This is a genomic window from Litorimonas sp. (genome assembly GCA_029936425.1).
In the GTDB taxonomy this organism is placed as follows: Bacteria; Pseudomonadota; Alphaproteobacteria; order Caulobacterales; family Maricaulaceae; genus Litorimonas.
The window spans coordinates 201425-257472 of the sequence record JAPYSU010000001.1 but is presented as its reverse complement, the minus strand read 5'-3'; the positions used below and the strand labels follow the sequence as shown (position 1 = coordinate 257472).

Below are 56048 nucleotides of genomic sequence, written 5' to 3'. Positions count from 1 at the left end.
GCCGTTCTCATCCAGATGGTGGATCATGTGCTGGATAAAGGCGAAATCTGCTTTGGATTTAGGCGCTAGGCGGCCATATTGAGAAAAACGATCATCGCTCTCGAAAATCTGGTTGGCACTCCATTTGGCGCTAAAGGGTGGGTTGGCGACAATGGCTTCGAACTTCAGATCTGTATGTTCTTTGGCTGGGTGGGTTAGCGTATTTTCCTGTCGAATATCAAAACGTCTGTAATGCACATCATGTAACAGCATATTCATCCGCGCCAGGTTGAAAGTCGTACGGTTCAGCTCTTGCCCGTAGAACATTGGCTTTGCGTCTTTAGCCAACTCCCGCTCTACACGGAGCAAGAGCGAACCGGAGCCGCAGGTTGGGTCATAGACGTTTTTGATCCGGTCTTTGCCCATTGTCACAAATTTGGCCAGAATAGTCGAGACTTGCGACGGCGTATAAAATTCCCCGGCCTTCTTCCCCGCGCCACTGGCAAATTGCCCGATCAAATACTCATAGGCATCACCTAAAACGTCGCCTTCAATATTCTCCAACTCAAAATCGATCATATCAAGATGCACAATTACTTTGGCGATCAATTCGTTTTTCTGGTTTTCAGAGCGGCCTAGCTTGGTCGATGTCAAATCTAGGTCTTCGAACAGTTTGTCGAAATCTTGCTCACTTTCTGTGCCCAATGTGCTTTGCTCAATGTTGTTCATTATCTTGGTCAGATCATCGAGAATAAATTCCCCAGCCTGCCCGCTCTCAGCAAGCCGTGAGAACAATTCAGAGGGCTTAAGCATATACCCTAGCTCCGCCACCGCTTCAGTACGCACGGCCTGCAGATAGGCTTCTCCGTCCGCGCTGGTCTCATCTATCGAGAGATATTCAATGCCGTCCTGTTCTAGGATTTTATTGGCATAGAGGTGCATTTTCTCGGATAGATATTTGTAAAAAATAAAACCGAGAATATAATCGCGAAACTCATCCGCGCTCATCTTCCCGCGAAGCTCATTTGCGATGTCCCAAAGCTTACGTTCTAGTTTTTTCTTTTGTTCAGCAGTCATACGATTCAGTCGACTGATTTGGGTTAAGGCCGAGTTAAAGTTTGCCTATCTGTAAAAGATTGTAGTGATCAATAATACTTATGCACTCTAAGCATTGCCAAATAAGCCTCTGAGTGAGTGCCTAAGTGATTTCCCATTCCCGGCTTAGTTAGGCAGCCCCTTGGCGTGACATGGCTATCTATGCGTCTCTGAGGCCTTTCATGCCATCCAATATTGAAAGCCCCGAGCTTTGGATAGAAACACATGTGTGAATATGGAATATTATCATGAATGTACCAGGCTAGAGCCCTCCAGTCTCCTGTTTGTTCGTAATATGGAATAAAACCCTGAACAACGACCGTAGCCATTGCGCCTATGCAGCCATTTTTATCTTTCTGATCCCAAATATGCCTAGAAGCATTTCGTTTGTTGCTTGAGCAGCCTAGCGCCTTCTGATTTCCGAATTGGTTAACTTCAGGACTACGATAAGCTGATCTTATTGAAATTCGTCCCAAGCGTTCTTGCAAAGGCTCAAGTACTAATTGACAGAGATTCTTTCCCGCCTGAATTGCTAACTCAGGATTTTCAGGGATGTTCGGTATTCCGTAGTAATTGGAAATCTCTGAATAGAGCATATCGCGCATAAAAAACGACTCTGACAATCGAACACGACCAAGGGCTTCCAGAGCCCTAAAAGCATTTGGTTTTTGCATAAAGGTATTCGTATTCTACTAGATATTTTTACGCCCACATTTCTATTGTACCAAAAGATTATGTCTAAATTTTGTTTTTCTAAAATTAGGCACCTGTTAGTACGCTATTGTATCAACACGATTGTGTGCTTGCATGTTTCGTTGTTGACTATTCCCTTAGCCGTCGCATTATTCATTCCGCCAAATCCATTTTGAGCCCTGTAATCCATAAAGATTACGTGCTGACCATTTTCGTCACGCGGTGTTATACGTGTTTTTACGTGCTCAAAACTTTTCGGATCACGCATTCGCGATTTAACTTCAGACTTAAACTCAGGGTGAGCCTCGCTCCAAACATCTAAGCAATGTTTTCCAAGCCTTCTATCCTCAGAAGTAAAAGGGTCTCCGTCATAACTAATACAAGCTTTTAATATTAGACCGAGAACTACTAGAAGAATTATTGTTCCGCACCATAATTGAAACTTGGAGTGCGCAGGACTAAAGACCCCACATTCTGAACACCTGTTTACTTCTTTATTCACCAAATTTCCGCAGTTCCTACACGGCTTTTGTTTTTGGGTTACTTTTTCGACGCTCATACCACACTCATTATCCAAGCCAATTATCTGAATTTAAGATAATCTATAATTCAGATTATCTCCAGCGCTTTCTTATTTTTAATGAGTTGCCTTCTTGGAAAAAACGCTCGGTTCAGATCGCCATAAATCTCTAATTCGTTTTCTCATTGCGAAAAGAGAAGCGGCTGGCTTTACTCAAAGTGAGTTTGCGATGAGGATAGGCGAATACCAATCTTTCGTGGCACGTCTAGAAAGCGGTCAAAGAAGGATTGATTTAGTCGAATTTGAAACTTTCGCTGAAATACTGGATTTTGATCCCCGAGAATATTTCGTCAAGTTTGATTAAGCGGTTCTTTCACCCGTAGTCTTTTCTTTGGGCCTTTCAATCATCAAATACCCACACATAGAAATATTTTCTTCGGAAAATGTTGCCCCTCAACCTTTATTTTTAAAGGTACCGTTCATTAAAACCTCGCTCCTATTTGTCTTCGCAGTACCTTGTCTCAAGCCCCCTTATTACTCAATTAGTGTACCTGGGTACACTAATTGAGTAATTAAAAATTGTCTCTCGAAGTTTTAAAAATAGTCTAAAAGGTAGTACCTAAAAAACCAGGCTTATGAATTTATATTACTGGCACTCCTCTTCAAAACTAATACACGGCAAGGAAGGTATTGGTTTGATCCGGGGCATTTGATATTATTGTTCTTCATAGTTAACTCCCGCGCAGCGAGGTAGCGTCTCACGCTGTAGCTCTTTCGGTAACGAGCCTCGCGCTTCGCTAGTTTCTCGGCGCTCAGTTCCTGAGCCTTTGCAATCGCCGCGTCTAACTTAGCTCTCTCGCGAGAACGGATAGGGACTTCCTGAGAAGATTGTTGGAGCGAGGCGTCAGCCGAAGCTCTCTCTTTCCTTTATAAGAAAGTTTTTTATAAGAAAGGTTCTTTATAAAGGGGTGCAGATATTGCACTAACTAATGCAAAGCTTGCACCCGGGTAGTGTCAGGCTGAAACATCACAAATTTCCGTCCTTTTCACCTTGCTTTAGTCACCTTTCGGCATCCAGTATATGTTCAATTTATACTTTTTTTGGGATTTATTATTGCCATTTCTGTATATAACTCCCTGACGCTCAAGTTTATTAAGAACTGTTATAATGCACCGCCTGGAAAGACCCGTTCCGCAAAAAGTATTCCTTCGTCCAGTCCCAAATTCATTGAGACTGATCCTTTCAAATGATAGCCCCCACCCAATCGTTCGGTCATATATAAAGCTTACGATCTTGTATTCCGATGAAGACAAACAAGACATCCACACTCTATCTATATTTTGTCGGATTATTAGTCTTGCAGTTGCTGATAACGCATCTTTTTTCTTCGAAAACTCGGGATCTACATTTCGATGATCTCTTTCCTCCATTCTTACAACTTTCGTAAAGTTACTTTTAGCAAGCTCTGCTTTTAACGCTAAAGTTTAATCTTCAAAGAGAGCGCGGATATCTTCAACACGCCACACAGTGGTTCTTGGCCCAAGTTTCCTTGGCTCGGGAAACCGACCGTCTTTTACACCCTGCCACCATGTCGATTTTGAAACTGGAATAGGCCCTATTGGACCTAATATTTGGGATAGCCTAACGAGGCCGGTTCGTGGAAATTTGGGATCGTCCATTATTATTCTCCTTCAGACTTCTATGTCCGAAGAGAACTTATTAATTATGGATTTAGTCTTCCAGTAATTGCTATCTCAAAATCATCGTAATCAATCTCACAATAAATCAGATAACGACTTAATTTCTCAAATTTTAACTTAAAGCTCTTTGAATTTTTCTACATCAAGGATTTTATTTTCTTTATACTCTTTGAGTTTCTTTTTAATCGCGGACAAACTAATATCGCTACCAAAGCTTTCTACATACCAGTCTCGCAATTGTTGAGCTAAGGCATCCTGTTTAATGTGAGAAGCACCACCATTCGTTATTTCAAGCGCTCGGCTAAGAACTCTATCCCAGTACTTTTTAGGCCTCCCAAGGCCTCGGTCTTTTTCGCTTTCTAAAATTTTTTCTGAAGCCTCAATTGGCATCGCTTGAAGTGCATTCTGCTTGGAAAATCGTGCTAATACGTACACTCGGCTTCCAATTTTTAAGGAAGATGCATTCCATGAAACATTCTCGTGATTCCAAGCTTCGGCCGGAATAGGTGTGAAAGGGTAACTATCAAAGTTCCGCAACCTCAAATAGTCATTGTAAGCCTCTTGAACTTCCAACTTATAATCGGAGCTTTGTTCTCTTGAAGGATTCAGTAAGATACCCTCTGCAACTATGGATTTTGAGCGAAGTAAATACAAAACTCTATTCCTATGAGCTTGAAGTTTATGCTCTAATTCCTGCATCCATTTCACTTTGTATATTTCAAATTCGGTAGCGCGTTTGATTAACTTGAGCTTATGCTTTGCTAAATTGTGCCTGTCAGTTGTAGAATAAGTGTTATTTTTTACTATAAGAGTTTGAATTCGACTTGGTTTCGGCACGTTTTGTGAGCTTTCGGTATCATCAAATATTATTTGGACAGACCTTTCATAATGCTCAGGAGATCGCAGATATTCACCCCCTAATCTTTGTTCGTTGCTTTGTATCCATCTTGGGTCTTTAGCCAAACCCAAATAATTTGTTTGTTCTGGGCTGAAACACGCTGGTGAAACCAACTCTTCAATGTCAAATAAATTTATGCCTAATTGCTCAAATGAGCTCCTAATATTAACTTTGTTTTGGCTAAAGACCTGGAAAGGCAAAATATTGAAAGCAAGCCAATTGACAGCATCTGGCAAAAACCATTTTTCCGGAACTTCATAAAGATCATTAACCATTGGTCATTACCGCCAGTTTTTGCGACCACCATTCCGCAATCCTCACTCGCTCTTCCCAATACTGACTCCTATTGTATGCACGGCGCACTGAATTGGTATCCTGCCTGGAAGAGTAGGCTTCAATGGCGTCGGGATTCCATAACCCGCTTTCATTGGCAAAAGTCGAAAAGGTCGAGCGAAAACCGTGTGACGTGGCCTCATCCGGCCCGAATCCCATCCGGCGCAAGGCTTGGTTTAACGTGTTTTCACTCATTGGCTTATGCGCGGACGTTTGCGCCGGAAAGAGCAAATCGCCCCAGCCAGTTAGGTCTTTAAGCTCTTTCAAGAGTTCCAGCGCCGTAGCGGTCAGGGGCACGGCATGGGGTCGCCGCATTTTCATGCGTTCCGCTGGCACATTGAAAACATGCTCTTTAAAATCAAACTCTTCCCATCGTGCTTTGCGTAATTCGCTGGGACGTAGGGCGAAGAGCATTAACAGCCTAAGCGCAATCACCGTCATGCGCCGCCCGCCATATCCTTCCAGCGCTTTTAAGAATTGGGTCAACGTCTCTTCATCCGTTATCGCCGCCCGGTGGGTGACGGTCGGACGAATCAAGGCATCTTTCAAAGCAAAAGTTGGGTCATTATCCGCTTGCCCGCTGGCCACCGCATACCGAAAAACGCCGCCGATACGGGATCGCATCCGTTTGGCAGTTTCGTATTGCTCCAGCTTTTCGCGCTTTCGAAGGGTCTTCAAGACGATTCGCGGCGTAATTTCCGAAATCGGCATTTCGCCAAAATCGGCGCGGGCATCGTCTAAAAGCCATCGCATCTTATTGATCGTAACATCGGCGCGACCTTCTTTGCGGGCTTTCTCTACGAACAGGTCAGCAAATTTATTGAAACTGTTTTCAGCTTTCCCAGCGGCAATAGCCTTTTCCTCGGCCTTTTTTGTCGATGGATTGACACCTTTCGCCAATAAGGAACGCGCCTCATCCCGCATTTTACGGGCATCTTGCAAGCTTATGGCCGGATAACGCCCAAACGATAAAAGCCCCTCTTTGCCTTCATATCGGAATTTAAACCGCCACAGCCGTGATCCGCCGAGCGTGACATTCACATAAAGCCCATCAAAATCCGAAACCTTATAAGGCTTGTCTTTGGGCTTTAGTGCCTTAATTTTCCTATCTGTCAGCGGTAATCCATAATCCCAATCATCGGGGGTATGAAAAGGATACCTCCAGAAAGTACCCCCAGTTCGGTCGAATATACCCTCACCGCTAGACATCTCCGGACAACGTACAGCCAATCACCACCACTACCAAGAAAATCGGGCGTTATAGGATGTTAAAAAATTGCGATTTGGTGCCCTGGAGAAGACTCGAACTTCCACTTCCATACAGAAACTAGCACCTGAAGCTAGCGCGTCTACCAATTCCGCCACCAGGGCAAGCCAGTGTGGTGCGGGCGTTTAGCGCCGCAGGCTTTTGTCGTCAATGATTTTTGGCGGCCCGACCAGACCTCTTACCCCAGGAGGGGGTAGCTTGCCTCCATCCGATACACATTTGGCCCCCTCACTTTTTTCCAGCTTGAAAAAAGCAAAAACTCATCAACGAGAAACGGCCCGGCTTCGAAGTCAGCCAGACGTTGCTCAAACTTGATGATACGGTCGATAGACGCGTCTTTTTTCAAATAAGCAAGGGTTACATGGGGTGTAAATTTGCGTTTTTCCATTGTTATGCCCACACGCCGCGCCGCCACCCGGCAATGGTCATGGATGCGGGTTAGCGACGGGTGCGGATTGACCCCGGCCCAGAGAGAATGGGGCTCGGTTTTGCCGAAATGATTGACGCCCTTAAGAGATAATTCAAAAGAGGTTAGCCGCAGCCGGGCCAGCTCGCGGTCAAGCTCTTCTGCGTGATCGTCATCGACCTCGCCAAAATATCCGACTGTAATATGGAATTTCTCCGGGTCTGACCACCTTGCGCCCGACACACCCCTTTGAATCCGGGTCAGCGCCGCAACTGTACGCGGCTGCATCTTTATGGCGGCAAAAAGGATCAAGATACTGCCCCAGGCTTAAGTCACAGGAGATCGATAAGTTTGATGGATCCGGTCTGCCTCGGCCTCCATCTCTTCGGTCCACTCAATATCATGTGCGTCAATATTTTCCTCCAATTGCGCAAGAGATGTTGCGCCGATGATATTTGACGTAACAAATTGACGACTTTCAACGAACTTCAAGGCAAATTGCGTCGGCGTTAAGTCAAGCTTTTGTGCCGTTTTATTGCAATCCAAAACAGCCTCATCCGCTAAGTCATAACGCCCCAGAAAGGATGGAAACAGATCTTTGCGCGAGCCTTTTGGCGCCGTGCCGTCATCATACTTCCCGGTCAGAAGCCCCATGGAGAGGGGAGAATATGCGAGCAATCCGACCTTTTCGCGCATAGCGATTTCTGCTCGTTCATAATCAAAGCGGCGCGCCACAAGACTATAGACACATTGATTTGACACAATACGCGGCCAGCCATTTGCTTCGGCCAGTTGCAGAAGTTTCATTGTGGCCCAGCTATATTCATTGGAAAGACCGATATGACGTATATTGCCTTTTTCCACATGACGATTGAGCGCGCCGAGAATATCTTCAAATGCAACCATATCGTCTTCGGCATAGTCCTTGTAACTATGGAAGCCAAAGCCGTTAATAGGGCGGTCCGGCCAGTGCAGTTGATACAGATCAATATAATCCGTTTTGAGGCGTTTAAGAGACTTTTCAACAGCTTCGTCAATTTGCGCCGGTGTTTGGCGTGTCAGTTTTTCAGAATCGCGTGTCCAGGTCATTTCAGACCTCCCCACAACTTTCGTTGCCAGAATATATTGATCGCGGTTTTTTCGCGCCTCTATCCAGCTGCCTATATATTTCTCCGTTCGGCCCTGTGTTTCGGCCCGACCCGGCACAGGGTACATTTCGGCAGCGTCAATAAAGTTAACTCCGCGATCAAGAGCATAGTCAAGCTGGTCATGGGCTTCCTTTTCTGTATTTTGCTCTCCCCAGGTCATAGTGCCTAAACAAACGGATGTGACGTGAATATCTGTTTTCCCCAAACGGCGTTTTTCCATATCAATAAGTCCTGTAAATTTTTAGGCGCAATTCGGCGCTATCTCTTGGTATTATGAAGAAAATAGACTATATATAGCTCACAGTTCAACGCAATGACCGTATGAATCCATATGGAAAGTTGATTAAAGGAGCGTTTTATGAACGACTATAATAACCCCGTCAGCCATGGCGCGGAAACCGATGTTGGTTTGCGTAGTTTTATGCTTGGCACTTACCGCTATATGGCGATGGCGATGGCCGTTACCGCCGGCGTAGCCTTTTTTGTCGGACAGGCAATTATTGCAAATCCGAACCTGCTGGGTTTGGTTTATAACCCTGTTGTGGCGATTGCCTCTTTCTTCATTATCGTTTTCGGGTTTGGCGCCGTCGGGCGTAAACTCCCGTCCATGAGCCTGGGCGGCGTACTCGCCTTCCTGTTTGGCTTTGCCGCCTTTATGGGTGTGTTGATGTCGGCCTATGCCGCTCTCTACAATCCAATGATTGTTGCGAAGATTTTCTTCATGACGGTTGCCATGTTTGGCGCACTGAGCCTGTTCGGATATACAACCGGCTTTAACCTCAATGCGATTATCAAATATGCCGCCGCGGCCTTCCTTGGCTTTATCATTATCGGCTTTGTCGGCATGTTTGTCCCAGCCCTGTCCATCGTCGGCGGAGGCACTTTTGCGATTGTCATGAATGTGATCGCTCTGGCCGCTATTGCTGCGATTACGGCGTGGGAAACACAAACGCTGAAACGTATCTATTACGGATCTGTTGGAAATCCTGAGATGATGAAAAAGCTAAGCGCATTTGGCGCCGCTTCCCTCCTTCTCGCCTTTATCAACATGTTCTCAATCCTGATGAACCTGTTTGGGCGCGAATAATATTTCCAAAATCTTTGAGTTTGAAACCCGCTCTTTGAGCGGGTTTTTTTGTGGTTACCCTAGTCTCAAACCGTTCGAAAACGTTGTTTGTCAAAAACCCTTAAAACAGTCGCTAGATCGTGCCCCCGCTTTAAAACGAGTCCACCCGGCGCAATAACCGCAAATTGACCCTGTTTCTGTCTTAATTCCGGAACTTTCTCAATCCGGTAGAGCGCGTGTTCCGTCGCTTTTCGGTAAATAGAGAAGACGGCTTTGTCGCGCAGAAAATCCATAGCATAGTCTTTCCAATCCCCCTTTGAGACCATTTGCCCATAAACATTCAGAATAAGTCCCAGCTCCCGACGGTCAAACGCGACCTGGCTTGGGCGTTTCGTTTGGTTGGCGGAAGGCTGCTGAGATGTCTTGGGAGGCAAGGGAATAATATTCGACATAGCCTATATCTATGGGCGCAAACCCGTTTCGGCAAGTCCATAGCAACTTGCAAAGTCTTAACGGATATTAAGCACCTTATCCGAAGCGTAATAAGATGCCGCAATTTTGCCTTATTTCCGTCTCTATCCGAACAAACAATAACGTCATTGGAAAGGTGTTGATTGGCGATATTTGGAAGAACGCGGTTTTCTTACAGCCCCCCAGCCCCCGGGTTCTGCCACCTAACGTCAATCAACATTTAAGACTCCCACTCCAAGGCCTGTTACCGATCTTTCGGGCACAGACCGGAAAACGGATTTTTCGCTCTTCAGCCCGGCGGATAATCCGTTTTCTTGTTTGTGCAGGATATTTGTCTGAAACCTAGCGTTTAAGTATAGCGGCCGTTACGACTTCGACGGAATCAGGTTCATGAAAAATCGCGGCATAGGTTTGATCCGGCTCCAAGGCAGACTCCACCAATAAAGGGTGTCCGGCCCATTCGGGGCTCTGAACTTCATCGACCACATTTTCTATTTTCAGAGTTCGTCCGCCGTTCTCGCCTCTTTTGACAGCCACTTCCTGCAGACCAGGAGTATAGCGGATAAGCGATAATTTATAATTGGCCGGGACATCGGCCTGAACGCTAAGCTTCCCATCAGAGGTCAGGGACAAGCTCGCCTCAGGTCGCGATTTGGGCAAAGGCATAGACGTGACATCTGAATTGGAATAGCGCGGACTATGCGCTGAGCCATTGAGCACCATTTGCGGCGTATAGACATTTCGGGCGCCGAGGGATTTACCGTAATCACGCTGACGCTGGGTAAAAGCCGGGTCTCCAAACGTATCTTTCCAGCCCAGATAATCCCAATAGGTCACGCCGTAGGACAGGACGAGCACATCTTCCCGACTTTGAGCCAGCTCAGACGCAAATTTATTGGCGGGCGGACAGGATGAACAGCCTTGGGAGGTAAAAAGCTCCAGGACATAATCCGGCTGCGCCGATTGCGACGCGGCAGATTTTATCAGGCTTTGTGAATTTGGCTCTGCCTTGTCCTGGGCAAAGCTAAGTCCGGCAAAGGCCAAGAGAGCTAAAGAAGAGGTTGCAGTTATGAGAGAGAATGTTTTCATAAATCCTGTATAGCGTAATTCTCAAATGATGCGATTGACAGACCCATCACAGCTGCGTGAAATTATGTAACGGCCTGTCTGGGACCTCCCAGTCAAAGAGAGGGTTTTGCATTTTTATGGGCCTTTTCCTCCGGATCCAAATCCGGCTGACCATCCGCCGAAAGGAGGACGGCAATCCAGTGTGTTGTCGGAAACTGAGCCAAAACAATCATAATAATGACTGTCAAAGGCGCAGACAAAAACGCGCCCACACCGCCCCAGAGCGCGCCCCAAAGGGTTAGGGACAGCAGGACAACCAGGGCAGACAAGTTCATACTGTCTCCCATCATCTTCGGCTGAATGGTATTTCCGATAATAAATTGTGCGCCAAAGAGTATGCCTGCCAGAAGACCGATGCGTCCGACGCTGTCAAACTGAACGGCGGCAAAAATGACAGGTAAGGCGACCGCTGCCAGTCCGCCGACGATGGGAATGTAGTTCAAGATGAAAATGACCAGGGCCCAAAATAGAGCGTTGTCCAGTCCAAGGGCGGTCATTCCAATATAGGACACCACCGTCTGCATCAGGCTGATGATCGTCTGCACACCGAGATATTTTTCAATAGAATGGCGAATACGTTCGCCAACTTTTGCCGCGCGGGACCGATCAGACTTGTCTGGGAACAAATCATCCATCTTTTTCGGAAAACTTGACTGAGCCGCAAAAAGAAAAGCTACATAAATGGCAATAAAACTGATGTCGCCGAGAACTCCCTGGATGGAAGAGGCGAACCCTGCCAGACCGGCCTGTAATTTCGCACTAAGCTCAAATCGCTCGTTCAGAGAGGAAAAACTAATATTCTCCTGCCCGGTCACTTGCCCTAACCAGTCAAAAATTTCCTGTATTCGGCTCTCATATAATGGAGCCTGCTTTGCGACATCAGACGCCGTATTGGCTATAATAAACCCAATGCCAATGAAAGCGGCTACAACGGTCAAGACGGCCACCGCCAAGGCCAGCCAATACGGAATTTTGTCAGAAAGACGGTGCATCCACCGAGCGAAAGCATCTATGATCAGCCATATAAAAACGGCCAAGGCAAAGGGCGTAATGATGTCTCGAATAACGTAGAGTAGCGCAATACCGAGAATAAAAGCGATGAACAGCAGACTCGCCCGAATGGTGTGGTCGCCATTATATCCCTGATTTTCAGCCATATACGTCTCTCCCATTGGGCATCTTTTCGGGGCATCTCTTCCCGCTTGGAAAGACTCATATTGCATTCGCGCCGCTTGTTACATAACAAATTCAAGAAAAAAGAAAGAAGGCTTTCATGACAGACCATATCTTTGTCGGCACGGATACCGAGGACGTCAAACAAAACCTTTTATTGAAAATGGCCAATCGGCACGGGTTGATTGCGGGGGCAACCGGCACAGGTAAAACGGTTACACTTCAAATTTTAACTGAAGGATTCTCCAAAGCCGGGGTTCCGGTTTTCGCCGCAGATGTGAAAGGCGATCTTTCAGGGATTTCACAAGCGGGCTCTGAAAAACACAAGCTTCATGAAAAATTGCTCTCCCGCGCCCGGAAAATCGGCCTCATAGAGAATGATTACGAAGGTATGCTGCAAAAGGGATATGGCTACGCGGCCATGCCGACGCTTTTCTGGGACCTCTACGGCAAACAGGGCCACCCCGTCCGCACGACGATTTCTGAAATGGGGCCAACACTCCTTGCGCGTCTGATGGAATTAAATGAAACCCAAGAAGGCATATTAACAATCGCTTTTGAACTGGCCGATGACGAAGGCATGTTCCTGCTCGATTTAAAAGACCTTCGCGCCTTATTGAATTTCCTGTCCGATAATAAAGCCGAGATCAGCCGCGAATACGGCAATGTCACAAGTCAGTCCGTAGCTGCCATACAGCGTAGCCTCTTAAGATTAGAACGGGCCGGAGCGGAACAGTTTTTCGGAGAGCCAGCTCTCAAACTTGACGATTTAATGCGTGTGGATGAAAACGGAAAAGGCGTTGTCTCCATATTGGCTGCGGATCAATTAATTAATTCCCCGGCGCTTTATTCAACCTTCCTGCTCTGGTTGCTCTCCGAATTGTTTGAGGAGCTCCCAGAGGTCGGTAATCCGGACAAGCCTAAAATGGTGTTTTTCTTCGATGAGGCACATCTTCTTTTTGATGACGCGCCGAAAGCGCTCATCGATAAAATCGAACAGGTGGCCCGGCTTATCCGGTCCAAAGGGGTCAGCGTATTTTTCGTCACGCAAAACCCAATGGATATTCCTGACAGCGTTCTGGGACAGCTCGGCAACCGGATTCAACATGCCCTTCGGGCCTACACGCCTAAAGAGCAGCGCGCCGTTCGCGCAGCAGCCAGCTCCTTCCGCGAAAACCCTGCTTTTGAGACCGAAGAGGTCATCACCGATTTAGGCGTCGGGGAAGCGCTCGTAAGTCTGCTAGACGAAGACGGCGTCCCCGGCATTGTCGGACGCACCCTTATCCGGCCCCCTGCTTCCCGGCTTGGCCCCGCCACGCGGGCCGAACGCAAAGCCATTATTGCAGACAGCCCTGTAGGCGAAGTTTACGACAAGTCGATTGACCGTGAGAGCGCCTATGAGGTGCTGGCAGAAAAAGCTGAAGCGATGGAAAAAGCCGCCGCCAAAACGGAAGCAGACGCGCAAAAAGCCAGGGATAAAGCAGCCCGAAAGCAAACAAAGTCTCGCAGATCCTCCCGCCGGAAAACAAAAACGGTTTCAGATCATATCCTTTATGAAATCAAATTGGTCGGACGCCAGCTCATGCGGAGGGAGAGCCGACGTCTCATTCGGGGGATACTGGGCGGATTCATGCGGAAATAAATCGGCATGCGAACCCGGTTTGCCCCCTCCCCGACAGGATTTCTCCACATCGGCCACGCCCTGGCGGCGAAAGAAGCGTTTGATTTTGCGCAAGCGAAGGGCGCCCAATGTCTTTTGAGAATAGAAGATACAGACCATACGCGCTGCAAAGAAGAGTTCACCCAAAGCATCTACGCAGATTTAGATTGGCTTGGCTTTGATTGGCCGCTTCCGGTCAGAGTGCAAAGCCAATATTATCCGGATTACGCAAAACCTGTCTCGAAATTGATTGACCGGGGACTGGCCTATCCCTGCGAATTGACGCGAAAAGATATCAAAGAAGGGAAACGCCCTCACCCTGATAATATGAAAGATAATAACGGCTCAGTCATTAGGGCAGAGCTTCTGAAATCCGCTCAACAGGACCGTCCCTCACTCCCTTTTGCCTTGCGCCTTAATTTGCCAAAGGCCTTGGAGACTATCGGTCCCTTGAGCTTTGAAGATATCGGGCCTATCCACAAAGGCATTCACGATGCCCGTGAGTTTTTCGATCAAAACGACCTTGATCCTGTTATCGCACGCAAGGACATAGGCTGCAGTTATATGATCGCAGGACCGCGTGATGACTGGAAGCAGGAAATTTCCCATGTCGTCCGCGGGGCAGACCTCTTTAATGAAACGCCCTTGCAGGTTTTAATACAGGCGCTTATGGGCTGGCCCACACCGATTTATTATCATCATGGATTGGTAATGAATGAGGCAGGCGAGAAATTGTCCAAACGCAATCTCGATACCGCGCTTCAGAGCTTGCGAGACGCCGGGCAAACACCAGAGGACATTTGGGATATGACGAGAGCTTTTTCAAAATGAGTCCGGAACTCTTTATTGATATTTATGACTGGATCGGCGTATTTGTTTTCGCTGTGTCCGGCGGCCTTATGGCGGTGCGTCAACGCATGGATATTTTCGGGGTTGTTGTTATCTCGCTTCTGCCGGCTATTGGCGGCGGGACGTTGCGGGACGTCCTACTGGGTGAACCCGTCTTCTGGCTCTCAGATCAGGTTAGCTTATTAATTGCCTCAAGCGCCGGGGTCGCCGCGTTCCTGGCGCCGCGTTTCTGGACAAAGTTCAAAAGCCTGCGATGGCTCGACTCTGCCGGGCTGGCGCTTTTCGCTGTCGTCGGCGCCTCCAAGGCCGCCTCGCTTGGATATGGTTTTGTTATCTGCACCATCATGGGAACAATTACGGCGACAGCAGGCGGACTTTTGCGCGATGTTGTATGTAACGAAACGCCTATGCTTCTGAAAGCCGACATTTACGCCACGGCCGCGTTTTTGGGGGCTGCTGTTTATTTCGTAACGCGACAATATGGTTATTCAGAACCTGTCTGCCTCACGGCCGGGGCGTCTCTCGTGTTTCTTTTGCGGGCCGTGACGATTATTTATAAACTCAATCTCCCCGCTAGTAAGGGCGATGAAGGGGCGATATAGACGACCCATGGCCGCCTCCACGACCAGTTTTGTTTTTGATATCTGGTATTTTGCCGGACTGTCTTCGGATGTGAAGCGCGGAAAAATGGTGCGCCGCGAAATTGCCGGAGAGCCAATCACTTTGGGACGCGATGAAAACGGCAAGGTCTTTGCCCTGCGCGATATTTGCCCGCACCGCGCTGCGCCGCTTTCCTCTGGCTGTGTGAAATCCGGAACAGTCGAATGCCCATACCATGGCTGGCGGTTCGGCATTGAAGACGGCGCCTGCAAGGAGATACCTGCCCTGTGCGATGGGCAGAAAATGGAAACAGAAAAGATAAAAGTCCGCACTTTCCCGGCGCGGGAAGACGGGGCGCTCCTCTGGATATTCATTTCGGCAGATAAACGTTTTGCGGGCATTCCAGATATTAATCCCCCGCGTTTTGCCTTCGCCGACCGCAAGGCGACCCTTGACGATTCCCTGACGCTGAACTGCCACGTCGATCATGCGGTCATCGGCCTGATGGATCCGGCCCACGGGCCCTATGTTCATCGGCAATGGTGGTGGCGATCGGAACATTCCATGCACGAAAAAGCCAAAGACTTTGCCCCTATCGAACGCGGCTTTTCAATGGTCGCGCATAGTCCCTCTTCCAATAGTTTTGCCTATAAGCTACTCGGCGGAAAACCCGTGACAGAAATTAATTTCCTCCTGCCTGGTATCAGGACAGAGGAAATTAAAGTTGGAAAAAAAACAGTTTTGTCCTTCACCGCTGTCACGCCTCTGGATGAAAGCCGCACGCAAATCCGGCAGATATTTTTTACCGATCACGGCCTGTTCAAAGCGCTCTCACCCCTTATTCGAATTGGCGCGAGGGCTTTCCTCCGGCAGGACGCTCATATGGTGGATCTCCAGCAAATGGGGCTTGCTCACAATCCGACGCTCATGCTGGTCGAGGATTCCGACACGCAAGCAAAGTGGTATTTCGCGCTTAAAAAAGCTTGGGCAAAATCTCGTAAAACAGAGGCGGCTTTCGTCAATCCGGTGAAGGCCAAAACCCTGCGATGGAGAAGTTGATGAAAGCGATGAAAATTGTTCTGGCTCTTATCCTCCTATTATTACTGGCAGGCGCCATTTATATTTTTGCTTTTATTGTTCCGGGCGTTGATGCGGATATGAATGAAGTCATCCCGCATGATCCCTACCCGGTGTCAACAGAGGCGGAGGCGCTTCACCCGACACTCGAGATTGCCGATCTTCACGCCGACACACTGCTTTGGCGCCGTAATCCTGAAAAACGCCACGAGCGCGGTCATGTGGATTTACCCCGTCTTGAAGAGGGCGGTGTGGATTTTCAGGTTTTTTCTGCGGTCACAAAGTCTCCGCGCGGATTGAACTTTGACGAAAACTCCGCCGATTCACCGGATGATATTGCCATGCTGGCCAAAGCGCAGCTCTGGCCCCTTCGGACTTGGGACTCGATTTATGAACGCGCCGCCTTCCAAGCCGAGCGTCTGCACAAGCTCGCGGCGAATGACAAAAACAATCTGGTCATTGCCAAGTCAAGATCCGACCTCGATCAGCCGGAGGATGTTCTCGTCGGACTTTTACTGACGGAAGGGGCGCACCCCCTGGAAGGCAAGATAGAAAATATTACCCGGCTTTACGCGGAAGGCTACCGCGCGATGGGACTTCAGCATTTCTTTGACAATGAACTTGGCGGCTCCATGCACGGCCAAAGTCAGGCGGGGCTAACAGAATTTGGGAAAGAGGCTGTCCGCGAAATGGAAAGCCAAGGCATTATTATTGATGTGGCCCATTCCTCCGTCGCCTCGGTTCGAGACACTCTTGCCATCACGGAACGCCCTGTGTTCATCTCTCATGGCGGAACCATCAGCCATTGCCCGCGCACAGCCAACCGCAATCTGCCCGATGAGGTTTTACAGGAAATTGCGGCGCGTGGCGGGATTATTGGCATTGGTTATTTTGAAGGCGTTATTTGCGACATTACCCCAAAGGGCGTTGCCGCCGCGATTATTCACGCCGTTGACCTGCTCGGCGAAGACGCCGTCGCGCTGGGTTCTGACTTTGACGGCACAGTCGAAACGACGTTTGATACCTCCGAGCTGGCCGCTTTGACGCATGAATTACTCTCGCAAGGCATGACGGAGCCAACTGTGCGTAAAGTGATGGGAGAAAACGCCCGTCAATTTTTCAAAACCAACCTCCCGCAATAAGATTCCCCTCATGATAAAACAGACTTTATTTGCAAGCTTTATCGCAGTCTCATCGCTATTGATCGGATGCGCGCCGCCCGCTCCGGAAGCCAAAATGGAGACGCCTCTCCGGGTGTTTGAAACGCTTGCGTCTGACGCTATGCAAGGTCGGGCCACTGGAACAGCGGGCGGCGACAAAGCACGGGAATATCTGAAACAGGAAATGAAAGCGCTCGGCGTTTTTGATGAAACCCGAGCCCAGGTTTTCGCCTTCTCTCCGCCTAGTCGAGATGACGGACCGACAATTGAACTGGAAGGCACAAACCTCATCGGCGTCATTGACGCCGAGGATGACGACACAGCTCCAATTTTGATTATCACGGCCCATTATGACCATCTGGGCATTCGCGATGGCGGCGTCATTTATAACGGCGCGGATGACAATGCGTCCGGCAGCGCCGCGCTTTTTGCTATCGCTGAAAGTTTCGCCGAACGCCCGCCCAAGCATGACGTTGCGTTGGTCTGGCTTGATGCCGAGGAACGCGGTCTGTCGGGGGCCAGAGCCTTTGTCGCCGCCGATCCATTGGTAAAGGGCCGCGCGGTTTTTAACCTCAATCTCGATATGGTCAGCCAGAATGAGAGAGAACTCTATTTTTCCGGCGCTCATCATTATCCGATATTAAAAACGTTGATGGAAAAGGCGGCCAAGGGGACAGGGCTAACGCTTTCTTTTGGCCATGATCGCCCCGAAGACGGTCCGGATGACTGGACCCATCAATCCGATCACGCCGCCTTTCATGCGGTTGGTATTCCATTTGGCTATTTCGGGGTAGAAGACCATCCGAATTATCACCGGGCAAGTGACACTTACGAGACAATTCCGCAAAAATTTTATAAATCTTCGGTTCAGACAATTGTGAACGCGGCGCATATTCTGGACACCTATCTCGACACGATCGCCAAAGCTGCAGTGCCGGGCGGAGCAGATCCGACTGTCCAAACCGACACCGAGTAGATGGACTGGCACGTCTATATACTGCGCTGCGGGGACGGCACGCTCTATACGGGGATTGCCAAGGACTTGGAAAAACGTGTCGCAGTCCATAATTCCGGCAAAGGCGCAAAATATACGGCGCGGCGATTACCCGTCAAACTGACTTACAGCGAAGAAGCGGAAAACCGAAGCGCCGCAAGTCAAAGAGAATATGCGATTAAGCAATTGAGCCGGGCCGAAAAGCTTGCCCTGATAACCTCTTAAAGAACGTCCCCTTCAAGGGAGCTTTGCAAGGCCTCCACCCTGTCCTTAACCGCTTTGAGTTTCGGATGCAGCTTGTTTGCCTCTCGATAGGCTTCCAGAGCTTCTTCATTACGCCCGAGTTGCTCGAATACATTGCCCATTGTCCAGAGCGCATAGAAATGACGCGGCTCCAGCGTGAGGGCATGCGCGGCTTCGGTCAGAGCTCGGGATAGGTTCTTTTCTTCCAGAGCGAGACGAGACGATCTGGCCCAGCCTTCGGCATAATCCGGCATTAGGTCGAGCGTATGATCATACATGGCGCGGGCCAGTTTCATATCCCCATTCGTTTGCGCCGCCGCGCCGCGCCGCAAGACGAAATTGACGGAAGGAGAGCCGCTATCGAGCCAAAGCGCCCAAATTTCCTCGGCGATCAATTCGCCTTGGTCTTCATTCGCCGCATTGGCCAAGCGTATAAAGAGTTTATCCAGCCGCGCCCGTCGTTCGGCGGCAGACGACATTTTTGAATAATCCGGCTGTTTGAGAATTTCCGGCGCGATGAAGTCCGTAACCCCATCTTCATCGGCTGGGGCCTCCGGTAGATCTTCAGGAAGACTGTCAGGCTCAGGTGTTTCGGGACGGTCCTCATCTGGCAGAATCGGTTCAGGAGGTGGAAGCTGTGTACCGTCTTTTGGCGGCGCGATTTGCGCCCAGACAGGAGACACTAAGACCGGCGACACTATGATAGCAGCGGAGATCAGCGCACAAAGCGCGAGAAAGAGACTATGGCGGGAAAGTTTCAACACCCATATACACTGACGCCTCCCGCCATGACTGGCAAGAGGCGTTGAACATGTACATGCGCCCGACAGGCGCAAAATAAATGAAGTTTAACCTTGGCGCGCTTTGAAACGCGGATTGGTTTTATTAATAACGTAGAGACGGCCTTTGCGACGGACGATTTGGCAGTCGCGGTGACGGTTTCTCAGGGATTTCAGCGAACTACGGACTTTCATCTGTCTGACTTTCCAATAAGTGTGATCAACCGCATAGGCGGCTGGGTTTATCTCGAACGGGGCATATAGTCAGGACAGCGGGTCAAGTCAACGCGCAAAACTGTATTATTCACGCCCTTTTGGGCGAATTTGAGCGTTAACAACCCTGTGCAGCTTGTCATGTAAATCCACTAGTCGGACTCATCGGCCTTTGCTAGAGCTGTTATTATGACACATCACCGCTACACCGTCCTTGTTTTGGCTCTTACTGCGCTTCAGGGGTGTGCGAGCCCCCCAAATGCCGACGCTCAGCTTCGGGGGTCTCAACCCGTCGGCGCCCAAGCCGAAGCAATTGACTCAGACGTTTCGGAAGAAGAAGCCCAGCAAATGCGGTTCGAGGCCTGGAAATCAGATTTTATCAACCGCGCAAGCTCCAAGGGGTATGACCGAAATTTAGTTGAAAACGCTCTGCAATCAGCAACAATCAACGAACGCGCGCTGGAGCGCGACAGTGACCAACCTGAATTTACAAAACCGGTCTGGTCTTATGTTGATAACGCCGTGTCTGTGGATCGTCTGAATACCGGCACCGCGAAACTGATAGAAAATGAAACTGTCTTTAATGATATCGAAGCGCGTTATCATGTCCCCCGTCATATCCTGACGTCTATATGGGGTCTTGAGTCCGCTTATGGCCGAATTATGGGCACACATGATATCATTAGCTCTCTGGCGACCTTTGCTTTTGAGGGCCGACGTACGGAATTTGGAGAGCAGCAGCTCTTCGCCATATTGGATTTATTGCAGAAAAATGAGGTAAGAGCCGATCAGCTGACGGGGTCCTGGGCCGGAGCGATGGGTATGACCCAATTCATTCCCACAACTTTTCGCGATTACGCCGTAGATTTCAACAAGGACGGAAATAAAGATCTCTGGACGGACCCCTATGACGCACTCGGCAGCGCCGCGCATTACCTCAGCCGTCATGGATGGCGCAAAGGCGAACCCGTCATGACCGAAGTCGTCGTACCAGCAGGTTTCGATTACTCCTTGGCCGAAACGGCGACCAAAACAGTCGATGAATGGGCCTCATTGGGAGTTCGTCCCATAACAGGACAAAGCTGGGCAGAAAATCAGGGCGCTTTGAATGCTGAAATGATTGCTCCCGCCGGGCATAGAGGACCTATCCTCCTCACCTTCAAGAATTTTTACGTTATCAAAAAATATAATAATTCCACAAGTTATGCCATGGGAATTACGGTACTCGGAGACGCTCTGCGCGGCCTTAAAACAATAACTACGGATTGGCCACGTGAGGACAAAGCTCTTACCTCTGAAGATAAAAAGGCGATGCAGGCTAAATTGACTGAGTTAGGTTTCGACACCAAGGGAATCGATGGTCAGATCGGCCCCAATACGCGCAAAGCGATCCGAGCTTGGCAAAAAAATAATGGGCTTCCAGCTGATGGATATATGGAACAAAATCTCTTCAAAAGACTTATGACGTCATAATTTCGCTCAATTCTTAAAGGGGTTTAACAATTCTCTTGACTTATTGAGCGGTTATAGCCTGTTATTGGAACAGGTCACATTATTTGGAGAGAAAACGTGAAACCTTTCACTTATAAAACATTGATTGCCGCCAGTGCCGCCGCCCTTATGGTCGCCTGTTCTGGTACAGACGGAGAAGATGCAGCAGAGGATATTGAAGCCACTGTTGAGTCCGTCACCACCGAAGCTCAGCAAGCTGCAGAGCGCACAGCCGAGGAACTGGATGAACAGGGCGAAGCTCTGGTTAATTCTGCTCAGGAACAGGCTGATCGTCTGGATAATGCTGGCGAGACGGTTCAAGAGGCGACAGCCCGTAATATTGAGCGCCTGAGAGAAGCCGGAGACATCACGGAAGAAGAGGCCAAAGCCATGATGGAAGCAGCCAAAAAAGAAGCGATGGAACTGAAAGAAGCAGGTAAAGCCGCCATTCAAAACGCCGAAGAAAAAGCAAAAGCTATGAAAGACGCCGGCGAAGAAATGGTGGACGATACAGAAGAGATGGTCGACGAAACTGACAATTAAGCCAGCATAGCTTTCAAAGTACCTATCCCCGTTCTGCCCCATCAGGACGGGGTTTTTATTGGCTCATTCTAATCTCTATGGATCTGATGACATAACTCCTCTGTGAGGTTATGTGAATATATGCCCGCGCCTCGCCCCCTTACTCTTTGCCCCCCTGCCCGTCTGGATTGGAGCCGCCCGGGAACGCCTGCAGCGGCTGAATTCGGGGATATTTATTTTTCGACAGATGGCGGACTGGAAGAAACCCGCGCCGTATTTCTAGGTGGATGCGGCTTGCCAGAAGGCTGGCACAAGACGGAACGCTTTGTCATCGGCGAATTAGGGTTTGGCTCCGGGCTCAACTTCCTCGCAACATGGCAAATGTGGGAAAAAAACAAACCAGATAACGCACATCTTCATTTTATATCTGTCGAAAAATTTCCTCTCGACACATCTCAACTCGAGAAAGCCCTTTCAGCCTGGCCTGAGCTTTCTACCAAGGCGAAAGCACTCTTGAAGGCCTGGCCTGACAGGATCAAAGGACTCCACCGTCTGCATTTCGGAAATGTGACTCTGACTCTCATCCATGACGACATTTTGCCCGCTTTAGAGAGCGCAAATTTTCGCGCCAATGCCTGGTTTCTTGACGGTTTTAGTCCCTCCAAAAACCCCGAAATGTGGTCCTCTGAAGTCATGAAAAAGGTGGCAGATTTATCTGCGCCGGGGGCGCGGATGGCAACGTTCACTGTTGCCGGATCTGTGCGCCGCGCCTTAACGGAGGCCGGATTTGACGTTGAACGGAAGGACGGATTTGGACGAAAACGCCATCGATTAGAAGCCCGCCATGCTGGAACGGCGAAATACTTCAAATACGATATGAAAAACCAACCGACGATTATCGGTGCGGGCATAGGCGGGCTTTCTTTGGCGCGGGCTTTTCTGCGGCGGGGCATTGTGCCGAAAGTCATTGAAGATCCGGATCATATTGCCGCGAGCGGGAATGCGGCTGCCCTGATCAAACCCCGCTTTGACCTACAGGACCGACCTGAAAGCCGTTTCTTCCTCAGCAGCTATCTATATGCGCTTGAATTTTACAAGGACTACAGCCTTTCATACGGCATTACTCACCTCGCAAAAAATGAATCTGAAATTGAACGGCATAAGAAGTTGCTGTCTCAACAGCCCTTGCCAAAAACTCATATGGAAGCAGCTAAAAATCATGCCCTTTTTCTGGGCCAAGCTCTCGCAATTGATCCTTTAGCGCATAGACAATCTGTTCTCGATCAAGCGGATTATGAGACTCAAAAATTAGAAAACCTGTCTAACATCAGCTCTCCTGTCTTTCTCGCGGCTGGATATGGCATTCGGACTTTATTGCCGGATTGGCCGCTTCGGTTTTCACGAGGGCAATTAAGTTGGGCTGAAGATGAGAAAGCATTCAGCGAAACAGTAAGTTATGGCGGTTACGCTCTACCGGTCAGAGATAAAATTCTGATTGGCGCAACACATGACCGTTTGACCCCTGGCGAGAATCCATTTGATTTGAGGCCAGAAGATGACCAGAAAAATCTGGATCTATACGAGACCTATATCGGACTTAAACCTACGCCTTCAGATAAGTCTTCGCGGGCCAGCGTGCGCGTTACGACGCCTGATACTTTGCCTGCCATCGGAAAAACCCAAAATGATATTCAGGTTCTAACGGGTTTGGGATCGCGGGGCTTTGTCTTCGCGCCGCTTTTGGCAGAAGCCATAATTTCAAAATATTTAGGGGATCCCTTACCTATAGAAAAAGAGGTCTGGCAGAAGTTTTCTGCCAGTCGGCTGTTTTCCTAATTCCTATGATCTACTTCTATATCAGATGATCCTGATGTCGTTTTTTCGAGCGACCCGTTTACAGTGTCAAAATAAATATCGGCTGACCCTGAGGCCTTGGCCACAGCGTCCCGGACAATGGCATTTATTTCTGCATCCGCAGAACCTGAGACATCGACATAAAGATTAGTAATTTCACCGCTCCCTATGTAAATATCGCCGCTTCCCGCGCTCTTCAGACCCACGCGGTTTGTCCCCTCGCCGCCAATTCTCTTCAGCTCCAGATCGCCCGAGCCGGAACTGCGATAATCTAAAGAGCCAGCAATCGAACCAATTTCATAATCCCCGGAACCTGAGGTTTCAATTATGGCAGAACCTGAAATAGTTTTTATTTCGACGTCACCAGAACCGGAGGTTCGAACATCCGCATTTTCGGTTTCCCCGATCGCTAAATCGCCGGAGCCATTACTTTCTGCTTTAAGATATTTTACGGACTCTGCCTTTATATCGCCGGAGCCAGACATCTGACTGCTCAAGTTCCGTGAACCAGTAAAAGTTAAGTCTGCCGCGCCGCGGCCTTCCACATCCATATCTCCGCTCAGACGACCAAGATTTATCGCACCGCAGTGTATCAGAGACAAATCGGCTGAGTAAATGTCAGGTGTACCTTGGCTAAAGACGATCGAATTACGAAGTTTAAGTGAGACGTCCACAGGAAGAGATAAAGTCAGAGTGGGGTAATCTTCCAGATCTTCATATCCTCCGAATACTCCCTTTTTCTCTTTATTCCCGAAAAAGCTAAAATTATACGATCCGCCATATCCTTGGCATTTATCACCGTCGGGGGAGCGAACGCCGCCATTAATTATAAGGCCGTTTCCTTCATTTGAAGCATCGACGCTAGATGCTTTTTTTCGATTTGTTATTTCGGCCTGTTGCCCCCCGTTTGACCAGATAATTGTTCCAACGAAATCCTCTATTAAAACTTCAGGCTTCTCGTCGGCTCCTGCCGAGCTCGGCATGAGGAGCGGTAGCGATAATAGCGTGGATGCGATAAAATTTTTATGAGCGAAAATAGGCATGATGTTCTCTTTAACTGGCTAAAAAAAAGCGGGCTCTAAAAGCCCGTTTTTAGAATTTAAGGGTAACGGCGTGGTCACCGCGAAGTTTCAGCGTCAGAGCAAAATCAGATGTCTCTGCCAGTGTGGCCTGCAATCCGTCCTTGCCCCAATCCAAGTTAAATTGTGAAACCGAGAGGGTTGCGCCTCTGACCGGCTGTATTTCCTGGACCGGCGGTAGGGTCGTGCCTGTCGCCAGTAATGCGGTAATTGCGAGTGTCGTTTTAATCATGACCATGTCCTCCTTGGGTCAAGCAGTTAGCGTCTAGGATTCCAGGTCGCGAAAGTCGCGGCGCAGTTTCCACTCTTTGGATGTGATGGATTTTTCCAAATCCTGCATCCGTTCTTCCAGAGATCTGAACTTAGATCTCACATCCTTAAATGTTGTCGTCCGAACCGGAGCCGATGGCGACTCTCTGTAAGCCCGGCGCGTCTGGCGGTACTCACGCTGATAGGGCGCGCGAACGTCTTTTGGGATAAATATCCAGAGCAAAATATAGACCAGCAAAGGGAGTTGCAGGAATATGACAGAGAGGACAAACAGAACCCGGACAATCGTATGGTCCAGTCCGAAATAATCCCCAATACCGGAACAGACACCGCCAAAGACGCCGTCTATTTTATTCCGGCGAAGTCGCCTAAACGTGTTGGGTCCGTTATTGTTAAATCCGGCTTCGTAATTCTCCCAACCATTTTTATAATCATGAGACCGCTTAGTCATTTTTCTCTCTCCAGTTTGGCACTTCATCATCCAGAATGCGCTCCAAAACGGCGACGCGTTGATCTAGAATATCTGCGACTTTGGACATTTGCTCCAGCTCGGCGATCTCATCGCCGCTCATATGGTGAAGCTTTTTGTCCTGATGCTTAAAATACATGACAGTCCAGATAATGAAGACCGGCATGAGGATAGCGATAATTGGAATTAAAAGGGCCAATTCATCCTCCATTGTGTTTCTCTCTCTACTCGTGTGATGTCCGGGCGGCGCGAAGGCTCACCAGTTCGAAGGGAATGAGCGTATATCCACCGCCCGGACGCTAGGGCAAGCTAGACTTAACTCGCCTTTTTGTTTTTTGTCTCTTTATTGGCCGCTTTTTTGCCGCCGAGGCGTTCTTTCAGAGCTGAAAGCTCATCTTCAACGGCGTCATTGGCTTCAAGTTCGGCAAACTGGCTTTCCAAAGATTGCCCTGCGCCAAGATCGTAACTCTCGACCTGAGCTTCCAAATCATCGACCTTGCGTTCCATCCGCTGATAGCGAGCGAGCGCGTCTTCGACTTTGGAGTCTTTCAAGACAGTGCGCATCTTGATTTGGCCGCGGGCTACATTTCCGCGCATCAGCAGCGCTTTATGTTTTGCCTTGGCTTCATCCAGCTTGGTCTGAAGTTTGGACAGATCAGAGTCTGCCTTATCTACGGCTTCGTCGAGGATTTTCATCTCTTTCTTGACAACTTCGGCCATGGCTTCGGCTTGCTGTTTGGCACTCAGCGCTCCTCTAGCCAGATCTTCGCGGTCTTTAGACAAAGCAAGCTCAGCCTTGGCTTCCCATTCATTAGCGCGGGAGGAATATTCCTCGGCTTTGCGGGAAAGCTCCTTGCGCTCGGCAATGTTACGAGCGGCGTCTGTGCGTACCTCAATTAATGTGTCTTCCATCTCTTGGATGATTAAGCGCGCGATCTTTTCCGGATCTTCGGCTTTGTCAATCATCGCATTCAGGTTTGAATTGATGATGTCACCCATGCGTGAAAAAATTCCCATTTTCGTCTCCTAAAACTAAGTTCTCGGGCCAGACGGCCCAAATGTGGGGTTGGGGTTAAAAGTTGCGGTTTAAGCGAAAACCGCGGCAATGATGAAACCGGCAATAAAGAAATACCATGTTTCGGCTTTGCGGCTCGTCAGGTAGCGGACGAAGCGGGCGCCTTTACGTTGCCAGCTTTCGCCTTCGTGACGATAATTGTCTGTTCTATAGTCGTTCATTGTGTATTCCTTTCGGTTTGCAGTTGCAGATGAGCAGGCTCTTTCAGAGCCGCTCTAAAATCCGAAACCGACAACGCGGCTACCGATATTGCGGTGGCTCATAACCGCACTGTAACGGCGTGATCGGCTATTACGGGCGGGGGCAGAAGACATCGCCATGGCGGCGTCTGGTGACTCAGAAGCTGTGTCTATGTCTAAAGTACGGAAGGTCATCTTTCTCTCTCTTTCAGTTTTGACCTCGGGTTTGAGGTTTTTCGTTTGCGACGATGAATGCCGCCGACACACATAATATGGACAGTCTGCGAGACTTTGTCGAATATTTTTAAGTCATTGAAATAATTGAATAATTTATTTTACCGAGCTTAGCTTAGGATAATATTTAGTTTAATATACTACTTTTTAGTCTATTGATTTAGTATATTTTACTATTATAATAGGTGTATGAGCGCGATTTCTCAGCAACCTATTGGCCGGTCGGCTATATTTTACGCCCTTTTGGATAAAGTGTCGGACGCCGCAGCCCTAGAAAAACCAGTTCTGATCATGGGCGAGCGGGGAACGGGAAAGGAATTGATCGCCTCACGCCTTCACTTTCTCTCTCCGAGATGGGAACAGCCCTATATAAGAGTCAATTGCGCTGCCTTTAGCGACGATATGCTGGACAAAGAGCTGTTCGGCCAGTCGTTTCTGGACGGACGCGAGGAGACGAATGGCCGTTTTTACGCCGCCGACACCGGAACTCTTTTTCTGGACAATATAGATCAGACAGGCTTGCGGCTTCAGGAAAAACTGCTGCGGGCCATCGAATATGGACAGTTCGAGGCCGGACTGGAGTCGGAAAGCCAGCAAGTGGATGTTCGCATCTTGTCCGCCAGCGGCCAGGATTTACGTAATTGCGTTCATGAGGGAACATTTCAGTCAGATCTACTGGACCGATTGGCGTTTGACGTTGTTCACCTGCCGCCCCTGCGAATCCGGCCGGAGGATGTGCAACCTCTCTCCGATTTATTTGGCAAGCGTATGACTCTTGAGCTAGGCGCCGAGCGATTTCCTGGCTTTACGCCGGAAGCCATGAGCGTGATGGAAAGCCAGTCGTGGCCAGGAAATGTGCGCGAATTGAAAAACGTGGTTGAGCGCAGCGTTGCGGCGAGCTTTCTAAAGGACGAAAGCTTAAGCCGTCCTATTCCAACTTTGCAGCTAGACCCTTTTGCAGGACCTGATTGGGCAAAATCAAACCCAATAGATGGTAACGTTAGTCCAAAAATTGAGCGTCAAAGCAAGAGCCTCCATGAATCAAGCCCTGATGCAAGTTTTGAGGAACGCGTTTTGGTTTTCGAAAGACGTTTAATTGACGAAGCCATGACGGCGAATGATCACCATCAAGGGAAAGCCGCCAAAGATCTCGATTTGACCTATCACCAATTCCGAGGGCTTTTACGAAAGCATGGGCTTCGCAAATAGCGTGAACACATCAAAACAGTGCTTCAGGCTTGCTTTTGAGGGGCGAAACAAGACATTCAACCCTATGCCTCAACATAATGACCTCCTTATCGCTATTCGCCAGATAACCCGCGCTATTGATTTGAGCTCCAAACGCTTAGTCAAACTTGCAGGTCTGACAGCTCCACAATTCCTTGTCCTGCAGACTTTATCATTGGATGAGCCGTGCAAACCCTCTGATATTGCCAAACAGGTGTTTCTCTCTCAGGCGACCGTCAGCTCTATTGTGGACAGGCTGATAAAAGCTAAATTTGTGCGGCGAGAGAAAAGCGAAGCAGATGGGCGCGTGATAAATATTTATCTGACAGAGAAGGGGCAAAACCGCTTAAAGGCGGCGCCTCCACTCCTTCAGGAAAGCTTCACACGCCAGTTTGAACAGCTGGAAAACTGGGAACAGTCGCTGCTACTGTCGTCATTGCAGCGACTCGCCAATATGATGAACGCCGAGAATTTCGACGCGGCACCAATTCTGGAAGTCGGCGACCTCACCAAAGACGCTTAAGAGAACTACTCCTGCGTCACATCAATGACTGAGTCGCCGTCCGGCGTATCCCATTGAAGATGATGCTCTTCCAGTCGGACCAGATTATCCTTACCGACAATCGTCCCGCGGGTTTTATAACCTAAGAGCTGCTCTGGCGGCATATTCATATTCCGGGTCAAAACCATTGTCTCTTCAGAGGAGAAGTTGCTCAAACCTCGTGCGATCTCTTCCCCGTCCTCGCTGTAAATATGAATAACATCGCCTTTGACATAAGGACCTTGAATAGATTTGACGTGCTCGCGGAGAATAGAGACCTTTTCTTTGTCAAATGCCTCAACAATATCTGAAGAAATGACAATGCTCCCGGCCATCTGCAATCGGTCAGTCAACCAGGCCGCCCAGGCCGAGGCGGGCTCTGTATGGGCCAGACAACGTGTATGCTTCCGTTCATTGAACAAAACAGAAGAGACCGGGCTTTCATGCTCGCCATTCGCAATAAGGGTAACACATCCGGCGTTTTGCGCCATATTTGCAGCCTGCATCTTGGTCAACATACCGCCAGAGCCCAGATCGCTGGTTCCGGTTGTAACCGCCAGATACTGACTTACGTCTTCAACTTCCTCGACAAGTTTAGCGCCCGGCTCTTCCGGGTTTTTGTCGTAAAGGCCATCAATACAGGTCAGAATGACCAAATGGTCGGCCTGCACCATCTGAGCGACTTTCGCGGCCAGACGATCATTGTCTCCCACGCGAATTTCTTCAGTTGTGATTGAGTCATTCTCATTCACGATCGGAATGACGTCTGCATCAAGGAGGCGGTCAATTGTATTCTTCGTATTTAAGAAGCGCTTGCGCTCTTCCATATCGCGCAATGTGACAAGGACTTGTGCAATATCGAAACTATATTCTGTGCCGACTTGCTTATAAGCATTCAGCAAAAGCGGCATCCCGCAGGCTGCGGCCGCCTGTTTATCACGTAGACCCGCTGTCTCGGGCGTTTCGCCAATCATTTTCAACCCCAGGGCCACGGACCCCGAAGAACAGAGGATAATGTCATAACCCTGCTCACGTAATTTCCGGAAATCCTCTAAAAGCCTTTGAATGAAAGCCCAGCGGGGCGTTAAAAGGTCCGGATTGGCCAACAGGCTTGACCCGACTTTAACAACAATACGTTTACTAATGGGCAAAAAAGCCTCCTTATTTTCAGAGCGCGGCCTATTTTTGGCGCGCAAAGCGTGAAATAGTTTGAACACAAATGATTTTGTGCGTGAATTTCAGCGCCAAACGCCTAATTTGAAGAATTAATTCCCTTCATTTACAGCGAATGACGTATATTTTGTTTGAATACAAATAATATCGTCCCTATATAATTTCAATGGCTATCAAACAAACATCTCATAAAGTTTTAATGGTGGGTTGCGGCAAAATGGGCGGCGCCTTGCTCGAACAATGGATTACCTCGGATCGACTCGATTTCTCGGTGGTAGACCCTATGGCAGAAAGCCTGCCGGATGGAGCGCGACTTCTAAAAGAGCCGCAAGCTCTAAAGAATGAAATGTTCGATTTGATCATCGTCGCCATTAAACCACAATTAATTGAAAAAGTCCTCCCCACTTATTCAAAACGATTAACGGAAAACGGATTGGTCTTGTCTATGGCTGCCGGTTTTTCAGGAACGCGGCTCGCTAAGGTTATGGAAACAGACCGCGTCGCCCGTATTATGCCGAATTTGCCCTCCATGATTGGCAAAGGCGTTGCCGGTCTTTACGCAACCGAGGCGGTATCCAAGCAATGGCGTGAAACCCTAGAACACATGATGGAACTAGCTGGCACGAGTGTTTGGGTCGACAGTGAAGACGGGCTTGACCGTATCACGGCTGTTGCCGGAAGCGGGCCGGGTTACGTATTTGAGTTCGCCCGCACTTATGTTGAAGCCGCTGAATCTCTTGGCTTCTCCAATGAACAGGCCCGTGATCTCGTCCTCGGGACAATTTTGGGTACCATAGAGATGGCTCAAGGGTCTGATGAGACTTTAGAAACCCTGCGCAATAACGTGACCAGTAAAAACGGAACGACAGAAGCGGGTCTGAACGCTTTGAACGAAGATGGCGTTATAACTAAGAAGTTGAAAGCAACAGTGGATGCGGCCTATAATCGGGCAGTTGAACTTCGATAGAATATCTAAATTAAGCTGACACAAAATAATTTTTAAATAGGAATTTTTTAATGACGATCACAAAGATGGACGTGACCGAACATATCAACACACTTGGTCAACAGGCGAAAAAAGCCGCCATGGCGCTTTCACTTGCCTCAACGGATCAAAAAAATACAGCTCTTAAGGAATCTGCGGCCGCGCTACGCGCCCGGATGAGTGACCTACTCGCCGCAAACAAAAAAGACGTGGATAGCGTCGCGGGCAAAAAGCCCGACTCATTTATTGACCGCCTCAAGCTCACTGAAGACCGCATAGAAGGTATCGCAAGCGCATTGGAGCAAATTGCTGAATTGCCGGATCCTGTTGGACGTAAACTTGCAAATTTTGATCGTCCAAATGGTCTGAATATTGAACGCGTCGCCGTTCCCATCGGCGTAATCGGCATGATATATGAATCCCGGCCAAATGTCGGGGCCGACGCTAGCGCGCTCTGCCTCAAATCCGGGAATGCCGTGATTTTACGCGGCGGCTCTGAAAGTCTGAATTCTACAGCTATCATTGTCGAAGCTATGCAAACTGGTTTAGCAAAGGCCGGCCTCCCTGAACATGTGGTACAAACTGTCGGCACCACAGACCGAGACGCGGTCACAGCCCTTTTACAGGCGGATGAATATGTCGATTTAGTTATACCCCGCGGCGGACGAGGCTTGGTCGAACTTGTACGGAATAAATCCAAAGTCCCGACGCTTCTGCATTTGGACGGGAATTGTCACAGCTATATTCACAAAGACGCGGATATCGAAAAAGCCATTGAAATCGTCAATAATGCCAAATTGCGCCGCACGGGCGTTTGCGGTGCGACGGAGAGCATCGTTATTGACCGCTCCATCGCTAAAGATGTTATCCCGAAACTGATCGACAAAATGCCAGGCTGTGAACTCCGCGGCGATGAAGAATCTGTCAAGATCGACTCTCGCCTCAAAGCAGCGACCGAAGAAGATTGGTCAACGGAATATCTCGATACGATCGCCTCGATAAAACTTGTAGATGATGCAAATGAAGCCATCCGCTGGGTGTCTGAGCATTCTTCGGGTCACACAGATGCGATTATCACCGAAGACAATGCGACGGCAGAGAATTTTCTTCGCGCGATAGACAGCGCGGTGGTCATGCATAACGCGTCCACACAATTCTCCGATGGCGGTGAATTCGGCATGGGCGCAGAGATCGGGATTGCGACAGGTAAAATGCACGCTCGCGGGCCTGTGGGTCTCGAGCAATTGACAAGCTTCAAATATCTTGTTCATGGTAGTGGGCAGACGCGTCCATAAGATCTTGCGATTATATCGTCCGCGCATAAATGAATTTTAGAGGCTGGGTTATTTTATATGGCAATTGAATTTTACGAGATGATCTCGCTTGGAGCCTATTTCGTCCTGATGATGGCGATCGGCCTATATGCCTATAAAAATTCAACTAGCGATGTTTCTGAATATATGCTTGGCGGGCGGAAACTCCACCCGGCCGTTGGCGCCTTGTCTGCCGGGGCCTCGGATATGAGCGGCTGGATGCTGATGGGCCTGCCCGGCGCCGTTTATGTTGGCGGTATTAGCGCGGCCTGGATCGCCGTAGGTCTGACCATCGGAGCCTATTTAAACTACAAATTCCTGGCGCCGCGTCTTCGTCTTTATACGGAAATGGCGAATGATTCGATTACCATTCCAGACTTTTTCGAAAACCGATTTGAAGACAAGTCCCATGCCCTGCGGATTATCTCGGCGCTAGTTATTGTTATTTTCTTCACGCTCTATACCTCTGCCGGCATTGTAGCGGGTGGTAAATTATTCGAGAGCGCCTTTGGCCTGAATTATTTCTACGGACTTTTCCTCACGGCCGGGGTTGTTCTTGCCTATACTGTCATTGGCGGGTTTCTGGCGGTTAGTCTGACGGACTTCGTTCAGGGCTGTATCATGTTCCTGGCCCTGATTATGGTGCCTATAATCGCCTTTTTCAGTATTGGCGGACTAAGCGGGGCGGAGGCCAGTATCGCGCAGGCAGGCCCGGCCATTAATATGGACGGCTCGTCGGGACCGGCGCGGGATCAGTTTTTCTCTTGGTGGACGGATGATATGACCTTCCTCGGCCTCATATCTCTTTTGTCCTGGGGGCTGGGATATTTCGGTCAACCGCATATTATTGTCCGGTTCATGGCCATTCGCACGGTCAAGGATATCGCCATTGCCCGCTGGATCGGCATGACGTGGATGACGATTGCGGTCATTGGCGCGGTGCTAGTCGGCTATATGGGCGTCGCTTATGTGCAGGAAAACAACCTGCAGGAAACGCTGCTTGACCCCGAGACGATTTTCATTCTGCTGAGCCAGGTGCTCTTCCACCCCCTGATTTCCGGCTTCCTGCTGGCGGCGATTTTGGCGGCGATTATGAGTACCATCTCTTCTCAGCTTCTGGTTTCGTCCAGCTCCTTGACCGAGGACCTCTACAAGACCTTTGCCCGCCGAAATGCGAGCCAAAAGGAATTGGTTCTGGTCGGACGGGTCGCAACGATCCTCGTCTCTCTCGTGGCGATTATGCTCGCCTTTGACCGCTCCAGCAATATTCTCTCCCTTGTGTCCAATGCCTGGGCCGGATTTGGCGCGGCCTTTGGCCCGGTTCTCCTTCTCAGCCTTTACTGGCGCGGCATGACCCGGGACGGCGCGCTGGCCGGGATGATTGCCGGCGCGGTGACCGTGCTGCTCTGGCTCTATCTGCCGGTCGAGATTGGCGGAGAAAGCCTGTCGGCGAACCTATATGAAATCGTGCCCGGCTTTATCATAGCGAGTGTGGCGGCGGTGCTGGTCAGTCTCTATGGCCGCGACGTCAAACCGAAAGTCGAGCTCGGCTTTATTGAGATGGAAGACACGCTTGAGGACGAATTACATCCGTCTGCCTAGCGCGCTCTCAAATTAAATTATCAAAGCCGGAGGCGAAAGCGTCCGGCTTTTTTATGGCCTGAATGTCTTTCGGACTTATTTCTCTTCCGGTTTCGGGTTTTTCAGACGCCGCTTGGTCAGATGCGAGGGCGGGCCCTTTTCGCCGCTGGCCATTTCCCCGCGCATATAGAGACGCTGCCATTTTTCGGCCACCGCCTTGCCTTCGCGTTTTTCGAGGCGGTCCAAAAACTCCGACCGCGAGCTCTGCCAATCCTTGAAATCGCGTTTGAGTTTAAAGTCCGACTCCATGTCCTTGATCCGCGGCTGAATGGACTCCAGCTCGTGATGCGGGATCAATGTGATAAAACAGAACGGCTCGCCCTTTTTAAAACTCACCTTCCCCGGCGCGGTCATTTGCCAGTTCATGGTGAAGGGATAGGGCAGCCAATCCGTCTCGACGAGGGCCGAGAGCGGCCCAATGCCGTGTTTCGGCTGATTGGGCGGCCCGCTGCAGAGCACGGCCCAGCCCGGCGGCGTGCGGAAAAGATGCCCGGTGTAAAAAGTGATAATGCCCATGGTAAAATGCGACAGCGCAAACCCCTTGATCATGTCGGGCGGCCCATTGCCCGTGACCTTGAGCGCGTCGGCGCTCGGCCCGCCATCCCATTCCAGCGTGACGTCAAACGGGCAGAGCAATTCCCACCCGGTCGAATTGGCCATGGTCAGCGGCAGGCAGCGATAGGCATGGCGATCGGGAAACCCGTCCATCCACGCCCGCCGAGACCGCCCGGCAATAATCTCGGGCGCGGGGTCCATGATCTTGTAACAATCCAGAAATAACTCGCTCATAATCCGTCCTTTTGCTTTAGATGTTATCAGACCATTTCGAGAGGGGATGTCAACCAAATCATCCGAACGCGGCTCTGCGAAGCAGAGGTAGTAAGGATGCAGGCGACTTTTCTTAATCCTTAGTTACACCGACGCAGGCGAAACCTGCCCGGTGCAAGTGCCTTAGGCTTGGCGTCTTGATCCGTAGAAGACGTTTTTCGCTGAACCGCCAAGGCACTTATACCGGGCGACCCGAGGGTCGCGTCGGTATGACAAGGGAGAGGATCGCCCACTTTTCCTGTCTTTCCGGGGCGCGAAGCGAACCCGGAAGATCGAGAGGTTGGGAGCCCTCCCCAATCGTCATTCCCTGGCTCGACCAGGGAATCCATACGATTCCTTTTCCGCTTTGGATAATTTTGCATTGGCTCTCATCGGCCCGTTTTCAAAATTAACTAACTTCACACTCGCCGCGCCTTCACCGCATGGATTCCCCGCTCGGAGGCGGGGAATGACGGAAGAGGAAGATGCAACCGCAGTGTCTGAATTGTGCATCGCCCAAGCGCCCTTTCCTACTGCCCATCGCGGGAACAGCTTTGGATCCTAACGCCCACCCCAACGCAGCTTGGGTTAGTGGGCGGCAACCTGCCACAAAAAATGTAGGACAGCCCGCGGGGTCGGCCCCCTGCCGGAGACCGAAAATAGATAATGTTTCGCAAAGGCCCGAGCCCCGCGGCAGCGATTGGAACCGGAACGGCCTCTTACATGGCTCCCACAGTCACGCCGGGAGGAAGCCGTTTGCAGCTTCTGGGCGCGGTAGGCAGGCTAACGCGTTCTCGGTGGCCCGGCACAGTCCGCCCGCGTCAACAGGCAGATGCTCAACCTCGCCGTCCCCCGAACCAGTGATGACGTCTCACCTGTCCTGCGCCCGAAGGAACAATTTTAGTTTGGCCGAGACAGACATCGATAAAATCGATGTCCGGCCCGAACCAAAATTGCAAAGCCGAAGCCCAAAAACTTGGAGAGCTTCGTCAATTACAACTCTCTGAATATAGAGGCAAAATAGAAAGTGAGGATTAGAATTTTGAGTTTCTTTTCGAAACAGGGGGGTTATCAGAATCTAAAGCGGGAATAATCCTCAAACCGCACGTTAGCCAAGTAAATAGACTTATCGCCAGCATCTCATTTCTTAGTCTTTCCCGCGGCACTTATGATTTTAGAGTATGTGACTTCTTGATAATCTGGATAAATGCCTAAGACCGCATCTCTACTCATCTCTCGTGTTCCTTCGCCACAAGTAAAGCATCGTATGCTAAATCCGTCTCCAGCCATCTGACCAATTTCATTGGTTTCAACAGAATCATCGGTAATGGGACCCTTAATGCAAAATAGTTCAGCTGCTTCACAAATCACAGCTAGGTAAAACGGGGGAATTTGACGTTTAGGCAAAACTGGCTCCAATAAAGTTAATTGTTAAGTTGATTTTCTACTGTGGCTAAATCTGATTTCGTTTGTTCAACAATAAGGGCCACACATTTATCGCAATGAACTGGTTTTGCAGTGAACCCATTTCTTAATTTTGGTATTTTAAAACAATGTCCACCTTTCGGTATTGGTTCCTTGCATCGTGTACAGGCCGTTGTTTTACCGCAAATATGTCTACTAGGTTTGCCTGTGGACATTGACATAAATGACGGTGTTTTGCCTTTCGGTTTAGCCATTTAACAGTCCTTTGAATCTCGTCGTTAATTGGTTTAGTATTTCCTCAAGAGAACTCGTCGCATTTTCAAACTCTTCGGTACTCCAATCCTTGCGCGGTTTGGGGTTTCGCTTTTTTACCTCCTTGTTTATCAGGGCGATACTGGCAATAAAGTTGTTAGAAGCGGGCACCCCAAGCTTTACCAGGTCACGCCCAGATCGGGTTACGTCCAATCGATTATTTAATATGTTTGCTGCCCGATTGACTTGTTGGTTAAGGCCTTTTTTTCTCATTTCCCATTCGCGCTGTGGGAGAACTTGATATGGTTGAGCAGCTGGAGAAGTTTTTCGATTATCTGGCCTATCGATTAGGAGCTCATTGGCTTTGTCAGGGTCCAACCCTAATGACTCAAGCTTTTCCCTAAGTTCTTGGATGATGTCTTTATCTTCGTCTGAAGTAAAATTCTCTTCAATCAATGAGCCGACAATCTCATAATTTACAACACCAGGTTCGGAGATTTTCATTCTGGCTGAACCATCAAGCACATCATTAGGTAAGGGAGGCTCTTTTCCACTAATCAACTCGTCCCAGAATTTTTTATCATCACTTTCAAATAAATGAAATTCTTTAAGGCGTTCATCTAAGTTCATTCCAGCATGAGTAACAACGTGCCCATAATTATCAGGATGCCCGGGAACATTTTGAACAATAACCCGCAAAACCCTGCCCACAAATTGAATGTAAGGTGCCAATGTTCTGAACGGACGGAATATCGCCGCGACACTAAGTTTTGGATGATCAAACCCTTCACCTAACATTTGAACCTGAACTATGCAGTCCAACTCGCCACTTTTTAGCTTACGTTTAACCGCAGCCTTTTTGTCTTCGTCCATTGCGCTGAATATCAAATCAGTTTTGAATCCTCGAGCGTTATATAGAGCTGTAATTTTTTTTGCATGATCCACACTGCACGCAACAGCAATCAACTGGTGCGCCGTACCTGTCTCGCGCAACTGTTCCAACTTTTGCAAGCTATTATCCACGATTGTCTGATTGCAAGGCTCTGAAAGAGCTACGCCACGGCTGAACCAATCCTTTTCTTTCATCTTGAGCACGGCTTCCAACGAATATACTTTAGTCTCACCCTTGACGGTAAACTCTAATTCACTTGGTGCTGCATATGAGGCCGTTATTCGTTTGATGTATCCCTTCTGTGTCGCCTTTTTAAACGGATACCTGTAGATAAGTTCCCCATCAATTTCTTGTCCATCCCCTCGAAAAGGGGTGGCTGTCATATTTAAAACTTTTGCATCGGAGAAATGGTTTAACACCTGCTTCCAGCTTTTTGCTGGTGCATGATGAGCTTCATCTACAATAATTAGATCAAAAAAGTCTTTTGGAAATTTACGTAGCCATTTGTCTGGATTTGTAGATAATTGCTGAACGTTGGAAATAATAATGTGGGACTTTTCACATACTGTGATGTTTCCGGTGTCTAGGGTTGTCGCAAAGGGCCCACCAATCATTACCTCATCAGTTAAAACGCCACGTTTGCGCCAGAAACATTTTTGCCTGTTGGTAACATCAAAGGACTCAAACAGGCCTTCTTTGATGGTCAAATTGGGTGCAACTATTAAAACTCGACCTTCTGCTATACCGAATGGAATTATGGCAGCTATTCCGGATTTTCCGCATCCGACAGGTATTTGAATAACAGCTGTTTTCCCGCCAGCACGAAAGTATTCATAAGCTTTCAAATAAGCCTCAATCTGAGGCTCACGTAATTGCAAATTTTCATCGATATGGGCTGGAGATTTAGTAAAAAATTCTTCCAAGGGAATGTTTGACCGCACCCAAGCATCCAGGTCATTGCGATTAAATAGCCATTTCGTACCGATTTTATTGGATGGTATACGTCCCTCTCTGGCCAACTCATAGAGGGCAGTCTTCCCCATCTGTAAATATTGAGTGGTTTCATCCACGGACATCCATTCTTGGGTCATAACTCACCTTTATACCATCATATACTGTCATTTGCTATCATACGGCATCGATATATGCAAGGTGTTTGATAGGCGTTACTCTGCGTTTGATGTACCGCGCCTAATTATCCGATTATAGTTTGAAAATATTCCCAATGTTTCTTTAGCACCCCTACTCCCGCCTAAGCACCCCTTCCGTCACCGCGCTGCCGACCTTTCCCGCCTTGAACCGCGCTTTCACGTCCGCCGCGTCATAGACCCTCTCGACCCAGTCCATGAAGTCTATCGGGGTGTGGGCGTTATAGGTCAGATACTCCTCAAAGAAGAAGTCGAGCATGCCTGTCTTGCCCTGTTTGATATGGCCGTATTTCAGGTCGAGCTGGTGGACGGCCTCGGCGATAGTGTCGCCCATGACGAAGTGGCGGTAGAGGACGGCCATCATCCCCGCGCGGTCGGCGCCGGATTTACAGTGCATGAGGGCGGGGTAGTCTATGCGCTTAAACAGGTCGCGCGCGCCTTTAAGCCGGGTGACGCTATGGACGTCGCGGCTATACATACGAAAATCGATGAGGCGGATGCCGTGTTTTTCGCAGGCTTCGCGTTCCAGCCAATAAAAGCCTTTCGGGCTTTCCCCGCGCAGGTTGATAATGGTTTTTATCCCCATCTCGGCGAGCTTGGCCACGCGCTTGGCATTTGGCTGCACGGCGCGGTGCATGCCGCCGCCGATATGATGGTGGTTATGGAGCCAGAGCCGCAGAAATCCGTGATCGCCCCAGAGCGCTTCGCGATTAGCGCGTTTTCTGTCAGCCCGATTGTTGAGATTTAACGCCATATGACCTAAGCCGAAAAAGAAAACGATATGTCGCACTTAACAGGAGGGATGCGCGTGTTCAAACGCTTGATGCGCTCATCAGCGATGGCGACTGTCATTGGATGGTTGGTCGCGGCCTATATGGTGGTCGTAAAATACACCACAAGGTGGGAGGTGGAGCACGCCGAACGCGCCGAGCCGATCATTGCGGGCGGGGAAGGCTTGATCGCGCTGACCTGGCATTCGCGGTTTCTGATGCTCAATTCGGCGTGGAAACGATCCTACGCTTTGCCGCATGTTCTAATTTCGCGCTCTCGCGACGGGGCGATTGTGGCGCAGACCTGCCGGTTTCTGGGGCTACGCTCTATTCGCGGCTCGACGAAAAAGGCCGGGAGCGACCGCGCAAAAGGCGGCGCGCAGGCCAGCCGCGATATTCTCAGTGCGATAGAGCGCGGCGGCTGTATCGTCATTACGCCGGACGGGCCGCGCGGGCCGCGGCAAAGGCTCGGCGCGGGGCCGCTGCGTCTGGCCAAAATGACGGGCGCGCCGATATTGCCGTGCCTGTTCGCCGTGAAATCCCGCAAGCAATTTGACAGCTGGGACCGCTTTGTCCTGCCTCTGCCGTTCGGGCGGGGCAAGATTGTCTGGGGCAGCCCTGTGACGGTGGGCGCGGACGCCGATGAAGCCGAGATAGAGCGCCTTCGCCTCGGCATAGAGACAGAAATGAACCAGCTTCTCGCCGGGGCGGATCGTGATTTGGGGCACATGCCTGTGGAGCCTGCATAATGACGGCGCGGCTTTATGCGCTGTTGATGCGGGGGCTGTCGCTCTTCCTGCCGCTCTGGCTTCGCCGCCGCGCGCGGGCGGGCAAGGAAGACGCAAGGCGCCTGTCGGAGCGCTATGGCCGGACGGAGCGAAAGCGCCCCAAAGGGAAGCTCATCTGGATGCACGGCGCGTCTGTCGGCGAGACGACGATGATGCTGCCTTTGATCCACCGCCTGCTCGAGACGCCGGGGCGGTCCGTCTTGGTGACCAGCGGGACGGTGACCTCTGCCGAACTCATGGCAAAGAAACTGCCCAAGCGGGCCTTTCATCAATATGTGCCCTTCGACGCGCCGCAAATGGTGGCGCGGTTCCTGGCACATTGGCGGCCCGACCTGGCCGTCTGGGCGGAGTCGGAAATCTGGCCGAACCTCGTCCTGCAAACGGATAAGGCGGGCATTCCCATGGCGCTCATCAATGGGCGGATGGGGGCGCATTCGATTGAGGGCTGGGCGAAGCGGGAGACGTTTGCGAAGCAGGTCTTTGGATGTTTCGACCGAATTCTCCCCGCAGACGCGCAAACCGCGCAAGGGCTATCGCAATTTGTGGACGCGCCTCTCTCTTCTGTCGGCAATCTGAAATATGACGCGCCGACGCTAAGCTTTAACGCGGCGGAGCGCGGCGCGCTCAAGTCACATATCGGAGACCGCCCGGTCTGGGTCGCGGCGAGCGTCCACGCCGAAGAAATGGACGTCTTCATCGACGCGCAGAAAGAGATCGGCAAAGACGCGCTCCTCGTCCTCGTCCCGCGCCATCCGGGCGACGCGGCGTCGCGCATGCTGCTCGGCGCGCATCCAAGCTTGAGCTTTGCGCAGCGCTCAAAGCCGCAAACACCGACCGCCGAAACAGATATCTATCTCTGCGATACGCTGGGCGAGATGGGGCTGGCTTATGCGTTGGGCGACGTCGCGGTTGTCGGCGGATCCTTTTCGCCGGAGCTGATGGGGCATAATCCGCTGGAACCTGTCAGGCTGTCCGTCCCGACCCTGACAGGACCGCATTACACAAGTTTCGAAGAAGTCTATGCGCCTTATCTTCAGGCCGGGGCGATTAAAGTGGTTGAAGACGGGGGCCACCTTGCCCAAATAGTCAAAACCATGTTGACCGACACACAAACACGTACAGAAATGACCAAGCGGGCCAGCGCGATTGCCGCGAAAATGTCCGGCAGTCTGGACATCACCCACCGCGCGCTTGAGGAGCTGCTCTGATGCAGCCGCCGGATTTCTGGAACCACCGTCATGGACGCGACGCCGCCCCGCTGATCCGCACGCTGCTCTCGCCCCTGTCCTGGCTGTATACCAAAGGCGTGAGGCGGCGGTTCAAAACCACGCAGAGCTATGATGTCGGCATCCCCGTTATCTGCGTCGGTAACGCCACGATGGGCGGAACGGGCAAGACGCCGGTCGTGATTTACCTACTCCAGAGTCTGCGCCGAATGCAGCTCAATGCGGTGGGGCTGACGCGCGGATATGGCGGGCAGCTGAAAGGCCCCATCCCCGTGCATGAACGCCACACTTCCAAAGATGTTGGCGACGAACCGCTTTTGCTCGCCCGTCACGGTCCCGTCTGGGTATCCGAAGGCCGCGATGACGGCGCCAGAGCGGCGCGAAGTCACGGCGCGCAATTAATTGTCATGGATGACGGCCACCAAAACCCGCAGCTTACAAAAACGCTTTCCCTGTTAGTTGTCGATGCAGAAACCGGATTTGGCAATGGCTGCGTCTTTCCCGCCGGGCCCTTGCGCGAGCCCCTGAAAGACGCCCTCGCGCGAACCGATGCGGTTATCTTGATGAAGCCGACCCCGGATTACGAAATAGACGATCATTTGGCCAAACAGCTTGAAGGTCAGGTCGTGATACCGGCCTATCTCGCTCCGCAAAGTGAACCCCCTCGTGGTAAACTTTACGCCTTTGCGGGAATAGGACGGCCAAATAAATTTTTCGACGCGCTGCGACGGCATGGCGGGGAAATTGTCGAAGAAGTGCCTTTCGCCGACCATCATCCCTATGACGACGCCGATATTGAAAGTCTCTTTCTGCTCGCGAGCGAATATGACGCCTCATTGGTGACGACAGAAAAAGATCATGTCCGCCTGCCCCAAGGCTACCGCAAAGGCATTCACGCCTGGCCCGTCAAAGTGGTCTTTGAAGACGAACTTACTATTCGCCGATTGCTCCACCCTATCATCCGGGCCACAACTTGATGCCCGTCTCGTTCGGGCAAAAACTGGCGTGGCGTCTCGAAGCCCTTGCCTATGACGTGGTCAGCTTTTTTCTGAATTTATTTCCGTTCTCCTGGATTTCGAAGGCAGGCGGATGGAGTGTCAGAAAAATCGGGCCGCTCACCTCGAAACAGAAAATTGCCAAGACGGGCCTTCAAATCGCTTTCCCGGATATGCCGGATGAGGAATTAAATAAGCTGCTCCGAGATCAATGGGACAATGTTGGGCGCACATTTGCCGAATTCCCGCTTCTCCACCGCATACAGGCTTTTGACGGCTCTCGCGTTATGGTGGAGGGTCTGGACATTTTCAAGGCCAATGCCCCGGCGATTATTGTGACAGGACATTTCGCAAATTGGGAAGTTATGGCGACCGTTCTGACGCAATCCGGACTGCCCGTGCGGATCACCTATCGCAAGATAAATAACCCCCATATTGACCGACGCGTTCGCGAAAAACGCGAAGCTTATGGCACAAAATTCCTGGTCCAGAAATCCACTCACAAAGGCGGCCGGGAATTATTTGAAGCGCTCAATAACGGCGAGAGCATCGCGATTTTAAACGATCAAAAATTCAATACAGGATTGTCCATTCCTTTTTTTGGGACGGAGGCCATGACCGCGCAGGGGGCAACGCGGCTCGCTCTTAAAACCGGGCGCCCGCTCCTGCCTATGGCGGTGACGCGAGACGGATCGGATTTCACGGTAACTTTTTATTCTCCGATAGAGTTGACGAAGACAGGCGATAAAGACAATGATGTAAAAAAAGGCGTGACGAGGGTAACAAAGTTTATTGAAGACCGCGTCCGCGAGAAACCCGCTCAGTGGTTTTGGGTGCACAGACGTTGGCCAAAAAAACATTATCGGCCAAAGACATAAATTCCGGGGGGAAATAAAAATGCGTCATTATTTAATACCGCTTGCGGTTCTGCTGGCAGGATGCGGCGCCAAGGCGCAAGATCAAGACCAGGAAAGATCTGAAAATTCGGCCTCGAATGACAGCGCTGTCTTATTTGCCGATGCCAATCCGATTTACGTCAATCAACACGGATTTTCACCTGAGAGCCATAAGCTCGCCTTTTATCGGGGCGAATTGGACAGCCCGGCGACCTGGTCACTTCATAACGAAAACGGGGATGTTGTGCTGGACGGCGTGACCGAGCCTGTCGGCTACTCCGAAACGGCGCAGCAACATCTGAATAAAATTGATTTTTCTGACTTCGATACGCCCGGGGACGGATATTATCTGACCGTCCGAGGCACAAATAGTCCCTACTTCGACATAGCGAGAGACCTTTATAAATCCCTCAAATATGACGCGCTCGCCTATTTCTATCATGCCCGCGCTGGCGTTCCAATTGAGACGCCTTATGTAAGCGCCGAACATGCCCGCCCCGCCGGACATACCAATGAAGTCGTGACCTGTTTCAAGGGCGAAGACCTCTGGGGGACGAAGTGGCCGGGATGTGAATATGAATTGGACGTGACGGGCGGGTGGTATGATGCGGGCGATCACGGCAAATATGTCGTCAATGCCGGCATTTCGACCTGGACCCTTCTCAATGCCTATGAGCAATTCGGCGAGAGTTTTACCGATGGGAAAGTCAATATTCCCGAAGCCGGAAACGGCGTGAACGACCTGCTCGACGAGGCGCGATATAACATCGAATGGATGCTTTCCATGCAGGTGCCGGACGGCACAACAATGAAGTTGCCGGTAGGCAAGCAAGAGTCAGGTAAGTCGTTAGAGCTGACTGAAGTGGACGCGTCAGGCATGGCGCATCACAAAGTTCATGATGAAACTTGGACAGGCAATATCATGCCGCATGAGGATGAGGAAACCCGCTATCTCTATCCGCCAAGTACGGGGGCGACATTGAACCTCGCGGCAATTGGCGCGCAATGCGCACGAATTTGGCGTGAGATTGATCCTGAGTTTTCGGAGCGGTGTTTTGAAAGTGCAACGAAAGCCCTTAACGCAACTCAAGAAAGCCCAGATATTTACGGGTATAATAATTTCGACGGGGGCGGACCTTACGGGGACGGTGACTTCCTAGACGAGAAAAAATGGGCCCTGTACGAGTATAATCTTACTAATCAAGTTCTTGGGGCTGGCTCGGAAGCTGTTCTACCTGCGCCAAGTAATAATCTGTCAGCTCCAGGGTTTAACAATACAGAGCTGTTAGCTTTACTTTCGACTCGTCAAACCAATCCTATTTCTGAAGATACAATAATCTCTTCGGCTGATAATTTCCTGTTAGACACAGCGCAAGAAAAACTCCACTTCCCCTATTATTCGGAAAGATATCATTGGGGCAGTAATTCCGCGCTGACCAATCGCGCTATTGTTCTCGGCACAGCCTATCAATTGACGGGTGAACAAAAATATCGCGACGGCGTCGTCGATTTGATGGATTACCTGCTGGGGCGAAACCCGACGGGCTATAGCTATATCACGGGCTATGGCGATAAACCTTACAAGAACCCGCATCACCGGTTCTGGGCGAAGTCGCAAATCGGGGACCGTCCTGAGCCGCCCGCAGGCGTTCTCTCCGGCGGGCCCAACAACACGAATATGAGCGACCCGGTGGCGGAAAAATTAAAAGGCAAATGCGCCGCCCAGACCTGCTATGTCGATGACCACGGCGCGTGGACATTGAACGAGGTCACAATTAACTGGAATGCGCCTTTAGTCTGGATGGCAGCATTTTTGGATGCGACGGAGCCATAGTCCGGTCAGCATTTTATCTGGGGGATGAAATGCAGGATTATGGCGAAGTCGCCCGGCGTCGGAGACGACGGGTTTCACCCTCTCCCGTCATTACCCGGATTAAGCCGTCTTCCGGCCTTTCGTCGCGTCCCATTGATCGAATTCGTGAGCAATGCAGCGTTCAATTAATTTGCGCCAGACGGGTTCTGCAATATCGGCGGAGAGGCCTCGTTCTTTGGCTTCCACCAGGACTTTGGCGACAACGTCTTCAATCCGTTCTTCGTCATAGACGGCGTCGCGGCTCTTCTTGATGCGGGCGGCGGCGTGCATATAGCCTTGGCGAATGACCAGAAGGCGGACGATTTCGCGGTCCAGACTGTCCACGCCCTTGCGGACATCCGTCATGGTCTGGCATTCATCAGGGAGCGGCGCGGCCGGATGGGGATCAGATTTTATCGGCGACATAATCAATCAGCTTTCTGAAGGCCATTCCGTGAGAAGTTCCGGATCGAGATTACGATTGCGCCATTTCAAACGCCAGCATAAATGCGGCCCGGTTGAGCGGCCTTTTGTCCCGACGGTCGCCACTTGTTCGCCTTGCTTCACATGCTGTCCGTCTTCGACGACGATATCTTCCATATGAAGATAATAGCTGATGAGGCCCTGGCCGTGATCAATCAGCAGGAGCGAGCCTTCAAAATACATGTCCTCGTCGGCCATGGAGACGATGCCGTCCGCGGGCGCGACAATGGGCGTGCCTTTCGGCGCGGCGAGGTCGACGCCGTAATGCGGCTTTTTGGGTACGCCATTTAGAATACGCTGCGCGCCGAAATTAGTGGTTTTGATATAATCGGCCTGGATCGGATAGATAAATCCATCTTTAAATCCGACTTCCTCTTGGCGGGAAGCAAAACCGATTTTTTTACGGGCGGTGGCGGCGCGGATACGTTTTAATTCTTCTTCGGTATATTCATTGACCATATTGGACGGCAGGCCGTCAATTTTCGAGGTATCATAGTCGCGGGGAGACAGATCGAAACTGACCCGTTTACCTGCATATTCGACGAAATTATCGCTCTCGTCTCGGTCAAAGCCAACAAACAGAACGCCGTTGTCGTCCGCGTTTTCGAAATAGAAATCGTCTTTGCCGCGCGCGATTTTGACTTTCGCATTTGGCTCGGTGCGGCAGACAATAAGTCCGCCCTGCTGCGCCATGCCGGAGCAGGCGATAGGGGGAGTTTGGGGTGTGGAGGTTTGGGCGGAAACAGGAGTTGAGACCATAAGAGCTGCAATTACAAAAATCATCAATATGTTCTTCTCCCCGCCTGCGGGGGGAAGTGGCTGGAGCGAAGCGGAAGTCGATGGGGGGAGATTTTCAAATGAAGAGCCAAAACGAGAGTTGCCCCCCATCCCCTGCTTTGCAGGGACTTCCCCCCGCAAGCGGGGAGAAGAGAGCCGTGAACGTCTTAGCAATTTCATCCCCATCACGCATTCGCCTTTTTATGGGCTTCGAGACTTGCGGCCGCGTCTTTATAGGCTTCCTGACGGTCATCATTCCAGTAATGCAGGCGCTCCAACGGGATTTTCTCGCCCGTAACCGCGCAGACGACAAAGGCGCCCGGCTTCAGAATGGTGAAATCTGACGCGCCGTAATGGAGCTGCGCTTCGCCTTGGTTTTGGAAAAAACTATTCATGAGAGCGCTATAACGGGTTGCGCCGCGAAAGCGAAGAGGGAATGGCGGTTAGAATAGGTCGCCTTGCGGGGTTTCAGGCTTCGGCGTTTTAGAGGGCTTTTTCGGTTTAGCTTTCAGAGTCGTTCCACCTGCAATCACGGCGGCTCTCTCGCCGTCTGCAAAGGTGAGGCTCACGCCTTGCCCGGCGCTGACGGCATCTTTGCTGCGCACCACGTGACCTTTATCGTCCTGCACCAAAGCGTAGCCACGATCCAGCACACCTTGATAGCTGTAGGCGTCGAGGAGTTTCGCGGCGCGGTCGAGGCGGTTTGATTGCGACTCCAATTGGCGTCTTATGGCTTGCTCCGCCGATTTTTCCATCCGGATGATTGTTTCCCCCTGGCGGGTCAGCGTTTCCTTGGCGCGGGAATGAGTAAAGCGCATGGCCGCCCGGAGCGCTTTGTCGCGTTCGGCGAGGCGTTCGGCGGCGCGGGAGAGAATCTGCGTCATGCTCGGCAGGCGCTGCAAGGCGAGCGCGTTTTTCTGCGGCTCGTAAAGGCGCTGCGGGGACGGCAGGCGCGCTGCGGCCAGATCGAGCCTTTGTTGCGCAGGGGCGAGGACCGTATCCAGTCGCGGCAAGCGGGCCGCGCGCAATCTGTTTTCACGCTCCAGGACCGAGCGTCGGAGGCCGCGCCCCAATCTCAGCCCGAAATCGGCCAGTGTTTCCAGCCAGTCCGCCATGACCGGGACGGCCACTTCAGCGGCGCCGGTCGGTGTCGGGGCGCGGTAATCGGCGACATAATCAATCAGCGTCCAATCAGTTTCATGCCCGACCGCCGAAATCAGCGGAATGGTGGAGCTGGCCGCCGCCCGCGCGACAATTTCTTCGTTGAAACACCAGAGGTCTTCCATGGAGCCGCCGCCGCGCGCGACGATCAGAACGTCAGGTTTCGGAAAGCCCTCTGCATGGTTGAAGCCTGTAATGGCCGAGGCAATCTGCTCGGCGGCCTTGTCGCCCTGGACGAGGACAGGCCAGACAAGGACGTGACTCGGGAAACGGTCAGAGATGCGGTGCAGAATATCCCGGATCACAGCGCCTGTTTGCGACGTCACCACCCCGATGGTTTTCGGCATGAACGGCAGCGGCACCTTTCGGCCTTCATCAAACAGGCCCTCGGCGGCGAGCGCTTTTTTACGCTTTTCATAGAGCGCCATGAGCGCGCCGGCGCCCGCCAGCTCCATTTTATCGACGATGAGCTGATAATTCGATCGGCCGGGATAGGTGGAGAGCTTGCCTTCGCAGACCACTTCCATGCCTTCTTCGGGCCGCATGGAGAGACGCCCCATGACGCCTTTCCAGATAATGGAATTAATCACCGCCTTGTCGTCTTTGACGTCGAGATAGCAATGGCCGGAGCGGGCAATGGTGACGCGCCCCAACTCCCCGCGCACGCGGACATGGCCATATTGCTCCTCAATACTACGCTTGAGCGAGAAGGCGAGTTCGGAAACGGTAAATTCGGGCGTATTGTCAGACATAATTGACGAAGGATTAGAATGGATTTGAACGAGTGTATAGGGTAGGTGACACGCGAAAAAGAGGTATCACTATGAACGTATTACTTATCGGCTCCGGCGCGCGCGAACATGCTCTGGCCTGGAAACTGGCGCAAAGCCCCCTTGTGACCGAGCTGACCTGCGCGCCCGGAAATGCGGGTATTGCCGAGGTCGCCAATATTGTCGATATTGCCGCCGATGATGTGACGGGACTGCTCGCGCTTATCCAGCGGGACGGATATGATTTCGTCGTCGTCGGCCCTGAGCAGCCTCTCGCGCTTGGCCTTGTCGACGCCCTACAGGCGCGCGGCGTCAAAGTCTTTGGCCCGACCCAGGCGGCGGCGCAGCTCGAATCCTCCAAATCCTTCACCAAGGAATTTTGCAAGCGCTATAATATCCCCACGGCGGATTACGGCGTCTTTACGGATCTGGCGGAAGCGAAAGCGTATCTTCAAACCATGTCTGCGCCTTACGTTCTCAAAGCGGACGGCCTCGCGGCCGGTAAAGGCGTGGTCATTCCCGAAACCCTGAAAGACGCGGAAGCCGAGCTGGAAGAGTTTTTCTCCGGCAAATTCGGCGACGCCTCAAACAAGGTCGTGATCGAAGAATTCATGACAGGACAGGAGGCAAGCTTCTTTGCCATTTCCGACGGCAAAAACGCCCTGCCCCTGATAGCGGCGCAAGATCACAAACGCGCGTTTGACGGCGACAAGGGGCCGAATACGGGCGGAATGGGGGCTTACTCCCCGGCCCCGGTCTTTGATGACGCGGCGCTGAAAACCGTGATGGAAAAAATTATCCAGCCCACGGTTCGCGGCATGGCCAAGGACGGCAACCCCTTTGTCGGCGTATTGTTTGCCGGATTGATGATGACCCCGGACGGGCCGAAACTGATTGAATATAATGCCCGTTTCGGAGACCCCGAATGTCAGGTCATGATGCGCCGCCTGCAAAGCGATTTGATGGAAATTTTCATCGCGGCGGAAAACGGCACGCTAGACACGCTCGAGGCGCCGATATGGTTTGACGCGCCCGTCGTCAATGTCGTCCTGGCCGCCAAAGGCTATCCCGGAAAATATAATAAAGGCACGCCGATTAACGGACTGGAAGACGCGAATGAAACGGACGGCGTCGTCATCTTTCACGCCGGCACGAAACGCGACGGCGCGCAGTTGCAGGCGGCAGGCGGACGCGTCCTCTCTGTCACGGCCCAGGCCCCCACTCTGAAAGAGGCGGTGGATAAAGCCTATGACGTCATTGATACGAAAATTGACTGGGAAGACGGCTTTTGTCGGAGGGATATTGCGTATCGGGCGTTATAGGAAGTTATCTGTTCGCTGATTGCTGATTGCGAAGGGATGAGGCCTTAGGCTATCATCCGCAATGGGGGCAAAGGAGACATTAAAACTTCGACTTTCATGGTCGGTAGACTTGCTAAAATTTATGAATGATGCACTCATTCGAATCATGCAAAGTAATTCACAACTAAGCTAAAAGGCTTAAGGCATTGCTCGAAGAGGGCCGATAAACAATGAGCTCGCAGATCAAAGTATCTAGCAATAACGCGCTTGTAGTTCGCCTTTTGGCGCAGGCAAAAATTGCATTAATGCAAGGGTTACTTGTTCACTGGATTACTGAGATTTCTTGGAAAGACAAAGACCAAGTTATTTTTGCTCTCATTCAATTGGAAAAAGAGGGATTGAATGTTGCATCTGAATTCATAACTAATCCTCTCACTAGTAGTTCAGAGAACGGATTTTTTCGTACTCAAGAAATAGTTGCAAGTTGGATGCCTCTATCAATTGCAAATATTTTTGAACTAGCCCGAATTGCGGAGAATTTCGTCGTTACGGGCGGCAAAGATATGACCGTAGGGGTAATCTATGGGGCCTGGGAGAAATTGATACAAAATAGACTCAATGAAGCAGAGAGTTTCATCCAGCATTCGATAGAAGCGTCTTCAGACAAAACCCTATTACTTGCAACCTTGAACGGCCTTGTGAATTCGAGCGGTGAGCTTGCTTTCGTAACCTCATTGCCTCTCGTTGATAATGATAATGCTGATGTTAAACGTGCAGCCATTCTCGCGATCTCAAACATAAAATTGTCTCAGCAACAGGCGCGACTCTGGATGAACAGACTCATGGCATTGGAAGTAGACCCGAATTTTAGTGAGAAGGATTTACTTGCTCATGCTTTTTTACGCTTATGCCGTCGCAAATATGAAAGCCTAGCTAACAAGCATCAAACTAAAATTCTACATGTTTTGCATTTGGATCAACCCGAAGTTCGTTATCGTTTATATGAAGAGCTATGGCGGCATGAAGCACATTACTCTGATTGGGTGATATTTGAAGTTATTACAACAATGTCGGAAATCACTACTGATGAATTGGGGTGTTTGGATCGCATTGGGATGTGGTTAGGAAAGAAAAAAATTAGGCGCGAGTTCCACAAGGTAAGGGCTGCTATCTTCATGCTTGCGAACAGCGAATTTAAGTTGCGTCATAAAGAACTCTCATGGTTTCGTAGCCAACTATTAGCTGACTACCAGTCTGAGTTAGCAGAACTATTAGTTCTCCTACTTTTAAATTCCGATACTAATGTATCGCGTCAATCACTTGATTTGGTGGATCGACTCGATAATTCCCTGCTGAGATTTCCTGACACTTCACTTCTCAATGACAAAACTGCGCGTTCGGTGTTGCTCTCGAAGGCCATGGGGCACAGCATGTTTGAACGTGGACTAGTATTGTCCGTAGCATGTGCAGTATTTAACAGGGCCGTTGATGATGACGAGTTAACGCAACTAATTTCAGATTTTACAGGGTTTTGGCTTAGAAATTTCCCGGGGGATTACGACTTAATGCTACAAGCAGGTAAAGATAAGCATTTGTCTAAAACAGCAGAAAAAGCTCTGCGCAGACATGCAAAACCATTTGTAGACCGACTATCAAACCTAAAGTCACAAAAAGCTTTTGCCGTCGAAGTTGAACAACGCCTAGTCCAGATGTCTTTACGACTAGAAGAAGCAAGGCAAGTTCGCCAAGGTGCTAATGACGCTTCAGTCTTTGCCGACCTCTTTACCACAAAGAACATACTTCACGGCTCTGAAACTGTGTTCTCGGTATTCAGAGGGGATGACGAAAACCCACAGCGACAAGTTACCCCGATGAGTTCTATCTCTCATTCATTAACCGTTCCCATGATGTCGGTCCTCTGTCCAACCTACTATCAGTATCAACGTCTCACTCTGTTAGGGAGGACGGTCTAGAGCAATGAAACAGTTGATGCGCGAATACATTGCTTCTCTGGGTGAGAGAGCAGACTTAGAAAAGCTTTTACCTGATATTTTAAGCGAAATCGGCATGAAGGTAATTTCGCGCCCTGGGCGCGGAACTCGGCAATATGGTGTTGATGTACTGGCAACGGGTTTAGATCCAAATGATAAAACTAAGAAACTCACATATCTGATTACAATCAAGTCTGGTGATATTGGACGATCTGATTGGGATTCAGGGCCACAAGCCGTAAGGCAGTCAATTAATGATATAGTGGATGTATATATCCCAACTCATCTCCCGCCCGGTCTGAGGAATACCAATAAGATCATTGTCGTATGCTGCGGGGGTCATGTTCAAGAAGCTGTTCGGCAGAATTTGTCTGGCCTAACAGCAAATATCGAAAGTCAGCACCAAGATGTTAGTTTTCAGGAATGGAATGGCGATCATTTAGCTGATATCGTTATGTCTGGCGTTTTAAGGGAAAGCGTTTTCTCGAATGAGATGCGGTCACAATTAAGAAAAGCGATTGCATTTGTTGACGAAGCTGAGGTCTGCGAACGACACATGGAAAACTTGTGTCGCGCTCTCAGCAATAAAAATCTAAGCAAGCGAAAAAATCAAATTACGGCATTAAGACAGATTAACTTGGCTTTATTCAGTATTTTTGTTTGGGCAAGAGATGCTGAAAATTTAGAAGGTGCTTACCGAGCTAGTGAAGTGGCTCTTCTATATGCATGGGATATTTCCCGAACTGCTCTGGGCGTGAAATCCAAATCAGCCAATACGGCAATAGCAGCCGCAGTATCAGTGGCAAATATGCATCTAAATATCTTAAGTCGTTTCGTTGAAACATATATAGTGCCTTCAGCTTATATTATCGACGGTCTTGCTTCTCAAATTCCAAGTGCCGCATCCGTTGATGTCAATCTTAAGATGTTTGACCTGTTAGGTCGCGTGGCAATATTGGGGCATTGGCGATTACAAGAGCAATATCGAAGGATGAAGGTTGGAGCCGATTATGGTTCTGAAGTGGAGATACAAGAAATCCGAGATATTGCTAATATCATCGATGCAATGATTAATAATAATCCGGTATTTTACTCGCCAGTGTCAGATTATCAAAATACGGAAATATCATTAGCGCTTTCCTTTTTAGCGGCTGCGGGCTGGGAAAACACAATAACCTCATGGTCTCAACAAATGTTTGCCGCCTGTAAGTTCGCGTATGAAACGGATGGGAACTACCCGATGGCAACCCCAGTGTACTCAGACCTTGCCAACCGCGTTCGCGGAGATAAAACACTGCGAGAAAAATTCACGAACGCTAATGTGCTTTATGCTGCATTGTTGGTTGAGTTTGGACGTCAGGGAAATGACATGAACCTCCAATCTCTTCAAAAGTTTTTGAAGGAAAGTTTACCCCATACTACGACACAATTCTGGTTTCCCAACATCGCGAGTGAGGAGCTTTTATGGACGAATTCTGACGTTCATGGCCGTGCAATGACTGAGATACCCGACGATGAATGCTCTGTCGATTTCATTACAAAGTTAAACAGCATACTTAAGCATGAGGATGGGTTTCAGAACCTATCCGCAGTTCAGGCGATGTTGTGGACAATACCGCTAGTTGCCTTCCGTCGATACAAATTGCCTGTTCCTATTTCATTTCAAACTTTGTTGTCCGGAATACTAAACGAACTTATGAAGGCTGATGCGAACTCCTCGGAAAATTGAAAAAACGATAAGATAAAAGTAGCTATAATACTTCTTGTCTCTATTTTTCTCTATAATACTTCTTGTCTCTATTTTTCTAATGTCCGCAATGAGGATAATCCCCCCGAAATCACACCCCTCCACAATCCTCTCACGCGAAGGGCCTTCGCAAAGGTTAAGAATGTGTTAAGGGTGGGATATGACCTATCGTACCCTCCTGACCTCCGCCGCCGCTATTTCCTTTCTTATCGGGGGGATTGGCGTTGCTTTTGATTCGTTTGCCCATGACGGCCCGCATGATAATTATGAGGATTTTACCCTGATTCATGCCGGAGAGGTTCTGGCCGTTCCCGGTGAAGACCCTATTTCTGACGCGACCATTATCATCCATGACGGGAAAATTGTCGGTGTGGAAGAAGGCTTTCTTGAAGATGACGCGGCGACCATTCTCGATAAGAAAGAGATGTTCTTTCTGCCCGGCCTGATCGACAGCCACGTTCACCTTCGTAGTGAATGGTCTCCGACGTCGCGCTGGGAACCGGTTCTGATGGAATCCGGCGATAGCGCGTTTCAGGCGGCCAAAAATGCCAAGACCACATTGATGGCGGGTTTTACCGCCGTTCAGGACGTAGGCGGCCCCCCGGAAATTTTTGCGCTGAAACGCGCCATTAATGACGGCACGGTTCCCGGCCCGCATATTCAGGCCGCCGGGTCTTCGATTTCCGTCACGGGCGGACATGGCGACGCCCATGGGTTCAAAGATGATTTGCTGCATTTTTTCGCGTCCGAGACGATTTGCGACGGCCCGGCAGATTGCCGGCGCGCCACACGTCAGGCGGTCAAGAACGGGGCGGATGTTATCAAGATCACGGCGACAGGCGGGGTGTTGTCCAACACCAATGCCGGGACGGGTCAGCAGTTTTTCAATGACGAGCTGGACTCCATTGTCGAAGCCGCCACCAAAATGGGCCGCAAGGTCACCGCGCATGCCCATGGCAAAGAAGGCATTGAGAGCGCCTTGAAAGCCGGGGTGAAGTCCATCGAACATGGAACGTATTTGGACGCCGGGACAGCCGCGCTTTTCAAACAATATGACGCGACCCTCGTGCCGACTATCCTCGCCGGGATGACGGTCGTCGATTGGGCGGAAAATACCGATTGGCTACCTCCGAACTCGGCCGAGAAAGCCTTGCAGGTCGGCCCGCAAATGCTGGATATGGCGCGCATTGCCTATGAAAACGGCGTCAATATTGCCTTTGGCACGGATACCGGCGTGTCCAAACACGGCGAAAATGCCAAAGAGTTTCAATATCTGATGCAGGCGGGCATGAGCGCGCAGGAAGCCATCGCCTCTGCCACCACGGTTGCGGCCAAACATATCGGACTGGAGGACGTTATCGGGTCTCTGGAAGAAGGCAAATATGCCGACCTTATTGGGGTGGACGGTAGTCCCCTCGAAGATATCGAAGAATTAATGGATGTCGATTTCGTTATGAAAGGCGGCGTGATTTACAAGAATGAGGAGTAGTGGGTAAGTTCTATACAATAGAAATGAAACGCTGAATGAGATGACGGCATAAACCTCGCCTCTTTGTCATTACGACAGGGAAAAAGATAAACACCCCCATTGTCATCCCGGCCCCCGCGCCGGGATCATTGCAGACTGCCTCGGATGCTAAAATCGCAGATAAACTCCAATCTCAGCTTCTGAGAATAGCGGAAAAGACCCCGGCGCGGGGGCCGGGGTGACAAAGGAATAGTTTTGGCTCAGAATCTAACTGTCCTGACCGAATTTCGGCGGCGCGGCTCTTCTGAGTGTGCTAGATCAATCCCATGACGCAGCCCCTTACAGATGACAAACGCTACGCCGCTTTGCGGGATAAAGAAGCGGCAAAGGGTCTGCGCTTTTATCTCGGCGTCACCTCGACAGGCATTTTCTGCCGTCCGGGATGTCCGGCGCGCTTGCCGCTGCGGAAAAACTGCCTGTTTTTTGAGACGGTTCAAGACGCGCTGCTGGCCGGGTTTCGGCCCTGCAAACGCTGCCACCCGCTTGGCGGGCAACATCAAATGCTCGAAGTCCTGATGGCGGATATCCTCGCTGATCCCTCAAGGGATTGGTCGGAAGCCGCTCTGCAAGACCAAGGCTATTCCCCCAAAACCTTACGGCGGACCTTCAAAGATCATACGGGCTTTAGCCTCAGCGATTTTGTGCGTTGGGTTCGGTTAGGACGCGGGGCAAAATCCCTGCAAAAAGGAGACAGTGTGATAAACGCCCAACTGGACGCGGGCTTTGACAGCCCTTCAGGATTTCGCGCCGCCTATGCGGGCCTGTTCGGTAGCGCCCCTGCCAAAACAAAATTTTCAGACCACGCGCCGCTGTCCATCGCGTGGCATGAAACGCCTCTCGGACGAATGGTGAGCATCGCGGATGAAACCGCTCTCTATATGCTCGAATTTACCAATCGGGTCAAAATGATCGGGCAAGTGAAGCGCTTATATCGCCTTCATCGACGCCCGATTGAAGCGGGGCGAACCGCCATTTCCGGACAAATCGAAGCGGAGCTGACATCCTATTTCAAGGGGGATTTAACCGACTTCCGAACGCCACTGACTTTGACCGGCACGGCGTTTCAGAAACAGACCTGGGCGCAATTACAAAAAATTCCCTATGGCGAAACGCGGAGCTATGCGGATTTGGCGGTTGCCGTTGGAAATGACAAAGCCGTCCGCGCTGTGGCGGGGTCAAATGCCAAGAACGGGCTCGCCCTGATTGTGCCGTGCCACCGCGTGATTGCCAAAGATGGCGGGCTTGGCGGCTATGCCGGAGGGCTGGACCGCAAGCGGGCTTTACTGGCGCTCGAAGGCGTCGAGATTAAAGCGCAAATGTAAGCTGCGCCGTCAGGTTCTGATTAACGCTCGTCGCAATGGACGCCCGGGTCAACACCGCCCCGTTTTTCACGATGACATCATTGAGCAGACCGTAAAGCGCCTGTGTGTCCTGCGTTTCAATCCAGACGGTCAGGCTTTCCCGTCCGTCAGGCTGAACGCGGGAGGGGTTAATCCCCCGGGCGCGAGCGGTTTCGATAAAGACGGCCTGGCTGAAGGGGCGCGTCACAGCGGCCCGGCCGCCGGAGGAGAGAGTCGGAAGGGTGCGCGCGACCGTCGTTTCGGTTCACCGAGTCTCATTTCATGTAGGAGCATACCAAAACTGCTCAAAATCGCACGTGTTGTTTCAAATTCTCAATAGGAGATAGGTGAGCAGCGCGTAATGCTCTGAGCCGACATGTCTAAAGGACAAGC

Annotated in this window: 58 protein-coding genes and 1 tRNA gene (1 of these 59 cut by a window edge); 27 read left to right on the top strand and 32 right to left on the bottom strand. The window is 50.4% G+C overall.

Going from position 1 to position 56048, the window contains the following annotated elements:
- The 3 genes from ACN0IC_RS01330 to ACN0IC_RS01320 all read right to left on the bottom strand — a co-directional run.
- On the bottom strand, positions 1–1056 hold the 5' portion of the coding sequence (locus ACN0IC_RS01330; protein WP_416876944.1) for a type I restriction-modification system subunit M. It extends 513 nt beyond the left edge of the window; 1056 of the gene's 1569 nt are visible here — the first part of the coding sequence; the start codon lies at positions 1054–1056; its stop codon lies off the left edge, out of view.
- Positions 1057–1124: 68 nt separating this feature from the next.
- The gene (locus ACN0IC_RS01325) at positions 1125–1748 is read right to left on the bottom strand and encodes a hypothetical protein (RefSeq protein WP_416876943.1); all 624 of its coding nucleotides are present in this window, start codon (positions 1746–1748) and stop codon (positions 1125–1127) included.
- Between the two features lie 104 nt (positions 1749–1852).
- Positions 1853–2326, bottom strand: a complete 474-nt coding sequence (locus ACN0IC_RS01320) for a hypothetical protein (RefSeq protein ID WP_416876942.1) — start codon at positions 2324–2326, stop codon at positions 1853–1855.
- 94 nt (positions 2327–2420) lie between these two features.
- Between ACN0IC_RS01320 and ACN0IC_RS01315 the strand changes: the two genes are divergently transcribed.
- Positions 2421–2651, top strand: a complete 231-nt coding sequence (locus tag ACN0IC_RS01315; protein ID WP_416876941.1) for a helix-turn-helix domain-containing protein — start codon at positions 2421–2423, stop codon at positions 2649–2651.
- Between the two features lie 1121 nt (positions 2652–3772).
- Here the strand turns inward: ACN0IC_RS01315 and ACN0IC_RS01310 are convergent.
- The 6 genes from ACN0IC_RS01310 to ACN0IC_RS01285 all read right to left on the bottom strand — a co-directional run bounded on the left by ACN0IC_RS01310 (position 3773) and on the right by ACN0IC_RS01285 (position 8260).
- Complete coding sequence (locus ACN0IC_RS01310; protein ID WP_416876940.1) at positions 3773–3967, bottom strand: helix-turn-helix transcriptional regulator; 195 nt, start codon at positions 3965–3967, stop codon at positions 3773–3775.
- A 138-nt stretch (positions 3968–4105) separates the two neighbouring features.
- Positions 4106–5161 (bottom strand): hypothetical protein, encoded by a 1056-nt coding sequence (locus tag ACN0IC_RS01305; protein ID WP_416876939.1) that lies wholly within the window; start codon positions 5159–5161, stop codon positions 4106–4108.
- Positions 5154–6335 carry a tyrosine-type recombinase/integrase gene (locus ACN0IC_RS01300; RefSeq protein WP_416877061.1) on the bottom strand — a complete coding sequence of 394 codons (1182 nt, stop codon included), beginning with the start codon at positions 6333–6335 and terminating at the stop codon, positions 5154–5156. The genes ACN0IC_RS01305 and ACN0IC_RS01300 overlap by 8 nt, the downstream gene beginning before the upstream one ends.
- Before the next feature lie 168 nt (positions 6336–6503).
- Positions 6504–6590, bottom strand: a tRNA-Leu gene (locus tag ACN0IC_RS01295).
- A gap of 74 nt (positions 6591–6664) precedes the next feature.
- The gene (gene thpR, locus ACN0IC_RS01290; RefSeq protein WP_416876938.1) at positions 6665–7204 is read right to left on the bottom strand and encodes an RNA 2',3'-cyclic phosphodiesterase; all 540 of its coding nucleotides are present in this window, start codon (positions 7202–7204) and stop codon (positions 6665–6667) included.
- Positions 7205–7219: 15 nt separating this feature from the next.
- Positions 7220–8260 carry an aldo/keto reductase gene (locus tag ACN0IC_RS01285; RefSeq protein WP_416876937.1) on the bottom strand — a complete coding sequence of 347 codons (1041 nt, stop codon included), beginning with the start codon at positions 8258–8260 and terminating at the stop codon, positions 7220–7222.
- Between the two features lie 138 nt (positions 8261–8398).
- Here ACN0IC_RS01285 and ACN0IC_RS01280 point away from each other — a divergent pair, with 138 nt between their 5' ends.
- The gene (locus ACN0IC_RS01280) at positions 8399–9127 is read left to right on the top strand and encodes a Bax inhibitor-1 family protein (RefSeq protein WP_416876936.1); all 729 of its coding nucleotides are present in this window, start codon (positions 8399–8401) and stop codon (positions 9125–9127) included.
- 65 nt (positions 9128–9192) lie between these two features.
- Here the strand turns inward: ACN0IC_RS01280 and ACN0IC_RS01275 are convergent, their stop codons facing one another.
- The 3 genes from ACN0IC_RS01275 to ACN0IC_RS01265 all read right to left on the bottom strand — a co-directional run bounded on the left by ACN0IC_RS01275 (position 9193) and on the right by ACN0IC_RS01265 (position 11862).
- Positions 9193–9558, bottom strand: coding sequence for a DUF2794 domain-containing protein (locus ACN0IC_RS01275; RefSeq protein ID WP_416876935.1), 366 nt, complete (start codon positions 9556–9558; stop codon positions 9193–9195).
- A 361-nt stretch (positions 9559–9919) separates the two neighbouring features.
- On the bottom strand, positions 9920–10666 hold the full coding sequence (locus tag ACN0IC_RS01270) for a DUF1223 domain-containing protein (protein ID WP_416876934.1): 747 nt from the start codon (positions 10664–10666) through the stop codon (positions 9920–9922).
- Between the two features lie 92 nt (positions 10667–10758).
- Positions 10759–11862 (bottom strand): AI-2E family transporter, encoded by a 1104-nt coding sequence (locus ACN0IC_RS01265; RefSeq protein WP_416876933.1) that lies wholly within the window; start codon positions 11860–11862, stop codon positions 10759–10761.
- A 116-nt stretch (positions 11863–11978) separates the two neighbouring features.
- Here ACN0IC_RS01265 and ACN0IC_RS01260 point away from each other — a divergent pair, with 116 nt between their 5' ends.
- From ACN0IC_RS01260 to ACN0IC_RS01230, 7 genes are read left to right on the top strand one after another with little or no spacing between them, the layout of a single operon-like run.
- Positions 11979–13520, top strand: coding sequence for a helicase HerA-like domain-containing protein (locus tag ACN0IC_RS01260; RefSeq protein WP_416876932.1), 1542 nt, complete (start codon positions 11979–11981; stop codon positions 13518–13520).
- Positions 13521–13526: 6 nt separating this feature from the next.
- On the top strand, positions 13527–14369 hold the full coding sequence (gluQRS, locus tag ACN0IC_RS01255; protein WP_416876931.1) for a tRNA glutamyl-Q(34) synthetase GluQRS: 843 nt from the start codon (positions 13527–13529) through the stop codon (positions 14367–14369).
- Entirely contained in the window at positions 14366–14989 is a 624-nt protein-coding gene (locus tag ACN0IC_RS01250; protein WP_416876930.1) for a trimeric intracellular cation channel family protein, read from the top strand. The genes gluQRS and ACN0IC_RS01250 overlap by 4 nt, the downstream gene beginning before the upstream one ends.
- A 7-nt stretch (positions 14990–14996) precedes the next feature.
- Entirely contained in the window at positions 14997–16046 is a 1050-nt protein-coding gene (locus ACN0IC_RS01245) for a Rieske 2Fe-2S domain-containing protein (protein WP_416876929.1), read from the top strand.
- Entirely contained in the window at positions 16046–17206 is a 1161-nt protein-coding gene (locus tag ACN0IC_RS01240; RefSeq protein WP_416876928.1) for a dipeptidase, read from the top strand. The genes ACN0IC_RS01245 and ACN0IC_RS01240 overlap by 1 nt, the downstream gene beginning before the upstream one ends.
- Before the next feature lie 10 nt (positions 17207–17216).
- A complete protein-coding gene (locus ACN0IC_RS01235) occupies positions 17217–18200 on the top strand; it encodes a M28 family peptidase (protein WP_416876927.1) in 984 nt (327 codons plus the stop codon).
- Positions 18201–18443 carry a GIY-YIG nuclease family protein gene (locus ACN0IC_RS01230; RefSeq protein ID WP_416876926.1) on the top strand — a complete coding sequence of 81 codons (243 nt, stop codon included), beginning with the start codon at positions 18201–18203 and terminating at the stop codon, positions 18441–18443.
- Here ACN0IC_RS01230 and ACN0IC_RS01225 read toward each other — a convergent pair.
- Positions 18440–19225 carry a tetratricopeptide repeat protein gene (locus tag ACN0IC_RS01225; RefSeq protein ID WP_416876925.1) on the bottom strand — a complete coding sequence of 262 codons (786 nt, stop codon included), beginning with the start codon at positions 19223–19225 and terminating at the stop codon, positions 18440–18442. The genes ACN0IC_RS01230 and ACN0IC_RS01225 overlap by 4 nt on opposite strands.
- 84 nt (positions 19226–19309) lie before the next feature.
- Positions 19310–19435, bottom strand: coding sequence for a type B 50S ribosomal protein L36 (gene ykgO / locus ACN0IC_RS01220; RefSeq protein ID WP_415810396.1), 126 nt, complete (start codon positions 19433–19435; stop codon positions 19310–19312).
- A gap of 207 nt (positions 19436–19642) precedes the next feature.
- Between ykgO and ACN0IC_RS01215 the strand changes: the two genes are divergently transcribed.
- The 3 genes from ACN0IC_RS01215 (at position 19643) to mnmD (ending at position 23302) form a co-directional block, all read left to right on the top strand.
- Positions 19643–20926, top strand: coding sequence for a lytic murein transglycosylase (locus ACN0IC_RS01215; protein WP_416876924.1), 1284 nt, complete (start codon positions 19643–19645; stop codon positions 20924–20926).
- A 96-nt stretch (positions 20927–21022) separates the two neighbouring features.
- Positions 21023–21487 (top strand): hypothetical protein, encoded by a 465-nt coding sequence (locus ACN0IC_RS01210; protein ID WP_416876923.1) that lies wholly within the window; start codon positions 21023–21025, stop codon positions 21485–21487.
- 120 nt (positions 21488–21607) lie between these two features.
- Positions 21608–23302 (top strand): tRNA (5-methylaminomethyl-2-thiouridine)(34)-methyltransferase MnmD, encoded by a 1695-nt coding sequence (gene mnmD, locus ACN0IC_RS01205; protein ID WP_416876922.1) that lies wholly within the window; start codon positions 21608–21610, stop codon positions 23300–23302.
- Here the strand turns inward: mnmD and ACN0IC_RS01200 are convergent.
- The 7 genes from ACN0IC_RS01200 to ACN0IC_RS01170 all read right to left on the bottom strand — a co-directional run bounded on the left by ACN0IC_RS01200 (position 23299) and on the right by ACN0IC_RS01170 (position 26587).
- The gene (locus ACN0IC_RS01200) at positions 23299–24363 is read right to left on the bottom strand and encodes a GIN domain-containing protein (protein ID WP_416876921.1); all 1065 of its coding nucleotides are present in this window, start codon (positions 24361–24363) and stop codon (positions 23299–23301) included. The genes mnmD and ACN0IC_RS01200 overlap by 4 nt on opposite strands.
- Before the next feature lie 49 nt (positions 24364–24412).
- Positions 24413–24631 carry a hypothetical protein gene (locus ACN0IC_RS01195; protein ID WP_416876920.1) on the bottom strand — a complete coding sequence of 73 codons (219 nt, stop codon included), beginning with the start codon at positions 24629–24631 and terminating at the stop codon, positions 24413–24415.
- A 33-nt stretch (positions 24632–24664) separates the two neighbouring features.
- On the bottom strand, positions 24665–25120 hold the full coding sequence (locus ACN0IC_RS01190; RefSeq protein ID WP_416876919.1) for a PspC domain-containing protein: 456 nt from the start codon (positions 25118–25120) through the stop codon (positions 24665–24667).
- Positions 25113–25349: an envelope stress response membrane protein PspB gene (gene pspB, locus ACN0IC_RS01185; protein ID WP_416876918.1), complete on the bottom strand. Its 237-nt coding sequence runs from the start codon at positions 25347–25349 to the stop codon at positions 25113–25115. The genes ACN0IC_RS01190 and pspB overlap by 8 nt, the downstream gene beginning before the upstream one ends.
- Before the next feature lie 104 nt (positions 25350–25453).
- On the bottom strand, positions 25454–26155 hold the full coding sequence (gene pspA / locus ACN0IC_RS01180; protein WP_416876917.1) for a phage shock protein PspA: 702 nt from the start codon (positions 26153–26155) through the stop codon (positions 25454–25456).
- A gap of 69 nt (positions 26156–26224) precedes the next feature.
- On the bottom strand, positions 26225–26374 hold the full coding sequence (locus ACN0IC_RS01175; protein WP_416876916.1) for a hypothetical protein: 150 nt from the start codon (positions 26372–26374) through the stop codon (positions 26225–26227).
- A gap of 54 nt (positions 26375–26428) precedes the next feature.
- Positions 26429–26587: a hypothetical protein gene (locus ACN0IC_RS01170; RefSeq protein WP_416876915.1), complete on the bottom strand. Its 159-nt coding sequence runs from the start codon at positions 26585–26587 to the stop codon at positions 26429–26431.
- A gap of 228 nt (positions 26588–26815) precedes the next feature.
- Between ACN0IC_RS01170 and ACN0IC_RS01165 the strand changes: the two genes are divergently transcribed.
- Both ACN0IC_RS01165 and ACN0IC_RS01160 read left to right on the top strand, forming a co-directional pair.
- The gene (locus ACN0IC_RS01165; RefSeq protein ID WP_416876914.1) at positions 26816–27835 is read left to right on the top strand and encodes a sigma 54-interacting transcriptional regulator; all 1020 of its coding nucleotides are present in this window, start codon (positions 26816–26818) and stop codon (positions 27833–27835) included.
- A gap of 64 nt (positions 27836–27899) precedes the next feature.
- Positions 27900–28376 (top strand): MarR family winged helix-turn-helix transcriptional regulator, encoded by a 477-nt coding sequence (locus ACN0IC_RS01160; protein ID WP_416876913.1) that lies wholly within the window; start codon positions 27900–27902, stop codon positions 28374–28376.
- Between the two features lie 5 nt (positions 28377–28381).
- Here ACN0IC_RS01160 and proB read toward each other — a convergent pair whose 3' ends face one another.
- Positions 28382–29545, bottom strand: coding sequence for a glutamate 5-kinase (proB, locus tag ACN0IC_RS01155; protein WP_416876912.1), 1164 nt, complete (start codon positions 29543–29545; stop codon positions 28382–28384).
- Between the two features lie 188 nt (positions 29546–29733).
- Here proB and ACN0IC_RS01150 point away from each other — a divergent pair, with 188 nt between their 5' ends.
- Genes ACN0IC_RS01150 through putP form a run of 3 tightly spaced genes read left to right on the top strand, consistent with a single transcriptional unit; the run spans position 29734 to position 33467 of the window.
- On the top strand, positions 29734–30534 hold the full coding sequence (locus tag ACN0IC_RS01150) for a pyrroline-5-carboxylate reductase family protein (RefSeq protein ID WP_416876911.1): 801 nt from the start codon (positions 29734–29736) through the stop codon (positions 30532–30534).
- Between the two features lie 50 nt (positions 30535–30584).
- Positions 30585–31847: a glutamate-5-semialdehyde dehydrogenase gene (locus tag ACN0IC_RS01145; protein WP_416876910.1), complete on the top strand. Its 1263-nt coding sequence runs from the start codon at positions 30585–30587 to the stop codon at positions 31845–31847.
- 57 nt (positions 31848–31904) lie between these two features.
- Complete coding sequence (gene putP, locus ACN0IC_RS01140) at positions 31905–33467, top strand: sodium/proline symporter PutP (RefSeq protein ID WP_416876909.1); 1563 nt, start codon at positions 31905–31907, stop codon at positions 33465–33467.
- 75 nt (positions 33468–33542) lie between these two features.
- Here the strand turns inward: putP and ACN0IC_RS01135 are convergent, their stop codons facing one another.
- The 5 genes from ACN0IC_RS01135 to ACN0IC_RS01115 all read right to left on the bottom strand — a co-directional run bounded on the left by ACN0IC_RS01135 (position 33543) and on the right by ACN0IC_RS01115 (position 38820).
- Positions 33543–34295 (bottom strand): DUF6065 family protein, encoded by a 753-nt coding sequence (locus ACN0IC_RS01135; protein ID WP_416876908.1) that lies wholly within the window; start codon positions 34293–34295, stop codon positions 33543–33545.
- Between the two features lie 119 nt (positions 34296–34414).
- A complete protein-coding gene (locus ACN0IC_RS01130) occupies positions 34415–34663 on the bottom strand; it encodes a hypothetical protein (protein WP_416876907.1) in 249 nt (82 codons plus the stop codon).
- A 1074-nt stretch (positions 34664–35737) separates the two neighbouring features.
- The gene (locus ACN0IC_RS01125) at positions 35738–35992 is read right to left on the bottom strand and encodes a hypothetical protein (RefSeq protein WP_416876906.1); all 255 of its coding nucleotides are present in this window, start codon (positions 35990–35992) and stop codon (positions 35738–35740) included.
- A complete protein-coding gene (locus ACN0IC_RS01120) occupies positions 35985–37973 on the bottom strand; it encodes a DEAD/DEAH box helicase family protein (protein ID WP_416876905.1) in 1989 nt (662 codons plus the stop codon). Before ACN0IC_RS01120 ends, ACN0IC_RS01125 begins: the two co-directional genes overlap by 8 nt.
- Positions 37974–38124: 151 nt before the next feature.
- Entirely contained in the window at positions 38125–38820 is a 696-nt protein-coding gene (locus ACN0IC_RS01115) for a fused DSP-PTPase phosphatase/NAD kinase-like protein (protein ID WP_416876904.1), read from the bottom strand.
- Between ACN0IC_RS01115 and ACN0IC_RS01110 the strand changes: the two genes are divergently transcribed.
- From ACN0IC_RS01110 to ACN0IC_RS01090, 5 genes are read left to right on the top strand one after another with little or no spacing between them, the layout of a single operon-like run.
- Positions 38812–39549: a lysophospholipid acyltransferase family protein gene (locus ACN0IC_RS01110; protein WP_416876903.1), complete on the top strand. Its 738-nt coding sequence runs from the start codon at positions 38812–38814 to the stop codon at positions 39547–39549. The two genes, ACN0IC_RS01115 and ACN0IC_RS01110, sit on opposite strands and share 9 nt — an antisense overlap.
- On the top strand, positions 39549–40796 hold the full coding sequence (locus tag ACN0IC_RS01105) for a 3-deoxy-D-manno-octulosonic acid transferase (protein ID WP_416876902.1): 1248 nt from the start codon (positions 39549–39551) through the stop codon (positions 40794–40796). The genes ACN0IC_RS01110 and ACN0IC_RS01105 overlap by 1 nt, the downstream gene beginning before the upstream one ends.
- Positions 40796–41791, top strand: coding sequence for a tetraacyldisaccharide 4'-kinase (gene lpxK, locus ACN0IC_RS01100; protein WP_416876901.1), 996 nt, complete (start codon positions 40796–40798; stop codon positions 41789–41791). Before ACN0IC_RS01105 ends, lpxK begins: the two co-directional genes overlap by 1 nt.
- Positions 41791–42687, top strand: coding sequence for a lysophospholipid acyltransferase family protein (locus ACN0IC_RS01095; protein ID WP_416876900.1), 897 nt, complete (start codon positions 41791–41793; stop codon positions 42685–42687). The genes lpxK and ACN0IC_RS01095 overlap by 1 nt, the downstream gene beginning before the upstream one ends.
- A 19-nt stretch (positions 42688–42706) precedes the next feature.
- On the top strand, positions 42707–44539 hold the full coding sequence (locus ACN0IC_RS01090; protein WP_416876899.1) for a glycoside hydrolase family 9 protein: 1833 nt from the start codon (positions 42707–42709) through the stop codon (positions 44537–44539).
- Positions 44540–44638: 99 nt separating this feature from the next.
- Here ACN0IC_RS01090 and ACN0IC_RS01085 read toward each other — a convergent pair whose 3' ends face one another.
- From ACN0IC_RS01085 to xseA, 4 genes are all read right to left on the bottom strand, one after another.
- Positions 44639–44983, bottom strand: coding sequence for a chorismate mutase (locus tag ACN0IC_RS01085; RefSeq protein ID WP_416876898.1), 345 nt, complete (start codon positions 44981–44983; stop codon positions 44639–44641).
- A gap of 6 nt (positions 44984–44989) precedes the next feature.
- Positions 44990–45823, bottom strand: a complete 834-nt coding sequence (locus tag ACN0IC_RS01080; RefSeq protein ID WP_416876897.1) for a M23 family metallopeptidase — start codon at positions 45821–45823, stop codon at positions 44990–44992.
- A 179-nt stretch (positions 45824–46002) separates the two neighbouring features.
- Positions 46003–46212, bottom strand: a complete 210-nt coding sequence (locus ACN0IC_RS01075; RefSeq protein ID WP_416876896.1) for a DUF2093 domain-containing protein — start codon at positions 46210–46212, stop codon at positions 46003–46005.
- 48 nt (positions 46213–46260) lie between these two features.
- The gene (gene xseA / locus ACN0IC_RS01070) at positions 46261–47730 is read right to left on the bottom strand and encodes an exodeoxyribonuclease VII large subunit (protein ID WP_416876895.1); all 1470 of its coding nucleotides are present in this window, start codon (positions 47728–47730) and stop codon (positions 46261–46263) included.
- A 71-nt stretch (positions 47731–47801) separates the two neighbouring features.
- Here xseA and purD point away from each other — a divergent pair, with 71 nt between their 5' ends.
- The 5 genes from purD (at position 47802) to ACN0IC_RS01045 (ending at position 55637) form a co-directional block, all read left to right on the top strand.
- Complete coding sequence (gene purD / locus ACN0IC_RS01065; RefSeq protein ID WP_416876894.1) at positions 47802–49070, top strand: phosphoribosylamine--glycine ligase; 1269 nt, start codon at positions 47802–47804, stop codon at positions 49068–49070.
- Between the two features lie 209 nt (positions 49071–49279).
- Positions 49280–51022: a hypothetical protein gene (locus ACN0IC_RS01060; RefSeq protein ID WP_416876893.1), complete on the top strand. Its 1743-nt coding sequence runs from the start codon at positions 49280–49282 to the stop codon at positions 51020–51022.
- 4 nt (positions 51023–51026) lie between these two features.
- The gene (locus tag ACN0IC_RS01055) at positions 51027–52769 is read left to right on the top strand and encodes a hypothetical protein (protein WP_416876892.1); all 1743 of its coding nucleotides are present in this window, start codon (positions 51027–51029) and stop codon (positions 52767–52769) included.
- A gap of 178 nt (positions 52770–52947) precedes the next feature.
- Positions 52948–54276, top strand: a complete 1329-nt coding sequence (locus tag ACN0IC_RS01050) for an amidohydrolase family protein (RefSeq protein WP_416876891.1) — start codon at positions 52948–52950, stop codon at positions 54274–54276.
- A gap of 305 nt (positions 54277–54581) precedes the next feature.
- Positions 54582–55637: a bifunctional transcriptional activator/DNA repair enzyme AdaA gene (locus ACN0IC_RS01045; RefSeq protein ID WP_416876890.1), complete on the top strand. Its 1056-nt coding sequence runs from the start codon at positions 54582–54584 to the stop codon at positions 55635–55637.
- Here the strand turns inward: ACN0IC_RS01045 and gspM are convergent.
- Entirely contained in the window at positions 55621–55863 is a 243-nt protein-coding gene (gspM, locus tag ACN0IC_RS01040) for a type II secretion system protein GspM (RefSeq protein ID WP_416876889.1), read from the bottom strand. The two genes, ACN0IC_RS01045 and gspM, sit on opposite strands and share 17 nt — an antisense overlap.
- Positions 55864–56048 lie beyond the last annotated feature (185 nt).

Bases quoted from the DNA above. Each gene is read 5' to 3' on its own strand.
- ACN0IC_RS01190 (WP_416876919.1), bottom strand. From the start codon at position 25,120: ATGACTAAGCGGTCTCATGATTATAAAAATGGTTGGGAGAATTACGAA.
- ACN0IC_RS01305 (WP_416876939.1), bottom strand. From the start codon at position 5,161: ATGGTTAATGATCTTTATGAAGTTCCGGAAAAATGGTTTTTGCCAGAT.
- pspA (WP_416876917.1), bottom strand. From the start codon at position 26,155: ATGGGAATTTTTTCACGCATGGGTGACATCATCAATTCAAACCTGAAT.
- ACN0IC_RS01235 (WP_416876927.1), top strand. From the start codon at position 17,217: ATGATAAAACAGACTTTATTTGCAAGCTTTATCGCAGTCTCATCGCTA.
- ACN0IC_RS01260 (WP_416876932.1), top strand. From the start codon at position 11,979: ATGACAGACCATATCTTTGTCGGCACGGATACCGAGGACGTCAAACAA.
- ACN0IC_RS01310 (WP_416876940.1), bottom strand. From the start codon at position 3,967: ATGGACGATCCCAAATTTCCACGAACCGGCCTCGTTAGGCTATCCCAA.
- lpxK (WP_416876901.1), top strand. From the start codon at position 40,796: ATGCAGCCGCCGGATTTCTGGAACCACCGTCATGGACGCGACGCCGCC.
- ACN0IC_RS01055 (WP_416876892.1), top strand. From the start codon at position 51,027: ATGAAACAGTTGATGCGCGAATACATTGCTTCTCTGGGTGAGAGAGCA.
- ACN0IC_RS01280 (WP_416876936.1), top strand. From the start codon at position 8,399: ATGAACGACTATAATAACCCCGTCAGCCATGGCGCGGAAACCGATGTT.
- ACN0IC_RS01215 (WP_416876924.1), top strand. From the start codon at position 19,643: ATGACACATCACCGCTACACCGTCCTTGTTTTGGCTCTTACTGCGCTT.
- ACN0IC_RS01170 (WP_416876915.1), bottom strand. From the start codon at position 26,587: ATGACCTTCCGTACTTTAGACATAGACACAGCTTCTGAGTCACCAGAC.
- ACN0IC_RS01320 (WP_416876942.1), bottom strand. From the start codon at position 2,326: ATGAGCGTCGAAAAAGTAACCCAAAAACAAAAGCCGTGTAGGAACTGC.
- ACN0IC_RS01090 (WP_416876899.1), top strand. From the start codon at position 42,707: ATGCGTCATTATTTAATACCGCTTGCGGTTCTGCTGGCAGGATGCGGC.
- ACN0IC_RS01135 (WP_416876908.1), bottom strand. From the start codon at position 34,295: ATGAGCGAGTTATTTCTGGATTGTTACAAGATCATGGACCCCGCGCCC.
- ACN0IC_RS01275 (WP_416876935.1), bottom strand. From the start codon at position 9,558: ATGTCGAATATTATTCCCTTGCCTCCCAAGACATCTCAGCAGCCTTCC.
- purD (WP_416876894.1), top strand. From the start codon at position 47,802: ATGAACGTATTACTTATCGGCTCCGGCGCGCGCGAACATGCTCTGGCC.
- ACN0IC_RS01125 (WP_416876906.1), bottom strand. From the start codon at position 35,992: ATGGCTAAACCGAAAGGCAAAACACCGTCATTTATGTCAATGTCCACA.
- xseA (WP_416876895.1), bottom strand. From the start codon at position 47,730: ATGTCTGACAATACGCCCGAATTTACCGTTTCCGAACTCGCCTTCTCG.
- ACN0IC_RS01160 (WP_416876913.1), top strand. From the start codon at position 27,900: ATGCCTCAACATAATGACCTCCTTATCGCTATTCGCCAGATAACCCGC.
- ACN0IC_RS01130 (WP_416876907.1), bottom strand. From the start codon at position 34,663: ATGGATTCCCTGGTCGAGCCAGGGAATGACGATTGGGGAGGGCTCCCA.
- ACN0IC_RS01250 (WP_416876930.1), top strand. From the start codon at position 14,366: ATGAGTCCGGAACTCTTTATTGATATTTATGACTGGATCGGCGTATTT.
- ACN0IC_RS01050 (WP_416876891.1), top strand. From the start codon at position 52,948: ATGACCTATCGTACCCTCCTGACCTCCGCCGCCGCTATTTCCTTTCTT.
- ACN0IC_RS01145 (WP_416876910.1), top strand. From the start codon at position 30,585: ATGACGATCACAAAGATGGACGTGACCGAACATATCAACACACTTGGT.
- mnmD (WP_416876922.1), top strand. From the start codon at position 21,608: ATGCCCGCGCCTCGCCCCCTTACTCTTTGCCCCCCTGCCCGTCTGGAT.
- ACN0IC_RS01325 (WP_416876943.1), bottom strand. From the start codon at position 1,748: ATGCAAAAACCAAATGCTTTTAGGGCTCTGGAAGCCCTTGGTCGTGTT.
- ACN0IC_RS01095 (WP_416876900.1), top strand. From the start codon at position 41,791: ATGCCCGTCTCGTTCGGGCAAAAACTGGCGTGGCGTCTCGAAGCCCTT.
- ACN0IC_RS01165 (WP_416876914.1), top strand. From the start codon at position 26,816: ATGAGCGCGATTTCTCAGCAACCTATTGGCCGGTCGGCTATATTTTAC.
- gluQRS (WP_416876931.1), top strand. From the start codon at position 13,527: ATGCGAACCCGGTTTGCCCCCTCCCCGACAGGATTTCTCCACATCGGC.
- ACN0IC_RS01085 (WP_416876898.1), bottom strand. From the start codon at position 44,983: ATGTCGCCGATAAAATCTGATCCCCATCCGGCCGCGCCGCTCCCTGAT.
- ACN0IC_RS01075 (WP_416876896.1), bottom strand. From the start codon at position 46,212: ATGAATAGTTTTTTCCAAAACCAAGGCGAAGCGCAGCTCCATTACGGC.
- ACN0IC_RS01120 (WP_416876905.1), bottom strand. From the start codon at position 37,973: ATGACCCAAGAATGGATGTCCGTGGATGAAACCACTCAATATTTACAG.
- ACN0IC_RS01150 (WP_416876911.1), top strand. From the start codon at position 29,734: ATGGCTATCAAACAAACATCTCATAAAGTTTTAATGGTGGGTTGCGGC.
- ACN0IC_RS01060 (WP_416876893.1), top strand. From the start codon at position 49,280: ATGAGCTCGCAGATCAAAGTATCTAGCAATAACGCGCTTGTAGTTCGC.
- ACN0IC_RS01200 (WP_416876921.1), bottom strand. From the start codon at position 24,363: ATGCCTATTTTCGCTCATAAAAATTTTATCGCATCCACGCTATTATCG.
- ACN0IC_RS01285 (WP_416876937.1), bottom strand. From the start codon at position 8,260: ATGGAAAAACGCCGTTTGGGGAAAACAGATATTCACGTCACATCCGTT.
- ACN0IC_RS01230 (WP_416876926.1), top strand. From the start codon at position 18,201: ATGGACTGGCACGTCTATATACTGCGCTGCGGGGACGGCACGCTCTAT.
- ACN0IC_RS01080 (WP_416876897.1), bottom strand. From the start codon at position 45,823: ATGATTTTTGTAATTGCAGCTCTTATGGTCTCAACTCCTGTTTCCGCC.
- ACN0IC_RS01265 (WP_416876933.1), bottom strand. From the start codon at position 11,862: ATGGCTGAAAATCAGGGATATAATGGCGACCACACCATTCGGGCGAGT.
- ACN0IC_RS01245 (WP_416876929.1), top strand. From the start codon at position 14,997: ATGGCCGCCTCCACGACCAGTTTTGTTTTTGATATCTGGTATTTTGCC.
- ACN0IC_RS01195 (WP_416876920.1), bottom strand. From the start codon at position 24,631: ATGATTAAAACGACACTCGCAATTACCGCATTACTGGCGACAGGCACG.
- ACN0IC_RS01240 (WP_416876928.1), top strand. From the start codon at position 16,046: ATGAAAGCGATGAAAATTGTTCTGGCTCTTATCCTCCTATTATTACTG.
- ACN0IC_RS01105 (WP_416876902.1), top strand. From the start codon at position 39,549: ATGACGGCGCGGCTTTATGCGCTGTTGATGCGGGGGCTGTCGCTCTTC.
- pspB (WP_416876918.1), bottom strand. From the start codon at position 25,349: ATGGAGGATGAATTGGCCCTTTTAATTCCAATTATCGCTATCCTCATG.
- ACN0IC_RS01270 (WP_416876934.1), bottom strand. From the start codon at position 10,666: ATGAAAACATTCTCTCTCATAACTGCAACCTCTTCTTTAGCTCTCTTG.
- ACN0IC_RS01175 (WP_416876916.1), bottom strand. From the start codon at position 26,374: ATGAACGACTATAGAACAGACAATTATCGTCACGAAGGCGAAAGCTGG.
- ykgO (WP_415810396.1), bottom strand. From the start codon at position 19,435: ATGAAAGTCCGTAGTTCGCTGAAATCCCTGAGAAACCGTCACCGCGAC.
- putP (WP_416876909.1), top strand. From the start codon at position 31,905: ATGGCAATTGAATTTTACGAGATGATCTCGCTTGGAGCCTATTTCGTC.
- ACN0IC_RS01110 (WP_416876903.1), top strand. From the start codon at position 38,812: ATGTCGCACTTAACAGGAGGGATGCGCGTGTTCAAACGCTTGATGCGC.
- ACN0IC_RS01045 (WP_416876890.1), top strand. From the start codon at position 54,582: ATGACGCAGCCCCTTACAGATGACAAACGCTACGCCGCTTTGCGGGAT.